Origin of the sequence: Rhodococcus sp. NPDC003318, assembly GCF_042879035.1 — a bacterium.
GTDB lineage: Bacteria > Actinomycetota > Actinomycetes > Mycobacteriales > Mycobacteriaceae > Rhodococcus_G.
In genome coordinates, this window is sequence record NZ_JBIAOU010000004.1 from 41,335 (window position 1) to 97,707 (window position 56,373).

At 71.1% G+C, this 56,373-nt stretch carries 54 protein-coding genes and 3 pseudogenes (1 of these 57 only partly in view); 36 read left to right on the forward strand and 21 right to left on the reverse strand.

Translation table 11 applies throughout. The features are described 5' to 3' along the window. Positions 1–162: 162 nt before the first annotated feature. Positions 163–1,248, forward strand: a complete 1,086-nt coding sequence (gene dapE / locus ACFYVR_RS09620) for a succinyl-diaminopimelate desuccinylase (protein ID WP_387472679.1) — start codon at positions 163–165, stop codon at positions 1,246–1,248. A gap of 22 nt (positions 1,249–1,270) precedes the next feature. On the opposite strand, the pseudogene ACFYVR_RS09625 reads toward dapE, so the two are convergent. The 8 genes and pseudogenes from ACFYVR_RS09625 to ACFYVR_RS09660 form a co-directional block, all read right to left on the reverse strand. After that, a pseudogene (locus ACFYVR_RS09625) lies at positions 1,271–2,092 on the reverse strand (sugar phosphate isomerase/epimerase family protein); the annotation flags it as partial. Then, positions 2,089–3,816, reverse strand: a complete 1,728-nt coding sequence (locus tag ACFYVR_RS09630) for an FAD-dependent oxidoreductase (RefSeq protein ID WP_387472134.1) — start codon at positions 3,814–3,816, stop codon at positions 2,089–2,091. The pseudogene ACFYVR_RS09625 and the gene ACFYVR_RS09630, both read right to left, overlap by 4 nt. Continuing rightward, positions 3,813–4,913: a Gfo/Idh/MocA family protein gene (locus ACFYVR_RS09635; RefSeq protein ID WP_387472137.1), complete on the reverse strand. Its 1,101-nt coding sequence runs from the start codon at positions 4,911–4,913 to the stop codon at positions 3,813–3,815. The genes ACFYVR_RS09630 and ACFYVR_RS09635 overlap by 4 nt, the downstream gene beginning before the upstream one ends. Next, complete coding sequence (locus ACFYVR_RS09640) at positions 4,913–5,716, reverse strand: aldo/keto reductase (protein WP_387472139.1); 804 nt, start codon at positions 5,714–5,716, stop codon at positions 4,913–4,915. The genes ACFYVR_RS09635 and ACFYVR_RS09640 overlap by 1 nt, the downstream gene beginning before the upstream one ends. Beyond that, positions 5,713–7,668: an FAD-dependent oxidoreductase gene (locus tag ACFYVR_RS09645; RefSeq protein ID WP_387472141.1), complete on the reverse strand. Its 1,956-nt coding sequence runs from the start codon at positions 7,666–7,668 to the stop codon at positions 5,713–5,715. The genes ACFYVR_RS09640 and ACFYVR_RS09645 overlap by 4 nt, the downstream gene beginning before the upstream one ends. A 100-nt stretch (positions 7,669–7,768) precedes the next feature. Beyond that, a complete protein-coding gene (locus tag ACFYVR_RS09650) occupies positions 7,769–8,659 on the reverse strand; it encodes a shikimate dehydrogenase (protein ID WP_387472143.1) in 891 nt (296 codons plus the stop codon). A gap of 6 nt (positions 8,660–8,665) precedes the next feature. Continuing rightward, complete coding sequence (locus ACFYVR_RS09655) at positions 8,666–10,021, reverse strand: MFS transporter (protein WP_387472145.1); 1,356 nt, start codon at positions 10,019–10,021, stop codon at positions 8,666–8,668. A 157-nt stretch (positions 10,022–10,178) separates the two neighbouring features. Beyond that, on the reverse strand, positions 10,179–11,090 hold the full coding sequence (locus ACFYVR_RS09660) for a LysR family transcriptional regulator (protein ID WP_387472147.1): 912 nt from the start codon (positions 11,088–11,090) through the stop codon (positions 10,179–10,181). A gap of 151 nt (positions 11,091–11,241) precedes the next feature. Here ACFYVR_RS09660 and ACFYVR_RS09665 point away from each other — a divergent pair, with 151 nt between their 5' ends. From ACFYVR_RS09665 to ACFYVR_RS09705, 9 genes are all read left to right on the forward strand, one after another. Next, on the forward strand, positions 11,242–11,937 hold the full coding sequence (locus ACFYVR_RS09665; protein ID WP_387472149.1) for an SDR family NAD(P)-dependent oxidoreductase: 696 nt from the start codon (positions 11,242–11,244) through the stop codon (positions 11,935–11,937). Between the two features lie 14 nt (positions 11,938–11,951). Next, entirely contained in the window at positions 11,952–12,794 is an 843-nt protein-coding gene (locus ACFYVR_RS09670; RefSeq protein ID WP_387472152.1) for a TIGR00730 family Rossman fold protein, read from the forward strand. Continuing rightward, complete coding sequence (locus ACFYVR_RS09675) at positions 12,788–13,339, forward strand: TIGR00730 family Rossman fold protein (RefSeq protein ID WP_387472154.1); 552 nt, start codon at positions 12,788–12,790, stop codon at positions 13,337–13,339. The genes ACFYVR_RS09670 and ACFYVR_RS09675 overlap by 7 nt, the downstream gene beginning before the upstream one ends. A 5-nt stretch (positions 13,340–13,344) precedes the next feature. Continuing rightward, a complete protein-coding gene (folP, locus tag ACFYVR_RS09680; RefSeq protein ID WP_387472156.1) occupies positions 13,345–14,259 on the forward strand; it encodes a dihydropteroate synthase in 915 nt (304 codons plus the stop codon). Next, a complete protein-coding gene (locus ACFYVR_RS09685) occupies positions 14,256–15,185 on the forward strand; it encodes a glucosyl-3-phosphoglycerate synthase (RefSeq protein WP_387472158.1) in 930 nt (309 codons plus the stop codon). The genes folP and ACFYVR_RS09685 overlap by 4 nt, the downstream gene beginning before the upstream one ends. A gap of 31 nt (positions 15,186–15,216) precedes the next feature. After that, positions 15,217–15,534 (forward strand): DivIVA domain-containing protein, encoded by a 318-nt coding sequence (locus tag ACFYVR_RS09690; protein WP_387472160.1) that lies wholly within the window; start codon positions 15,217–15,219, stop codon positions 15,532–15,534. Beyond that, positions 15,531–16,097, forward strand: coding sequence for a DNA-3-methyladenine glycosylase I (locus tag ACFYVR_RS09695; RefSeq protein ID WP_387472162.1), 567 nt, complete (start codon positions 15,531–15,533; stop codon positions 16,095–16,097). Before ACFYVR_RS09690 ends, ACFYVR_RS09695 begins: the two co-directional genes overlap by 4 nt. 147 nt (positions 16,098–16,244) lie before the next feature. After that, on the forward strand, positions 16,245–16,412 hold the full coding sequence (locus ACFYVR_RS09700; protein WP_003931055.1) for a DUF3117 domain-containing protein: 168 nt from the start codon (positions 16,245–16,247) through the stop codon (positions 16,410–16,412). Between the two features lie 106 nt (positions 16,413–16,518). Then, positions 16,519–17,358, forward strand: a complete 840-nt coding sequence (locus tag ACFYVR_RS09705) for a putative RNA methyltransferase (protein WP_387472166.1) — start codon at positions 16,519–16,521, stop codon at positions 17,356–17,358. A 25-nt stretch (positions 17,359–17,383) separates the two neighbouring features. Here ACFYVR_RS09705 and glgA read toward each other — a convergent pair whose 3' ends face one another. After that, positions 17,384–18,565, reverse strand: coding sequence for a glycogen synthase (gene glgA / locus ACFYVR_RS09710; protein ID WP_387472168.1), 1,182 nt, complete (start codon positions 18,563–18,565; stop codon positions 17,384–17,386). Positions 18,566–18,684: 119 nt separating this feature from the next. Between glgA and glgC the strand changes: the two genes are divergently transcribed. The 4 genes and pseudogenes from glgC to ACFYVR_RS09730 form a co-directional block, all read left to right on the forward strand. After that, positions 18,685–19,899, forward strand: coding sequence for a glucose-1-phosphate adenylyltransferase (glgC, locus tag ACFYVR_RS09715; RefSeq protein ID WP_387472170.1), 1,215 nt, complete (start codon positions 18,685–18,687; stop codon positions 19,897–19,899). A 197-nt stretch (positions 19,900–20,096) separates the two neighbouring features. Further along, complete coding sequence (locus ACFYVR_RS09720; RefSeq protein WP_387472172.1) at positions 20,097–21,266, forward strand: hypothetical protein; 1,170 nt, start codon at positions 20,097–20,099, stop codon at positions 21,264–21,266. 101 nt (positions 21,267–21,367) lie between these two features. Continuing rightward, positions 21,368–24,100: an FtsW/RodA/SpoVE family cell cycle protein gene (locus ACFYVR_RS09725; protein WP_387472681.1), complete on the forward strand. Its 2,733-nt coding sequence runs from the start codon at positions 21,368–21,370 to the stop codon at positions 24,098–24,100. 109 nt (positions 24,101–24,209) lie between these two features. After that, a pseudogene (locus ACFYVR_RS09730) lies at positions 24,210–24,404 on the forward strand (penicillin-binding transpeptidase domain-containing protein); the annotation flags it as partial. A gap of 113 nt (positions 24,405–24,517) precedes the next feature. Here ACFYVR_RS09730 and ACFYVR_RS09735 read toward each other — a convergent pair. The 5 genes from ACFYVR_RS09735 to ACFYVR_RS09755 all read right to left on the reverse strand — a co-directional run bounded on the left by ACFYVR_RS09735 (position 24,518) and on the right by ACFYVR_RS09755 (position 29,563). Beyond that, a complete protein-coding gene (locus tag ACFYVR_RS09735) occupies positions 24,518–25,501 on the reverse strand; it encodes a rod shape-determining protein (RefSeq protein WP_387472174.1) in 984 nt (327 codons plus the stop codon). Between the two features lie 93 nt (positions 25,502–25,594). Continuing rightward, positions 25,595–27,253, reverse strand: coding sequence for an ABC transporter permease (locus ACFYVR_RS09740; RefSeq protein WP_387472176.1), 1,659 nt, complete (start codon positions 27,251–27,253; stop codon positions 25,595–25,597). Continuing rightward, positions 27,250–28,167 carry an ATP-binding cassette domain-containing protein gene (locus ACFYVR_RS09745; protein WP_387472178.1) on the reverse strand — a complete coding sequence of 306 codons (918 nt, stop codon included), beginning with the start codon at positions 28,165–28,167 and terminating at the stop codon, positions 27,250–27,252. The genes ACFYVR_RS09740 and ACFYVR_RS09745 overlap by 4 nt, the downstream gene beginning before the upstream one ends. Next, a complete protein-coding gene (locus ACFYVR_RS09750) occupies positions 28,164–28,856 on the reverse strand; it encodes a TetR family transcriptional regulator (protein WP_387472181.1) in 693 nt (230 codons plus the stop codon). Before ACFYVR_RS09750 ends, ACFYVR_RS09745 begins: the two co-directional genes overlap by 4 nt. A gap of 95 nt (positions 28,857–28,951) precedes the next feature. Continuing rightward, positions 28,952–29,563 carry an O-methyltransferase gene (locus ACFYVR_RS09755; RefSeq protein WP_387472683.1) on the reverse strand — a complete coding sequence of 204 codons (612 nt, stop codon included), beginning with the start codon at positions 29,561–29,563 and terminating at the stop codon, positions 28,952–28,954. 300 nt (positions 29,564–29,863) lie between these two features. Between ACFYVR_RS09755 and sigE the strand changes: the two genes are divergently transcribed. The 14 genes and pseudogenes from sigE to ACFYVR_RS09825 all read left to right on the forward strand — a co-directional run bounded on the left by sigE (position 29,864) and on the right by ACFYVR_RS09825 (position 42,848). Continuing rightward, positions 29,864–30,535 (forward strand): RNA polymerase sigma factor SigE, encoded by a 672-nt coding sequence (sigE, locus tag ACFYVR_RS09760; protein ID WP_387472184.1) that lies wholly within the window; start codon positions 29,864–29,866, stop codon positions 30,533–30,535. Positions 30,536–30,552: 17 nt separating this feature from the next. After that, positions 30,553–30,909, forward strand: a complete 357-nt coding sequence (locus ACFYVR_RS09765) for an RNA polymerase subunit sigma-70 (RefSeq protein ID WP_387472685.1) — start codon at positions 30,553–30,555, stop codon at positions 30,907–30,909. Positions 30,910–30,936: 27 nt separating this feature from the next. After that, positions 30,937–32,406, forward strand: coding sequence for a trypsin-like peptidase domain-containing protein (locus ACFYVR_RS09770; RefSeq protein WP_387472687.1), 1,470 nt, complete (start codon positions 30,937–30,939; stop codon positions 32,404–32,406). Between the two features lie 90 nt (positions 32,407–32,496). Then, complete coding sequence (gene tatB, locus ACFYVR_RS09775; protein ID WP_387472186.1) at positions 32,497–32,892, forward strand: Sec-independent protein translocase protein TatB; 396 nt, start codon at positions 32,497–32,499, stop codon at positions 32,890–32,892. A gap of 35 nt (positions 32,893–32,927) precedes the next feature. After that, positions 32,928–33,623, forward strand: coding sequence for a DsbA family protein (locus ACFYVR_RS09780; protein ID WP_387472188.1), 696 nt, complete (start codon positions 32,928–32,930; stop codon positions 33,621–33,623). Between the two features lie 7 nt (positions 33,624–33,630). Beyond that, complete coding sequence (locus ACFYVR_RS09785; RefSeq protein WP_387472190.1) at positions 33,631–34,749, forward strand: XdhC family protein; 1,119 nt, start codon at positions 33,631–33,633, stop codon at positions 34,747–34,749. 74 nt (positions 34,750–34,823) lie between these two features. Continuing rightward, the gene (locus ACFYVR_RS09790) at positions 34,824–35,690 is read left to right on the forward strand and encodes an FAD binding domain-containing protein (RefSeq protein WP_387472192.1); all 867 of its coding nucleotides are present in this window, start codon (positions 34,824–34,826) and stop codon (positions 35,688–35,690) included. A 39-nt stretch (positions 35,691–35,729) separates the two neighbouring features. Next, positions 35,730–36,308 carry a (2Fe-2S)-binding protein gene (locus tag ACFYVR_RS09795; protein ID WP_387472194.1) on the forward strand — a complete coding sequence of 193 codons (579 nt, stop codon included), beginning with the start codon at positions 35,730–35,732 and terminating at the stop codon, positions 36,306–36,308. Further along, entirely contained in the window at positions 36,305–38,698 is a 2,394-nt protein-coding gene (locus tag ACFYVR_RS09800; protein ID WP_387472196.1) for an aerobic carbon-monoxide dehydrogenase large subunit, read from the forward strand. Before ACFYVR_RS09795 ends, ACFYVR_RS09800 begins: the two co-directional genes overlap by 4 nt. 10 nt (positions 38,699–38,708) lie before the next feature. Next, positions 38,709–39,578, forward strand: coding sequence for an XdhC family protein (locus tag ACFYVR_RS09805; protein WP_387472199.1), 870 nt, complete (start codon positions 38,709–38,711; stop codon positions 39,576–39,578). Then, a pseudogene (locus ACFYVR_RS09810) lies at positions 39,542–40,045 on the forward strand (NTP transferase domain-containing protein); the annotation flags it as partial. The gene ACFYVR_RS09805 and the pseudogene ACFYVR_RS09810, both read left to right, overlap by 37 nt. A gap of 90 nt (positions 40,046–40,135) precedes the next feature. Then, positions 40,136–41,089 (forward strand): AAA family ATPase, encoded by a 954-nt coding sequence (locus ACFYVR_RS09815; RefSeq protein WP_387472689.1) that lies wholly within the window; start codon positions 40,136–40,138, stop codon positions 41,087–41,089. Beyond that, positions 41,086–41,739 carry an SRPBCC family protein gene (locus ACFYVR_RS09820; protein WP_387472201.1) on the forward strand — a complete coding sequence of 218 codons (654 nt, stop codon included), beginning with the start codon at positions 41,086–41,088 and terminating at the stop codon, positions 41,737–41,739. The genes ACFYVR_RS09815 and ACFYVR_RS09820 overlap by 4 nt, the downstream gene beginning before the upstream one ends. Beyond that, positions 41,721–42,848, forward strand: coding sequence for a VWA domain-containing protein (locus ACFYVR_RS09825; RefSeq protein WP_387472204.1), 1,128 nt, complete (start codon positions 41,721–41,723; stop codon positions 42,846–42,848). Before ACFYVR_RS09820 ends, ACFYVR_RS09825 begins: the two co-directional genes overlap by 19 nt. A 78-nt stretch (positions 42,849–42,926) precedes the next feature. On the opposite strand, the gene ACFYVR_RS09830 is transcribed toward ACFYVR_RS09825, so the two are convergent. The 5 genes from ACFYVR_RS09830 to ACFYVR_RS09850 all read right to left on the reverse strand — a co-directional run bounded on the left by ACFYVR_RS09830 (position 42,927) and on the right by ACFYVR_RS09850 (position 48,074). Further along, positions 42,927–44,063 (reverse strand): Mrp/NBP35 family ATP-binding protein, encoded by a 1,137-nt coding sequence (locus tag ACFYVR_RS09830; RefSeq protein ID WP_387472206.1) that lies wholly within the window; start codon positions 44,061–44,063, stop codon positions 42,927–42,929. Between the two features lie 24 nt (positions 44,064–44,087). Then, on the reverse strand, positions 44,088–44,927 hold the full coding sequence (locus tag ACFYVR_RS09835; RefSeq protein ID WP_387472208.1) for a lytic transglycosylase domain-containing protein: 840 nt from the start codon (positions 44,925–44,927) through the stop codon (positions 44,088–44,090). 193 nt (positions 44,928–45,120) lie between these two features. Next, positions 45,121–46,203: a lytic transglycosylase domain-containing protein gene (locus tag ACFYVR_RS09840; RefSeq protein WP_387472210.1), complete on the reverse strand. Its 1,083-nt coding sequence runs from the start codon at positions 46,201–46,203 to the stop codon at positions 45,121–45,123. A gap of 85 nt (positions 46,204–46,288) precedes the next feature. Next, on the reverse strand, positions 46,289–46,810 hold the full coding sequence (locus tag ACFYVR_RS09845) for a DUF1003 domain-containing protein (RefSeq protein ID WP_387472212.1): 522 nt from the start codon (positions 46,808–46,810) through the stop codon (positions 46,289–46,291). Beyond that, positions 46,803–48,074: a magnesium transporter MgtE N-terminal domain-containing protein gene (locus tag ACFYVR_RS09850; protein ID WP_387472214.1), complete on the reverse strand. Its 1,272-nt coding sequence runs from the start codon at positions 48,072–48,074 to the stop codon at positions 46,803–46,805. Before ACFYVR_RS09850 ends, ACFYVR_RS09845 begins: the two co-directional genes overlap by 8 nt. Positions 48,075–48,148: 74 nt before the next feature. Here ACFYVR_RS09850 and ACFYVR_RS09855 point away from each other — a divergent pair, with 74 nt between their 5' ends. Both ACFYVR_RS09855 and ACFYVR_RS09860 read left to right on the forward strand, forming a co-directional pair. Continuing rightward, positions 48,149–49,105, forward strand: coding sequence for an HpcH/HpaI aldolase/citrate lyase family protein (locus ACFYVR_RS09855; protein WP_387472216.1), 957 nt, complete (start codon positions 48,149–48,151; stop codon positions 49,103–49,105). Between the two features lie 45 nt (positions 49,106–49,150). Beyond that, positions 49,151–49,642 carry a general stress protein gene (locus ACFYVR_RS09860; RefSeq protein ID WP_387472218.1) on the forward strand — a complete coding sequence of 164 codons (492 nt, stop codon included), beginning with the start codon at positions 49,151–49,153 and terminating at the stop codon, positions 49,640–49,642. 42 nt (positions 49,643–49,684) lie between these two features. On the opposite strand, the gene ACFYVR_RS09865 is transcribed toward ACFYVR_RS09860, so the two are convergent. Further along, positions 49,685–50,044, reverse strand: coding sequence for a hypothetical protein (locus ACFYVR_RS09865; protein ID WP_387472220.1), 360 nt, complete (start codon positions 50,042–50,044; stop codon positions 49,685–49,687). 301 nt (positions 50,045–50,345) lie between these two features. Between ACFYVR_RS09865 and ACFYVR_RS09870 the strand changes: the two genes are divergently transcribed. Together ACFYVR_RS09870 and ACFYVR_RS09875 are read left to right on the forward strand one after the other, a co-directional pair. Further along, positions 50,346–51,452: a winged helix DNA-binding domain-containing protein gene (locus ACFYVR_RS09870; RefSeq protein WP_387472222.1), complete on the forward strand. Its 1,107-nt coding sequence runs from the start codon at positions 50,346–50,348 to the stop codon at positions 51,450–51,452. A gap of 82 nt (positions 51,453–51,534) precedes the next feature. After that, positions 51,535–52,107, forward strand: coding sequence for a suppressor of fused domain protein (locus ACFYVR_RS09875; protein ID WP_387472691.1), 573 nt, complete (start codon positions 51,535–51,537; stop codon positions 52,105–52,107). A gap of 4 nt (positions 52,108–52,111) precedes the next feature. Here ACFYVR_RS09875 and ACFYVR_RS09880 read toward each other — a convergent pair whose 3' ends face one another. Continuing rightward, positions 52,112–53,182 carry a magnesium and cobalt transport protein CorA gene (locus ACFYVR_RS09880; protein ID WP_387472693.1) on the reverse strand — a complete coding sequence of 357 codons (1,071 nt, stop codon included), beginning with the start codon at positions 53,180–53,182 and terminating at the stop codon, positions 52,112–52,114. 108 nt (positions 53,183–53,290) lie between these two features. Between ACFYVR_RS09880 and ACFYVR_RS09885 the strand changes: the two genes are divergently transcribed. From ACFYVR_RS09885 to ACFYVR_RS09900, 4 genes are all read left to right on the forward strand, one after another. Beyond that, complete coding sequence (locus ACFYVR_RS09885) at positions 53,291–54,145, forward strand: PHP domain-containing protein (protein ID WP_387472224.1); 855 nt, start codon at positions 53,291–53,293, stop codon at positions 54,143–54,145. Then, positions 54,142–54,519 carry a hypothetical protein gene (locus ACFYVR_RS09890; protein WP_387472226.1) on the forward strand — a complete coding sequence of 126 codons (378 nt, stop codon included), beginning with the start codon at positions 54,142–54,144 and terminating at the stop codon, positions 54,517–54,519. The genes ACFYVR_RS09885 and ACFYVR_RS09890 overlap by 4 nt, the downstream gene beginning before the upstream one ends. A gap of 334 nt (positions 54,520–54,853) precedes the next feature. After that, the gene (locus tag ACFYVR_RS09895) at positions 54,854–56,047 is read left to right on the forward strand and encodes an NADP-dependent malic enzyme (RefSeq protein ID WP_387472228.1); all 1,194 of its coding nucleotides are present in this window, start codon (positions 54,854–54,856) and stop codon (positions 56,045–56,047) included. Between the two features lie 134 nt (positions 56,048–56,181). Further along, positions 56,182–56,373: the beginning of a glycine betaine ABC transporter substrate-binding protein gene (locus ACFYVR_RS09900; protein ID WP_387472231.1), read on the forward strand. It continues 420 nt past the right edge of the window; the window shows 192 of its 612 coding nt (coding positions 1–192); the start codon lies at positions 56,182–56,184; its stop codon lies off the right edge, out of view.

Consider the following 56,373-nt stretch of genomic DNA (forward strand, 5'->3'; position numbering starts at 1 on the left):
CCCCGGGGGGGGGCCCCCCCGGGCGGGGGGGGGGGCGGGGGGGCCCCCGGGGGGCCCCCCCGGGGGCCCCCCCCCCCCCCGGGGGGCGCCCCCGCCCCCCCCCCCCCCCCCCCACCCCCCACCACTGCGGCGGAGCCGCATAGGGTGGGATGCGTGACTGCGCTGCCGTACCTGGACCTGCACGCCGATCCGATCGAGCTGACCACCGCCCTCGTCGACATCCCGAGTGTCTCGCAGGACGAGGCGTTGATCGCGGACACGGTCGAGTTGGCGTTGCGGGAGCAGACCATCGGTTTCGAGGTGATCCGCAGCGGCAACGCGGTCCTCGCCCGCACCGCCCTCGGCCTGCCCAGCCGGGTGCTGCTCGCCGGGCACCTCGACACCGTGCCCATCGCCGACAACGTGCCCAGCCGGCGCGAACGGGACTCCGCGGAGGGCGACGTGCTGCACGGGTGCGGCACCGTCGACATGAAGTCCGGTGACGCGGTGTTCCTGCACCTGGCCGCGACCGTCGCGGACCTCGCGCACGACCTGACGCTGGTCTTCTACGACTGCGAGGAGATCGCCGCGACGTACAACGGTCTCGGCCGGATCGAACGCGAGCTGCCCGACTGGTTGCAGGCCGACGTCGCGGTCCTGGGCGAGCCGACCGGCGGGTTCATCGAGGCCGGCTGCCAGGGCACGCTGCGGGTGCGCCTGTCCGCCACCGGCACCCGCGCGCATTCAGCGCGATCGTGGCTGGGGGACAACGCGATCCACAAGTTCGCGCCGCTGCTGCAGCGACTGTCCGACTACGAGGCCCGCTCCGTGGACATCGACGGCTGCGTCTACCGCGAAGGACTGTCCGCGGTCCGGATCTCCGGTGGGGTGGCGGGCAACGTGGTGCCCGACGCCGCCGAGGTCGACGTGAACTTCCGCTTCGCGCCCGACCGCAGCGCCGCGCAGGCCGTCGACCACGTGCGGGAGGTGGTCGACGGCCTCGGATTCGGCTTCGAGGTCACCGACCTCTCGCCGGGCGCCCTGCCCGGTCTGTCGGCGCCGGCGGCGGCGGAGCTGATCACCGCCGCCGGGGGACACGTCCGCGCCAAGTACGGCTGGACCGACGTGTCCCGCTTCGCGGCGCTCGGCATCCCCGCCGTGAACTACGGTCCCGGCGACCCGAACCTCGCGCACAAGCGGGACGAACGGGTGCCGGTACAGCAGATCACCGACGTGACGGCGGTGCTGCGGGGTTACCTGAGCAACTGACCGCGACCCGCGGGGGCAATTGACCGCGACCCGCGGAGGCAACTGAGAGCACCTCACGGGTGGCGGCGATCAGGCCGTCCAGCCACGGCCCGGTGCCCGCGGCGCGGCGCAGCGGCTCGTTGGGCAGTTCGATGCTGATCGGCAGGTCCGCGGGCAGCGTCGACCAGATGTCGGCCAGCGCGATCCCCCCCTCGCCGGGGACGAGCCGCTCCTCGCGGGCGTGCCGGATCAGTTCCGCGTCGTCGGTGGGTGCGGGGACGGAGCCGTCGCACATCTGCGCGTAGTGCAACCACTCCCGCGGGATCGCGGCCAGGTCCTCGAGGGTGGTCGCCGAGCGGGCGACGTGCAGGGCGTCGACGAGGACGCTGCGCGCCGGACCGTCGGCCTGCGCGACGATCTCCACGGCGGCGCGCGCGTCGGGCACCGCCGTCCAGGGCATGAACTCGAGGCTGGCGACGATCCCGTACCGTCCGCACAGCTCCGCGAGGCGGGCGTAGGAGTCGGTCAGCCGTGCGCGGTCGCGGTCGTCGCCGCCGACGAGGACGGCCTTCGCGCCGAGCCGGGCCCCGGCCTCGAGCAGCGGCTCGTACACCGCGGCGTCGAAATCGGCACCGAGGCGGACGATCTCGAGATCGAACACCGCGACCGGTGAGTCGGCGAGGCGGCGGATCAGGGTGTCCAGTGCCGCGCGGTCCTCGTGCAGCGGGTACGCGGTGGTGCCCGGTGCGGCCGGCAGCATGCGGATGCCGACGGTGTCGAAGCCGTGCCTCTCGGCCAGGTCGACCTGCTGCAGGGGTGCGGTGTCGAGGACGGTCAGGGCCGCCAGGCCCAGCGGTGCGCTCATGCGAGTTCTCCTGTCGCGGTGGCGAGGCGGCGACCGGTGAGGAAGCCGAAGGTCATGGCGGGACCCAGGTTGATGCCGCCGGACGGGTAGTGCCCGCCCATCACCGACGCCTGGTCGACGCCGACCGCGTACAGGCCGCCGATCGGTCGGTCGTCGGAGCCCAGGACCCGGGACTGCGCGTCGGTGGCCAGGCCGGCGAAGGTGCCGAAGCTGCCGGGCACCACCTTGACCGCGTAGAACGGTCCCTTCTCCAGCGGTGCGAGCGACGGATTCGGCCACGGGTTGTCGTAGTCGCCGGACCCCTTCGTGAACGGGGTTGTGCCGCGGTCGAACTCGGGGTCGACGCCGTCCCGGGCGCCCTCGTTGAACGCGGCGACGGTCTTCTCCAGGCCGTCCGGGTCGACGCCGATCCTCTCGGCCAGCTCGCGGACCGTCTTCCCCTGCGTCAGGTAGCCGGACCGCAGGTAGGGGAAGGTCGGGATCGGGAGGGGCTTGGCGAACCCGAGCGGCAGGTAGCGCAGGTACCGGGCGTCGGCGATCAGCCACGAGCACACCTCCTGGCCCTCGGGCACCTTCTGCACCATCGCGAGCGTGTAGTCGTGGTAGCCGAGCGCCTCGTTGACGAACCTGCGCCCGTCCGCGAGAACACCGATGGCCCCGGGCTTGCCGCGATCGAGGATGTGCGGGAAGACGCCCTGCTTTCCGTTCCGGTACTGCACGATCGACACCGGGCAGTACGCGACCGGAGAGGCACCCGACGTGTCGAGCCGGCCGCCGACGGACTCCCCGAGGGTGATGCCGTCGCCGGTCGTGGTGGCCGGGGTCAGGGTCCGGTGCTCGCGGCCGGTGGGGGTGCGCGGGAACAGCTCGCGGACCCGGTCGATGTCGTGGGTGAAGCCACCGGTCGCGAGCACGACGCCGCGACGGGCGGCGACGGTGTAGGCGCCGTCGGGGCCGTCGAGTCGGATCCCGGTCACCGCGCCCGTGTCGTCGGTGGTCAGCGCGGTCGCGGCCGTGTTCACCCGGATCTCCACGCCCGCGTCGAGCGCCGACCGCAGCAACCGGCCGACGAGGGCGGTGCCGTTGACGAGTTGCTGGCCGCGCCGCTTGGTGGCCAGGTCGATCAGATGGCGGCTGACACGGACACCACAGTGCATGAACGCCTTCGGTGATCGTGTCGAGTGCAGGAAGGCCTGCAGGTCCGGGCCGGCCATGATGCCCATGCCGAGGAAAGACGTCTCGTACAGTTGGCGGCGCAGCAGTCGCGCGACGTCCGGGCCGAGGGTGCGCAGGCTCACCGGCTTCGGGCCGACCGACCGGTGTCCCGTTCCCGCGCCCGGGGTGTCGCCGTGGATGTCGGCGATCTTTGCGCCCGGCACGAACTGCAGCGCGGTCCGGTGCTCGAAGAACTCGACCATCTCCGGGGCACCGTCGAGGAGGGCGTCGACCTTCGCGGCGTCGAAGTTCTCGCCCAGCCGGTTCTCCAGGTAGGTGCGCGGCAGCGAACGGTCCTCGTGCACGCCGTCTGCGTGGGCGAACAGGGTGCGCGGTGTCCACATCCAGCCGCCGGACCACGCGGTCGCCCCGCCGCACACGTCGGCCTTCTCGACGACGAGGACGGTGGCTCCACCCTGGGCCGCGGTGATCGCGGTGGACAACCCGCCCGCGCCGGAGCCGACGACGACGACGTCGTAGGCGGGTGTGGTGGGTGCGTCGGTGTTCATCGGGTTTCCTTCGTGGTGACGAGTGCGGGTGCGGTCTGCAGGTCGACGACCCGTCCGGTGCGGGACGACTCGTAGATGCCGGCGACGATCGCGAGGGAGGCGCGGGCGTCGCGTCCGGTGACGGCGGGTGCGCGTCCGGTCAGGACGGCGTCGGCGAAGTCCTGCACCTGCAGGGTGTGGAAGTCGGTCAGGCCCGCGTTGACGTCGGCGACGTCGAGGTTCGCGTGGACGTCGGGCGAGTACGGGGTGCCGAGGGTGAGTTCGCCCGGGACGGTCCAGATCTCGTTGACGCCCTCGCGACCCTCGGGGAACTCGAGGACGCTGGCGATCGCGCCGGTGGCGCCGACGACGGTGACGCGGTTGCCGAGATTGTGATTGGCGCCGGTGGTCGCGGTGATCGTCGCCGTCGCACCGGAGGCGAACGCGACGACGGCCGAGGCGCTGTCCTCGGTCTCGATGTGGTCGCCGTGGGTGTGGGTGCGGATGTACCCGCTCACCGAGGTGGCGTCGCCGAGAAACCACTGCAGCATGTCGATCTGGTGCACCGCCTGCGTCATCAGCACGCCGCCGCCGTCGGTGTCCCACCGGCCGCGCCAGGCGTCGGCGGAGTAGTACTGCGACGGGCGGTGCAGGATCACCGACACCTCGCCGAGTGTCGGGGTGCCGAGGGTGCCGTCGTCGATCGCCGCCCTGATCCGGCGGGCGGCGGGCCAGAAGCGGCGCTGGAACAGCACCCCGAAGGTGACGCCCGCACGGTCCGCGGCCTCGATCATCCGGTCGGCGGCCGCGACGTCCACCGCGATCGGTTTCTCGCACAGCACGTGCACCCCGGCCGCCGCCGCCGCGAGCACGACCTCCTCGTGCACCGGATGCGGCGTGCAGACGGTGCACGCGTCGAGGCCGAGGGCCAGCAGCTCGTCCACGGAGCCGACGGCCTGTGGAATACCGTGCGCCGCAGCGAAGTCCCGGGCGCGTATCAGGTCGGGGTCGCAGCACCCGACCACCTCGACACCCGGGACGCGCTGCAGCGCCCGCGCGTGGTTGCCCGCGATCCTGCCGCAGCCGACGATGCCGACCCGCAGTGTGCCTGTACCCATCAGAAGTGCTCCTCCGCCTCGACGTCGCGCGCCGCGGCCTCGCCTCGGTCCAGGGCGCCCAGCGCAGCCAGGTCGTCGGCGGTGAGCGTGACGTCCACCGCGGCCAGATTCTCCTTCTGCCGAACGGGATTCGCGGAGCGGGCGATCGGCACCACGCCCTGCGCCAGGTGCCAGGCGAGCGCCACCTGAGCCGGGCTCGCAGCGACGCGCTCGGCGATCTCCCGCACCACGGGGGAGTCGAGCACGTCACCGCGGCCGAGCGGGCTCCACGACTGGGTCAGCACCCCGTGCTCGTCGTTCGCCTCCCGTACCGCCGTCCGGGCGAGGGAGGGATCCATCTGGATCTGGTTGACCGCCGGCGCCTCCCCGGTGTCCGCGACCACCCGCTCGAGGTGGTGGCCGAGGAAGTTGGACACGCCGACGTGACGGACCAGGCCCGCGTCCCGGCAGGCCAGCATCGCTTCGAAGGTCGCACTGTAGCGGTCGATCCGCGGCAGCGGCCAGTGGATCAGGTACAGGTCGAGCCGGTCGAGCCCGAGGTTCTCGAGGCTGCGTTCGAGCGCGCCGCGGACGTCGCCGGACACCTGGTCGTTGCCGCGGATCTTGGTGGTCACGAACAGGTCGTCGCGGGGCACACCCGACTCGGCGAGTGCGACACCCACCGCGTCCTCGTTCCCGTAGATCGACGCGGTGTCGATCAGCCGGTAGCCGGCCTCGACACCGCTGAGCACCGACCGGGTCGCGTCGGTGCCGACCAGTGGCCAGGTGCCGAGGCCGATCGACGGAAGGGTGTCCCGGATCATGCGTTGATCTCCTCTCGCGCCGTCGCGGCGACGGCCGTGATGTGCTTGGCGACGTCGGCCGCGGTGACGACCGCCGCGTGGATGGAGCCGCCGTCGCCGCTCGCGTCGCCGACGGTGTGGACGCCGAGTCGTGGTGCGAGCGAACGCAGGTCGGCGAGCAGGTCGGCGCGCGGCTCGATGCCGTGCGAGACGAGCAGCTCGCCCGGCGCGTCCACCTCGTGTTCGACCCCGTCGGTCGAGACGACCAGGGTGTCCGCGGTGATGCGGGTGACGAACGACGACAGGTGGGTGGTCAGGTTCTCGGCCTCCGCCAATCGCGGCAGCAGGACGATCTTGCCGCGTCTGCCGACGTCGTGGGCGATGGTCTCCTGCGGGCCGACCATGACGACCTTCGTCCCGCGCAGCAGCAGGTCGTCGGCGACCGCCGCCGCCTCCCGATCGGCACCGAAGAACGTGATCGACTCCGGCGCCGGATCTCCCGAGCGCAGGAACTCGCGGACGTCGCGAATCCGCCGGGTGTCCGCGCCGGGGAGGTCGAGTGAGGGTCCGCGTCCACCGGTGGCCAGGACGATCGCGTCGAAGTCGCCGTCGGCCAGCGTCGCTGCGCCGACGCGGACACCGGTGTGCGCGTGCACGCCGAGGTCGGCGAGCTCGGCGCGGTACCAGTCGACGATCCGGTGGTACTCCGGGTACTCGTGCAGCTCCGACGCGAGAGCGAAGTCCCCACCGAGGACGCCCCGTTCGTCGTACAGGTCCACCCGGTGCCCGGCCGCGGCCAGTTCGCGCGCGGCGGCCATGCCGGAGGGCCCGCCGCCGACGACGGCGACCCGCACCGGCATGTCCGCCGGCGCCGACGGCTGCTCCGCCTCACGACCGACCCACGGGTTCACCGAGCACGGGACCGGCCCGGCCGCGAGGCTGTCGATGCAGTAGTTGCAGGCGATGCAGGGCCGGTACCGACCGCCGTCGATCGCGCGGTTCGGAAAGTCCGGATCCGCGTGCAGGGTTCGCGCCATCGACACGAAATCCGCCTGCCCGGACTCGATGATCCGCGCCGCGACGTCGGGTGAGCTGATCCGCCCGGCGACACCGATCGGCAGGTCGAGGTCCTGCTTGTACGGCGCCGCGTACGGTGCCAGCAGGCCCCGTTCCCACTCGCCCGGCTGGATGATCCACTGCCCGGACTCGTAGTTGCCCGCCGACACGTCGAGGAAGTCGAGCCGGTCGGTGTCGATCGCGCCGATGCGCGCCCGGGTGGTCTCCGCGTCCAGCCCGCCGTCGACCGCCTCGAACGCCGAGAACCGCAGTCCGAGAACGATTCCCGGTGCATGCTCGTGCACCGACGCGATCACCCGGTTCACGAAGAGCGTCGGATCGGCCCACTGGTCGTCACGCTTGTTGTAGGCGGGGGAGAGGAACTGGTGGATCAGGTAACCGTGACCGCCGTGCAGCGAGATCACGTCCACTCCCGCCTGCCGGCAGCGGGCAGCGGCCTCGCCGAAGCACTCGACGATGTGCTCGATGTCGTCGGTGTCGAGTTGTTCCGGCATCTCGCCGCCGACCACCTGGCACGGGATCGGACTCGGGGCGACCGGAACGAATCCGCTCACCGCGCCCTGCGCGGTCCGACCACCGTGGTTGAGTTCGACCCCGACCAGCGCGCCGTGCGCGTGGATCGCGTCCGCCATCGCCGCGATGCCGGGGATCCGCTCGTCGACGTCGACCCCCATCTGCCGGATGCGGCCCTTGCCGTCCGCGCGGACGTAGCTGGCCTCGGTGAAGACGAGGGCGGCTCCGCCCGCGGCGCGGCGGGCGAGGTAGTCGACGTACCGGTCCGTCATGGTGCCGTCGAGTTCGCAGTAGTTGCGTTCCATCGGCGCCGAGACGAAACGGTTGCGCAGCCGCAGCCCGCCGAGGTCGAGCGGTTCGGCGAAGGGAGGCGTGGAGGTCATCGTGGACTCCTGACAGATCACGAGAGAATGGAGACGAGGAGGCGGGTCAGTGACCGGCCGTGCAAACTGGCGGTCAGAGACCGGCCGTGCAAACTGGCGGTCAGTGACCGGCCGTGACCTGCTGGGCGGCAAGCAGTTCCGCGAGGTGGGCGCGCATCCGCGTCCGGTCGGCCGCATGCCCGGTGAGCAGCTCGAAGGTGTCGGCGGCCTGCGCGACGAGCATCTGACCGCCGTCGAGGACGGCGCAGCCGGCCCGGTCGGCGGCGGACAGCAGTTCGGTCCGCAGCGGCCGGTAGACGACATCGGCGACCCACAGACCCGGGTGCAGCGCAGCCGATTCGACCGGCGAGCCCGGATGCCCGACCATGCCGATCGGAGTCGCGTTGACCAGGCCGGTGCACGACGCGAGCCCGGAGGCGACGTCGCCGAGCGGCACCGCGACAGCGGCCGTGCCGTCGAACGCGTTCGACACGCGGGTGCAGACGTCGGCCGCACGAGCAGGGTCCACGTCGGCGATCCGCAGGTCCGACACCCCGGCCGCGGCGAGGGCGTAGGCCACCGCCGACCCGGCTCCGCCCGCCCCGACCAGCTGCACCGCGTCCAGGCACGCGTCGGGAAGGCCGCGCCGCAGCCCGGCGAGGAAGCCGCTGTGGTCGGTGTTGTGGCCGATCAGCTTTCCGTCCCGGGCGACGACGGTGTTCACCGCGCCGAGCAGGCGGGCCTCGTCGGAGAGGTCGTCGAGCGCGGCGATCACCGTCTGCTTGCAGGGGTGGGTGATGTTGAACCCCGTCCAGCCCTGCCCGAATGCCGTGCGGACCAGGTCGCCCGCCGACTCGGCGGCGATCCCGCGGTCGTCGACGTCGAGCAGCTCGTAGCGGTAGTCGGTCAGGCCGAGTGCGTGTGCCTCACGGGTGTGCAGGGCGGGTGACAGGGACGTCCCGATGCCCGCGCCCACCAGACCGATGCGGTGCGCAGTGGCGGTGTTGCCCATGTCGCGTCACACCGTCGTCTCGGTGAGTGCCGGCCGCGCCGACACCGCCGGCTGCTTCTCGCCGAGCTGGGCGGTGGGCGTGCGGTAGGTCTCCGGTCCGGTCAGCGCAGCGAGTGCGGCCAGTACCGCGAAGCCGAGGCACATCCACGCCGCCGGAGCCCAGTTGGCGGGGTCGCCGCCGGTCAGTGCCTGGGCGATGGCGGGAGTGAACCCGGCGACGAGCAGGCCGAGCATCAGGCTCACGGCCATGCCCGTGTAGCGCACCTGGGCCGGGAACTGCTCGGGGAAGTACGCCGGGTAGACGCCGTTCGGCATCGCGTAGAAGATGCCGATCATCACGATGCCGGACGCGAAGACCAGGGGCACGCTGCCGGTTCCGATCGCGTGGAAGAACACGAACACCATTGCGCCCGCGCCGATCGCACCGAAGACGAAGATCGGCTTGCGGCCGACCCGGTCGGCGAGCATCCCGAACAGCGGCTGCGTGATGACGGCGACGAAGTTCGCGGCGGCGATCGCCCACAGCACCGACGACCGCTCCATGCCTGCCCCGTTGACCGCGTAGGCGAGCGCGAAGACGTTGACGATGGTGTTGATCATCGCGAAGGTGGCGCTGAGGCTGATGCGGAGCACGGTGCGCCAGTGCGACCGGAAGATCTCGACGACAGGGAGGGAGACGGTCTCGTCCTGTTCCTTGAGTTCCTCGAAGACCTCGGGCTCGTCCAGCGTGCGGCGCAGCAGCAGCGCGACCACGGTGACGACGATGCTGAGCCAGAACGGGATTCGCCAACCCCACGAGTAGAGCGCCTCGTCGGGGAGCGAGGCGACCGGGATGAACACCAGGCTCGAGATCACGATGCCGAACATGATCCCGCTCATCGTGAACGAGGTGAAGAACGAGCGGCGGTGATCCGGTGCGTGTTCGAGTGTCAGGGCGGAGGACCCGGGCGATTCGCCGCCGGCCGACAGTCCCTGCAGCAGGCGCAGCAGCACCAGGATGATCGGGGCGGCCATGCCGATGGTGTCGTAGGTCGGCAGGCAGCCGATCACGAAGGTCGACAGGCCCATCAACATCAGGCAGGCCATCAGGGCGTTGCGGCGGCCGAACCGGTCGCCGAGGTGGCCCCAGAGCACCGCGCCGAGCGGGCGGGCGACGTACGCGACGCCGAGCGTGGCGATCGAGAGCAGGGTGGCGGTGGCACCGCCACCGGGGAAGAAGATCTTGCCGAACACGAGCGCCGCGGCGGATCCGTAGATGAAGAAGTCGTAGTACTCGAGGGTGCTGCCCAGGAATCCCGAGACCGCCGCGCGGCGGGCGTTCGGGTTGGAGTGTCCGCCGGTCGGAGCAGGCGTGCGTGGCATGGGTGGTCCTTTCGTCCCCAGGAAACCGGCGGGGCGGGCGCGTCTCGCGTCTGCGCATCGTGATCCGTCTCACAACTGCCGGCAAGGAAAGACCCTGTCATGCCCGACTATGGCAAGTCCAACACCGAATAAGTCTGAAATAAAGACTGAATGCATCTCAATCGGCCGACTGGGCGCCCACGGGGGTCGGCAGGATCTCCTCCGACGTGGCCAGCGCCACCCGCAGCGCGTCCGACTGGTCCTTCGCGGACCAGCCGATGCCGTGGTTCATGTAGATCGGCTCGCCGGTCAGGGGGACGAAAACTGTTCCAGGGGGAAGGATTTCGGTCAGGCCCGACGTCATCAGCGAGATGCCCACGCCGGCGGCGACCAGCATCAGGATCATGAACGGGTCGGTGATCTCCTGCACGATCCGCGGGCGGAATCCGGCGTCGAGGCAGGCCCGCATAGCCGTCTCCTGCAGGCTCGACCCGGCGGACAGGGGAGTGGTGACGAAGCCCTCGTCGGCGAGTTCGGCCAGATCGATCTCGGACGCACCGGCCAGCCGATGGTCGGTGGGCAATACGACGCCGAACGGTTCGCGGCGAATCAGCCGGGTGTGCACCGACGACGACTGGACCGGCAGGCCGACGAACGCGAGGTCGAGTGCGCCGCTCTCGAGCTGGACGACGGCGTCGCGGGTCATGATCCGGCCGACCAGGGACAGCTCGATGTTGGGGTAGCGCTGCCGCAGGGCTCGGGTCAGTGGGGGCAGTGCCCGGTGGTTGAGCACCCCGGTGAAACCGATCCGGATGTGTCCGTAGACGCCGCCGGTCGATGCGCGTGCCGCCTGGCGTGCCGTGTCCACTCCCTCGAGCAGGTGGTAGGCATGCGGCAGGAACGCGTGGCCGGCCGCGGTCAGCGAGACGGTGCGGGTGCTTCGCTCGAACAGCGCGACGCCCAGGTCCTTCTCGAGCTTGCGGATCGTCTGGCTCAGTGGCGACTGCGCCATCTGCAGCCGCGCGGCGGCGCGGCCGAAGTGCAGCTCCTCGGCCACGGCGACGAACGCGTGCACCCAACGGATCTCCATGCGGCCTCTCCGGTGTCCGACGCGTGTGGCTCTCGTGGTTGACGCGTGTGGCGCGCGCCATATATTGGTGATCGAACACAGTCTGACCACTCATTATGCGTCAGTTAAACATAAACCGTGCCGGCTCGGCACACAATCGGGCGGAGCGAACATGGCAGCGACATACCCCGAGGGCGCCACCGCCCTGATCACCGGCGGAGCCAGCGGCATCGGGGCGGCCTGCGCGGCGCTGCTCGCCGAGGCCGGGGTGCGGGTCGTCACCGCGGACATCGCCGACGGCGCGGACGTCCGCCTCGACGTCACCGACCCCGACGCGGTCGAGCGGGTGCGCGCCGACCTCGGCCCCGTCGACATCCTCGTCAACAGCGCCGGCGTCGTCGGCCCGTCCGCGCCGCTCGTCGACGTCCACCTCGACCACTGGCGGCGCACCTTCCGGATCAACGTCGACGGCACCTTCCTCCTCTGCCGCGCCTTCGCGCCGGGCATGATCGACGCCGGCTGGGGCCGGATCGTGAACCTCGCGAGCATCGCGGCCAAGGACGGCAATCCCACCCAGAGCGCGTACTCGGCGTCGAAGGCCGCGGTGGTCGCCCTGACCAAATCGCTCGGCAAGGAACTGGCCACCACCGGCGTGCTGGCCAACGTCGTCGCCCCCGCCGCGGTGGCCAGCCCGATGAACGCCGACACCGACCCGGCGATCCTCGCGCGGTCGACGAGCCTGACCCCGATGGGGCGCATGGGCACGCCGGAGGAGATCGCCGAACTGGTGGCCTGGCTGTGCTCGACCGCGGTGAGCTTCTCCACCGGCGCGGTGTACGACGCCAGCGGGGGACGCGCCGATTACTGACTAGCCTTGGCCGCATGGCACCGGAGAAGACCCCAGGAGGACCCGCTCGCAGCGGCGCGGGCAAACGTGGCAACACGTCCTCGATCAAGCACCGCGGACCGATCCAGCTGCGTCGCGAGCGCAAGGCCGAGGTGGCCAACGCCGACCGCAGGTTGCTCGACCAGCGAGGCCCGAGCGACTGGGTGCACACCGACCCGTGGCGGGTCCTGCGGATCCAGAGCGAGTTCATCGAGGGTTTCGGTGCGCTCGCGGAGGTGCCGCGCGCCGTCACCGTCTTCGGGTCGGCGCGCACCGCCGACGGGTCGACCGAGTACGCCCACGCCCGAGAGCTCGGTGCGGCGCTGGCCCGCGCGGGGTTCGCCGTCATCACGGGTGGCGGACCGGGAATCATGGAGGGCGCCAACCGCGGCGCCAGCGAGAACGCGGGCTACTCGATCGGGCTCGGCATCGAGTTGCCGTTCGAACAGGGCCTCAACGAGTGGGTCGACCTCGGCATCAACTTCCGCTACTTCTTCGCGCGCAAGACCATGTTCGTCAAGTACTCCCAGGCCTTCATCTGCCTGCCCGGGGGCTTCGGCACCCTGGACGAGTTGTTCGAGGCGCTGACCCTGGTCCAGACCGGCAAGATCACCCGCTTCCCGATCGTGCTGTTCGGCTCCCGGTTCTGGGGTGGGCTGATCGAGTGGATCCGCACCACCCTCGTCGAGGAGGGGAAGATCTCCGCGGCCGACGTCGACCTGCTGCACGTGACGGACAGCGTCGAGGAGGCGGTGCGGGTCGTCGTCGAGTCGCAGGAAGCGGACGAGGCCGCGGCCCTGCGTGAGGCCGCCGCCCGCGAAGAGGTGGACGAGTGGTGACGGCGCGCCCGATCGCGGTCTGCGTGTACTGCGCGTCCGGCCCGGTCGACTCCTCGTTCCTCGCACTGGCCTCGCAACTCGGCGCCGCAATCGGTCGTCGGGGTATGCACCTGGTCTCGGGGGGCGGCAACGTCTCGATGATGGGGGCGGTCGCCGAGTCGGCACGCAGGCACGGCGCCCACACCATCGGGGTGATCCCGAAGGCCCTGGTGCACCGGGAGGTCGCCGACGTCGACGCCGACGAACTCGTGGTCACCGACACCATGCGCCAGCGCAAGCAGATCATGGAGGACCGGGCCGACGCGTTCATCACGCTGCCCGGCGGGATCGGCACCCTCGAGGAACTGTTCGAGACCTGGACGGCCGGATACCTCGGCATGCACGCCAAGCCGATGGTGCTGCTCGACCCGGTCGGGCACTACACCGGGTTGCTGCGGTGGCTCGACGGACTGCGTGCCGGTGGCTTCGTGCAGCAGCGGGCGCTCGACGCCCTGGTCGTGACGGAGGACGTCGACCGGGCGCTCGACGCCTGCATGCCACTATGAGAGCCATGACCGAGATCACCTCACCGGTGTCGATCCCGCCGCTCTCGTCGCCGCCGGTGTCGCCGACGCTGTGCGGTCGTCCCGTCGTGGCCGATCGCGCGCTGGTGATGGCGATCGTCAACCGCACCCCGGACTCCTTCTACGACCGTGGGGCCACCTTCACCGACGAGGCGGCGATGGCCGCGGTGAACCGGGCCGTGGACGAGGGAGCCGACCTCGTCGACATCGGCGGTGTGAAGGCGGGCCCGGGTGACGACGTCGACGCGACCGAGGAGATCCGCCGCGTCGTGCCGTTCGTCGAGGCGATCCGCAGCCGTCACCCCGACCTGATCATCTCCGTCGACACGTGGCGCGGCGAGGTCGCGCGACTCGCGTGTGCCGCGGGAGCCGACCTGATCAACGACACCTGGGCGGGCGCCGACCCCGACCTGGTCGCGGTCGCCGCCGAACTCGGCGCCGGCTACGTCTGCTCGCACACCGGTGGCGCCGTTCCGCGGACCCGCCCGCACCGCGTGCGGTACGCGGACGTGGTCACGGACGTCCTCGACGAGGTGGTACCCGCCGCCGAACGCGCGTTGGCGCTGGGGGTGCCGAGGGACGGAATCCTCATCGACCCGACCCACGATTTCGGGAAGAACACCTTCCACGGGCTCGAGTTGTTGCGTCGAGTCGACGATCTCGTAAATACCGGGTGGCCAGTGTTGATGGCACTGAGCAACAAGGATTTCATCGGGGAGACTCTTGGTGTGGAACTCGCCGAGCGGTTGGAGGGCACATTGGCAGCGACAGCATGGGCGGCATCGAGAGGCGCCCGCGTCTTCCGAGTGCACGAGGTCGCGTCCACGAGGCGGGTCGTCGACATGATCGCCGCGATCGCAGGCACCCTGGCCCCCGCCCGGACCGTGCGAGGCCTGGCATGAGCGCGGTGGGCGCCGCCGGCCCGACCACGTGGTCGGAGGCGAACAGCTGGGACCAGCCGGACTGGACGGTCGCCGAACTCGAGGCGGCCAAGGCGGGCCGCACGGTGTCGGTGGTGCTGCCCGCACTGAACGAGGAGAAGACCGTCGGGGCGGTGGTGGACACCATCCACCCGCTGCTCGGCGGGCTGGTGGACGAACTGATCGTGCTGGATTCCGGGTCGACCGACGAGACCGCCGATCGCGCGGCCGCCGCCGGTGCCACCGTCGTCACCCGCGAACAGGCCGTTCCCGAACTCTTCCCGGTCCCGGGCAAGGGAGAGGTGCTGTGGCGTTCGATCGCCGCGAGCACCGGCGACATCATCGCGTTCGTCGACTCCGATCTGATCAACCCCGATCCGGCGTTCGTACCGAAACTGCTCGGCCCGCTGCTGACCGTGGACGGCATCCACCTCGTCAAGGGGTACTACCGGCGACCACTGCGGGTCAGCGGAACCGAGGACGCGAACGGGGGCGGCCGGGTCACCGAACTGGTCGCGCGGCCGCTTCTCGCGGCACTGCGTCCGGAGTTGACGTCGGTGCTCCAGCCCCTCGGCGGCGAGTACGCGGGGACCCGGGAACTGCTGTCGGCGGTGCCCTTCGCCCCGGGCTACGGCGTCGAGATCGGGTTGCTCCTCGACACCTACGACCGGCTCGGGCTCGGCGCGATCGGTCAGGTCAACCTCGGCGTCCGCAAGCACCGCAACCGTCCGCTCGTCGAACTCGGGGTGATGAGCAGGCAGATCATCGGCACGATGCTGCGGCGCTGCGGGGTCGACGACTCGGCGGCGGGCCTGACACAGTTCCGTGCGCAGGGCGAGTCCTTCCTCCCGGTCACCACGGAGGTGTCACTCGAGGACCGGCCACCGATGAACACACTGCGGCCGTAGCCGAGTCGGTGGTTCGTGACAGGATCGGGGCATGTTCACCGTCCTGCTCTACCTGCTCGTCATGGCCCTCGTCGGGGGCGTGTTGTTCCTGGTGGCGTCGGTCGTGTTCGGCCGGGGAGAGGAGATGGCGCCGCTGCCCCCGGCGACCACCGTCACCGCGCTGCCCGCGCGCGACGTCACCGGCGCCGACGTCCAGGACCTGAGGTTCCAGCAGGTGTTGCGCGGCTACAAGGCGAGCGAGGTCGACTGGGCGCTCGATCGGCTCGGCGCCGAGATCGACCTGTTGCGGGCGGAACTGGCTGCGGTGCGCGCCGAGTCGCAGGCCCCCGCGGCCGGGGACGTGCCGTGAGCGACAGCCGGATCCGGTGCCCGTGGGCACTCGACGCCCCCGGGTCGACGCTGTACCGCGACTATCACGACTTCGAGTGGGGCACCGAGCTGCACGGGCGCGACGCACTGTTCGAACGCATCTGCCTGGAGGCGTTCCAGTCGGGCCTGTCGTGGATCACCGTGCTGCGCAAGCGGGACGCATTCCGGTCCGCGTTCGCCGGGTTCGACGTCGACGCGGTCGCGGCGTTCGGCCCGGACGACGTCGAGCGGCTGCTCGGCGACGCCGGGATCGTGCGGAACCGCGCCAAGATCGAGGCCGCGATCGGCAACGCCCGGGCGGTGCTGGCGCTCACCGACACCGACCTGGACTCCCTGCTGTGGTCGTTCGCGCCCGCGCCACGCCGACGCCGTGTCGCGACTGTCGACGAGGTTCCGGCGATCACCGCGGAGTCGACGGCGATGGCCCGGGAGCTCAAGCGCCGCGGCTTCCGTTTCATGGGTCCTACCACGGCATATGCGCTCATGCAGGCGACCGGGATGGTCGACGACCACATCGCCGACTGCTGGGTTCCGCGGCGGTGACGGTGCCCGGACCGGGGGCGGTGACGGGTCGTCGGGAGGCCCCGTTCGTGACTCCGGTACCCGGCGTTCATTGCGATAGGGAAGAATGAGACGGTGGACCCGGCAAGTGTCCGGGTCACGACGGCAGAAGATCTGGAGGGAGCAGGAATGGCGGCCATGAAGCCCCGGACCGGGGACGGTCCCCTCGAAGCAACCAAAGAAGGACGGGGCATTGTCATGCGTGTCCCGCTCGAGGGTGGTGGTCGGCTCGTGGTCGAACTGACCCCGGAGGAAGCTGCCGCGCTCGGCGACGAGCTCAAGGGCGTCACCAGCTAGCCCTCGCGGAGTGACCGACGCATCCGGGCCCCGCATCGCCGCACGGCGGGCGGGGCCCTGTGATGGGTGCACCCTGGCGTTCGGACCGAGGAAGGAGCCGCGGACGGTGCTCGCCGACGTACTGGACCTGCTGGCCTGCCCGCACTGCGGCAGCGAACTCGACATGTCCGGCCGCACGCTGCTGTGCGATCGCGGACACAGTTTCGACATCGCCCGGCAGGGATACGTGAGCCTGCTGTCCGGGGCGTCGAAGATCACCGGGGACAGCGCCGAGATGATCGCGGCTCGCGAGCAGTTCCTCGACGGCGGTCACTTCGACCGGCTCCGCGGGGCCGTCGCCGACGCGACCGAGGCCCCCGGCGTCCCCGAGCCCGCCGTGCTCGAGGTCGGGGCGGGGACCGGGCACTACCTGGCGACCGTCCTGGACGCGATGCCCGGCGCGCCGGGACTCGGGGTGGACGTGTCGAAGGCCGCGGCCCGGCGGCTGGCCCGCAGCCACCCCCGCGCGGCGGCGGTGGTCGCCGACATCTGGACGCAACTGCCGGTACGGGACCACGCCGTCAGTCACGCACTGTCGATCTTCGCCCCCCGCAATCCCGCCGAGCTTCGGCGGGTGCTGCGCCCCCGGGGCGAGCTGGTGGTACTCACCCCCACCGACCGTCATCTGCACGAACTGGTCGACCTGCTGTCGATGGTGCGGGTGGACGAGAACAAGACGGCGCGCCTCGGGGCCTCGATGGCCGGGCATTTCGATCGCGTCGCGCGCACGGGTGTCGAGTACCCGATGCACCTGACGCACACCGAGGTCGAGCAGTTGGTGGCGATGGGGCCGTCCGCGCGGCACCTGGGCGAGCGGGCACGCGCCGACGCGATCGCGGCGCTGCCCGACACCGTCACCGTGACCGCCTCGGTGACGGTGAGCCGCTACCGGCCGCTGTCGGCTTAGTCAGGTCCGGGGCCGGGCGACGTGGTCACGTCCGGGACCGGGCGACGTCGATCGCGGCCTGGTAGACGTCGAGGGTCTGCCGGGCGATCTGCGCCCAGGAGAACTCGGCGATCGCGCGGCGGCGTCCGGCCCGGCCCATCGCGACCGCACCGTCCCGGTCGGAGACGACCTCGTTGACGGCGGCGGCGAGCGCTTCCTCGTAGGCGTCCGGCTCGTAGCTGTTGTAGTGCACGAGACGGCCCGTCACGCCGTCCTCGACGACCTCGGGGATGCCGCCGACGTCGGACGCGACGACCGCGGTCTCCGTCGCCATTGCCTCGAGATTCACGATCCCCAGCGGCTCGTACACCGACGGGCACACGAACACCGTTGCTGCGGAGAGGATCTGGCGCACCGAGGCGGTCGGGAGCATCTCCCGCACCCAGTGGACGTCGCCCCGGATCGAGCGCAGCTCCGCGACGGCCTGCTCGGTCGCCGTGCCGATCTCCGGGGTGTCCGGTGCGCCCGCGCACAGCACCAGCTGGATGCTCGGGTCGAAGTCGTGGGCCGCGGCGATCAGGTGTCCGAGGCCCTTCTGGCGGGTGATCCGGCCGACGAACACGGCGAGCGGCCGGTCCGGGTCGACCCCGAGGTCGCGCACCACCTGCGACGTGAACGGGTCGTCCTCCGGGTACCAGACGTCGGTGTCGATCCCGTTGTGCACCACGTGCACTCGTTCGGGGTCGACGAACGGGTACACGTCGAGCAGGTCCGCCCGCATCCCGTTGCTGACCGCGATGACCGCGTCGGCGTACTGCACCGCGTTGCGTTCGGACCACGAGGAGATCCGGTAGCCGCCGCCGAGTTGCTCCGCCTTCCACGGCCGGCGCGGCTCGAGCGAGTGCGCGGTCAGTACGTGCGGCACGGAGTGCAGCGCGCTCGCCAGGTGCCCGGCCAGGCCCGTGTACCAGGTGTGCGAGTGCACCACGTCCACTCCGGATGCGGCGGCGGCCATCCGCAGCTCGGCCGACAGCATCGACAGCGCCGGATTCGCCGACGCCAGGGCCGGATCCGGCTGGTGCACCTGGGCGCCCTCGCGGGGTGCACCCATGCAGTGCACGTCGACCGCGCACAGCCGCGTCAACTGCGCAACGAGCTCGGTGACGTGGACACCGGCCCCGCCGTAGATCTCCGGCGGGTACTCCCTGGTCATCATCGCCACGCGCACGCGCTAAACGTAGTACCCCGGCCGGGAAGGGGCCACCGGTGGGAGCGGCGGCCACCGCGGCGCGCCCGAGGGTGCGGGCTCCTGTGGCGGGGGCCTCGTACGGCCGATAAGTTGACAGGGTGAGGAGCCAGCCGCACGTGCTCGGAATAGTGCTCGCCGGTGGTGAGGGAAAACGTCTGTACCCCCTGACCGCCGACCGAGCCAAGCCCGCCGTTCCCTTCGGAGGGGCCTACCGGCTGATCGACTTCGTCCTGAGCAACCTGGTCAACGCCGGGTACCTCCGCATCTGTGTGCTCACCCAGTACAAGTCGCACTCCCTCGACCGGCACATCTCGCAGACCTGGCGGCTGTCCGGGTTCGCGGGGGAGTACATCACCCCCGTCCCGGCGCAGCAGCGGCTCGGGCCGCGCTGGTACACCGGCAGTGCCGACGCGATCCTGCAGTCGCTCAACCTGGTCTACGACGAGGATCCCGAGTACATCGTCGTCTTCGGTGCCGACCACGTGTACCGGATGGACCCCGAGCAGATGGTCCGCCACCACATCGAGTCCGGTGCCGGGGTCACCGTCGCCGGCATCCGGGTACCGCGCAGCGAGGCGTTCGCGTTCGGTTGCATCGACTCCGACGAGCAGGGCCGCATCACCCAGTTCCTGGAGAAGCCGGCGCACCCGCCCGGCACCCCCGACGACCCGAACGTCACGTTCGCATCGATGGGCAACTACGTCTTCACCACCAAGGTGCTCGTCGACGCCATCCGCGCGGACTCCGAGAACCACGACTCCGACCACGACATGGGCGGCGACATCATCCCCGCGCTCGTCGAGGCGGGTGCGGCACACGTCTACGACTTCGCGGACAACGTGGTGCCCGGCGCCACCGATCGCGACCGCGGCTACTGGCGCGACGTCGGGACCATCGACGCGTTCTACGACGCGCACATGGACCTGGTGTCGGTGCACCCGGTGTTCAACCTCTACAACCGCCGCTGGCCGATCCGCGGGGCCGCGGAGAATCTGGCGCCGGCGAAGTTCGTGCAGGGCGGCCTGGCGCAGGAGTCGATCGTCGGGTCGGGCTGCATCCTGTCCGCGGCGACGGTCCGCAACTCCGTGCTCAGCTCGAACGTGATGGTCGAGGACGGCGCAACCGTCGAGGGCAGCGTGCTGATGCCGGGTGTGCGCATCGGCAAGGGCGCCGTGGTCCGCCGCGCCATCCTCGACAAGAACGTCGTGGTCGGGGAGGGCGAGATCATCGGCGTGGACCTCGAGCGGGACCGGCAGCGCTTCGCGGTGAGCGCGGGCGGGGTCGTCACAATCGGCAAGGGCGTGTGGATCTGACGCCGATCCCTCATGTCTCGGATGGGTAAATTCGTTCCGAGTTGCCGTCGGTCTTGGTTTAATTGGAATGCACGGAGACATAAAGGATTTCAAGGATGGCTAAGCTCTAGTCGAGGGTAAACGAGCCACGCGTTCCGGTCTGCTCGCACACCCGCGCAGGGGCTGCGGGAGTGCCGGGGTGCCCGATGATCGAAGCAGTGCCAGAGCTGTCACCGAGGAACGGATTGCCGAGCAGCGCGCCGGTGCTGCCGCCGCCCGAACCGTCCGAACGAGTCGACGAGCCCGCCGGTGGCGGTGAGGTCGACCTCCACACGTTGCTCTCCATGGCGCTGCTGACGCCGGCGCAGGCAGCGTTGCTCATCGACGACGTGACCCGCCAGCTCGCTGTGGGGCGGGGGCGGTTCATCGGTGATCGTTCGGTGACGGTGTCCCGCGACGGGCAGCTCACCATCGCCGGTGCCGGTGACACCGGAACCGAGCGGGACGTGACCTCGGAGGCGGCGCGGGTGCTGCGGGCGATCGCCGCCGCGTGCCACGACCGGTCGTGTGCCGAGCGGGTGGACGAATCGATCTCCGAAGCAGCGGATCTGGCCGACCTGTCACGTCGCGTGTCCGGTGCGGTCGCGGTCGACCTCGACCCGTCCACCGTGGACCGGACCCGCCACCAGATCGCCACGCTCGTCGCTGCGACCCGCCGATCCCTCTCCGACGGTGCTCCGACGGGTGAGGCGGCCGGAGCGTCCCTGGCCCCGGCCGGCTGGCTTCCCTCGGTCGAGAATCCGTGGCATCGCCGGAAGTGGCGGCTGTCGAAACGGCAGTTCGCCGTCGCGGTCACCGTCATCGGCCTGATCGTCGGCGCGGTGTGGGCGGCACCCGGAGCGTGGACGCAGCTGCGGCTGGGGTGGAACACCCTCCTCGCGCCCGAGAGCCAGCCGGCGCAGGATCAGATCAGCCCGGTCTCGCCGCCGGAGACGCCCGCACCGGCTCCGGGATCCCCGGCGGCTCCCGTGAACACGGGCCTGCCGGGAAGTGCCGGACCGGTCACCGACGTCACCGCCACCTTCGCCAACGGCAATTGCGCTGTGGGACAACAGTGTCTCCTGCGTGTCGACGTCCGAGTCGACCCCCGGGCCAACGTCTCGGCGGTGACCTGGAAGCTGACCGTCTACGACCGCTGCACGGGCGCGGTCCTCCCCGGCGCCGACGTCACGATGCCCGTGCCCAGTGGCGAGCAGGAGGTGTACGGCATCGGCAGCGTCGCGGTGCCCGCCGACACCGCCGTCGCCATTGCCGCGCTCACCAGCGTCCCGGCCGCCGCCGCATCGGATCCGGTGTACGTGCCCGCCGAGAACTCGACCTGCCCGTGAGCGGCTCCGTGCAGGCCGGCAAGCGCGAATCCGATCCCTGGCTCGTCGCGGCGGCGATCGTCCTGGTCGGGCTCGGCCTGCTCAACCTGCTGTCGACGGGAATGACGTCCTACGCGATGCGGCATGCCGCCTTCGCGGTGGTCGGGCTCGGCGCGATGTGGGTGACCTCCCGGATCCGGGTGGACCGCTATCGCCGATTCGCGTGGATCCTGTACGCCGCGACCGTGCTGCTGCTCGTGGCGGTACCGCTGGTCGGTGTCGCGACCAAGGGGGCGCAGCGGTGGCTCGACTTCGGCGTGTTCACCGTGCAGCCGTCCGAACTGGCGAAACTGGCCCTGATCATGGTGCCCGCCGCCATCCTCGCCGCGGGCTACACCCTCGGCCGATTCGCCGGGGTCCTGCTCGCGGCGAGCGTGCCGATCGGCCTCGTCGCCCTGCAACCGGACCTGTCGACCGCCGTCGTGCTCGTCGGGATCGTGATGCTCATGCTGATCCTCGCCCGGGTGCCGCTGCTGCCGCTGGCGCCGCTGTTCGCGCTCGGGGTCGCGTCGATACCGCTGGCCGTGCTGTTCCTACGCCCGTACCAGCTCGAGCGGATCCACGTGTTCCTGTCCGACAGCGCCGACCCGCAGGGGTCGGGCTGGGCGGCGTGGCAGGCCGACATCGCGATCGGCAGCGGCGGACTGTGGGGCATGTGGCGGCAGCCGCAGTACGCCCTGCGGGCCGAGTACCTTCCGGAATCGGAGCACGATCTCGCCTTCGCGAGCCTCGTGTACGGGTGGGGACTGGTCGCCGGCCTGGCGGTGGTGATCGCCTCGTCGATCATCGTGTGGCGGGCCACGGTCGCGGCCCGGACGGCACGGACCCGGGAGGCCGCACTCGTCGCCGCGGGCATCGGCGGACTGTTCGGCATGCACGCCGTCGTCTCGATCGCGCAGAGCCTGTCGCTGCTGCCCCACACCGGCATGCCGATTCCGCTGTTCAGCTACGGCGGCACGGCCGCGATCATCGGGTTCGTCGAGATCGGCCTGGTCCTCGCGGTGCGCCGCGACGGCGTCGCGCGGCCGCTGTGGGCCACCGCGCCCCGTCGCCGCAGGCTGCCGCGCGGCGTCTCGGTCGGCGCGGTGGCCGTCACCGCGTCGCTCGTCGCGATGACCGGGGTCGCCTGGCACCTGCAGACCGATCGGGGTGCGGAGTTCCGGGAGGCGAGTGACGGCCAGTTGATGCGCTGCATCCGCCTGCCCGCCGAGCGCGGCCAGATCCTCGACCGGGCCGGCGTCCCGCTCGCGGTCAACGCCCCCGAATACACGGTGTCCGTCGTGGCCCGCATGTTCGACGACAACAACGCCGAGGTACGGGGCCGGCTCGCCGCACTGCTCGGGATCACCCCGGACCAACTCGCGGAGACCATCCGCGACGGCGGTACCGAGGTGGAGGCGGTGCTGGCGCGGGTCGGGCCGGATCGGGCCCGGGCGATCGTGGACGCCCACGTGCCGTGGGTGCTGGTCTATCCGACCGGGCGCAGGCAATACCCGCAGGCGGCGACGCTGGCGACCGTTCTCGGATACGTGGGCGTCGCGGACACCGACGACATGCAGACCTGGCCCCAGCTCGCACTCGGTGCCCGAGTGGGCAAGGCGGGGCTGGAGAAACAGTACGATGCGCTGCTCCGCGGTATCGACGGCAGCCAGTGCGTGTACGTCGACCCGGCCGGCCGACCGGTGGCCACCGCGGTGCGGGTGGACCCGGTGCGCGGACACGACCTGCGCCTGCACCTCGACAGCGCGATGCAGCAGGTCGCGACCGACGCCCTGACCGACGCGGTACGGACCAGTGGCGGCGACCTCGGCGCGGCGATCGTGATGGACGCCCGCACCGGGGCCGTGCTGACGATGGCCAGTGTGCCCAGCTACGACAACAACGTCTACGGTCCGCCGGTCGACGCGGCCGCGCTGGCCGCGCAAACCCAGGCGCCGGGCCCGGGACGAATGCTCAACCACGTCTTCCAGTCGGCGGCACCACCCGGTTCGACCTTCAAGATCGTGGTGGCCTCGTCGAACGCCCAGTACGGCGTGGTGGCACCGGACCAGATGCTCGCGGGCGGCGCGTCGTACACCTACGGCGGGCACACGTTCGCGAACTGGCAGCCGATGGGACCGAACAGCCTGATCGGCGCGATCCAGTGGTCGGACAACGTGTACTTCTACCAGCTGGGTGAGCGCCTCGGCCCCGAGCGGATGGCCACGACCGCCGCCGAACTGGGAGTGGGCCGCCCATCGGGCCTGGACCTGCCCGGTGAGATCGCCGGGTTCCTGGGCACACCGGAATCGGTCGCCGACATCGGCGGAACCTGGTATCCGGGGTCGACGCTGCTGATGGGCATCGGCCAGGGCACCGTCACCGCGTCGCCGGTGCAGGTGGCGCGCTGGACGTCCGGGATCGCCAGCGGTGCGACGGTGACGCCCCAGCTCGCGGCGTCGTACGGGCCGGGAGAGGGCTGGCCCATCCCCACCGCGGCGCCGCACCAGCTGTCCTTCGCGGACAAACTCGGACCGGTCCGTGCGGGGATGCGGGCGTCGGCCGCCGCCGGCACCGCCGGCCAGCTGGCCAGTCTGCCGGTGCCCGCCGCCGCCAAGACCGGCACGGCGGAGGATCCGTCGGCGCCCGGCAAGGGACTCAACGCGTGGTTCTCCGCCGTGCTGCCCTTCGACGCGCCGGAGGTCGTGGTGACGGTGCTGGTGCGTGGCGGCGGATTCGGCTCGGCCACAGCAGGCCCCGTGGTCAAGCGGCTTCTCGAGCTCTACCTCGCACAGACCCGCGGCACCGCCCGCTGATCGATCGGGCGGTGCCGCGGGTGGTGCGGGCTCCGGAAGTGCAGGTGCCGGTGGTTCAGGTGCTGTCGGCGGTTCAGGCGCTGTAGGCGGCGACGACCTCGGGATGATCGGCCAGCTGGCCAGTCTGCCGGTGCCCGCCGCCGCCAAGACCGGCACGGCGGAGGATCCGTCGGCGCCCGGCAAGGGACTCAACGCGTGGTTCTCCGCCGTGCTGCCCTTCGACGCGCCGGAGGTCGTGGTGACGGTGCTTGTGCGTGGCGGCGGATTCGGCTCGGCCACAGCAGGCCCCGTGGTCAAGCGGCTTCGAGCTCTGCCTCGCACAGACCCGCGGCACCGCCCGCTGATCGATCGGGCGGTGCCGCGGGTGGTGCGGGCTCCGGAAGTGGAGGTGCCGGTGGTTCAGGTGCTGTCGGCGGTTCAGGCGCTGTAGGCGGCGACGACCTCGGGATGATCGAGGCAGGCGGTCGCACCCTCGGCGACACAGGTGAGCGGGTTCTCGGCCACCTTCACCGCGACACCGAAGTGGTCTTCGAGCAGCTGGGGGAGTCCACGCAGCATCGACCCGCCGCCGATCGCCAGGAGCCCCTCCGACATCACGTCCCCGATCGCCTGGGCCGGGAGGTCGTCGAGGCAGGTGGCCAGGGTCTGCACGATCTCGGTGATCGCCGGCCGCAGCGCGTCCGCGATCTCCTCGCTGTCGAGGGTCACCAGACGCGCGCGCCCGGTGACCGGGTCGATGCCCTCGACGACGATCGACTGGCCCGCGTCGGGGACGCCGATCTTGGTGTGTTCGGCGGTCAGGTCACCGACGATGATCTTGTGTTCGGTCCGCAGGTACTGCTGCAGCACGTCGGTCAGGTGATCGCCCGCGAGGCGGCAGCTGCGATTCGCCAGGATGCCCCCGAAGCAGAACGCGGTGACCTCCGAAGTACCGCCGCCGATGTCGACGACGAGATGGGCGCGCGGTTCCATCGGGTTGATGCCGCAGCCGAGCGCTCCCGCCACCGGTTCCGGGATCAGGCCGACCTTGCGCAGACCGGCCTCGTGCCCGACCTCGAGAAGTGCGCGGCGTTCGAGCGGTGTGGCCCCGGCGGGCACGGCCATCACGCCCTTCGACCGCGGGCTGTACCGGCGGTGCGGGGCAGCGTGGTCGAGGACGGCGGAGACGAACGTCCGCGCCGATTCCAGGTCGACGACCACCCCGTCGCGTACCGGGCGAAGCGACGAGACCCCGACGGGCGTGCGGCCCAGCAGGTTCCGTGCGTCCGCACCGATCGCGAGGGCGTGATCGACATCCTTCGCCTTCACCAACATGTACGACGGTTCGTTCAGGACGACGCCCTCGTCGGGCGTGCCGACGACGGTGTTCGCGGTTCCGAGATCGATCCCTAGTCCACGCACGGCAGCCTCCGGAAGGAGTGGATCCAGACCCGTCACATCGTACGTAGTCCCCCCGGCGTTCGGACGACTTTGCGCTGAGCGGTCGCCGCTCGCTCAGCGCAGGTCTCGACGGCGGAATCCGGCGAGCCCCACCACGATCAGCGCGGCGTCGACCAGCAGCATCCATCCGACCGAGGCGAACGGGAACTCGGTGCCGGGGACCCGCTGGGCGTGCGTGAACGGCTGGAGGTTCAGGACCCACTGCGGGAAACCGGAGATCGAGCCGAGCAGGTACAGCGCCACGAACGCCACGAGCACGCCCCAGGCGACCGGGGTGAACCGCGGCACCAGCCCGAACAGCGCGACGGTCACCGCGGCGAGCATCCAGATCGCCGGCAGCTGCGTCACCGCCGCGGCCATCACGTCGGGCAGCTTCCCGGAGACGTCGCCGGCGGCAGCGCCGTAGGTCAGGCCGGCCACCAGGCCCGCCGCCAGCATGGTGACCGCCGGTCCGGCCACCGCGAGGGTGAGATGACTTGCCGCCCACCGGGTCCGGCCGACGGCGCCGGCGAGGACCGTCTCGGTGTGCTGGGCGTTCTCCTCGCTGTGCAGGCGCAATGCGGACGACACGGCCAGCGCGGCGGCGCCGACCGCGAGCATGGTGAAGGCGATGGCGACGAAGGAGTCCTCCAGCGCCTGGGTGCCGCCCATCCGGCTGACGATCTCGCGGACCGTCGCGTTGTCGCCGATCTCGTCGCCGATGCCGTGGACGACACTGCCGATCAGCAACGCGTACAGGCAGATTCCGATCGCCCAGGCGACGAGGGTGGCACGCTGCAGCCGCCACGACAGACCGAACGGTCCGCCGAGCGCGGGTGCCGCGGACGGCGGCCCGAGTCGCTCGGCGATCAGCCCGGCGCCGACGTCGCGCCGCCGCAGCAGCGCGTAGGCCGCAGCGGTGAGCACGGTCGCGGCGGTCAGGTGCAGCAGCAGCACCCACCACCGGTCGCCCGCGTACGGGCGCACCTGCAGCGACCAGCCCAACGGGGAGAGCCACGACAGTGCACCCGGGCCGGACCCGCCGGCGGAGCCCGAGCCCGCGTCGCCGACGGCACGCAGAGCGAACGCGGCGCCCAGTGCGCCGAAGGCGATGCCCCGCGCGGTGCGGGCGCCGGCACTGAGCTGGGCGGCCACCGCGGCCACCGCCGCGAACACGACGCCAGACGCGGTGAGCGCGAGACCGAACGCGAGCGAGCCGGATCGGGGGACGTCGGTGCCGAACAGCCCAGCGGTCCCGATCAGCCCGGTCGCGATCGAGGCGCCGAACGCGACGATCAGCGCGGCCGTCAGGCCCGCGTACCGGCCGACCACGGTGGAGTCGAGCAGTTCGGCGCGGCCCGACTCCTCCTCGACCCGGGTGTGCCGGATGACGGTGAGGATCACCGCGACCGCGATCAGTGCGTGGAAGACGCCGGCCTTCCAGATGCCGACCGCTCCGAGGCTGTCGTTGTAGATCTCGCCGTACATCGCGCGCTGCGCGGGACTGCCCGTGATCGTGGCCACGAACGCGGCGCGCTGCGCCTGGTCGGGGTAGATGCTCGCGATCGAGCCCACGTACACCGTGGACAGCGGCAGCGAGAGCAGCAGCACCCACAGCGGCAGCACGATCCGGTCGCGCCGCAGGGACAACCGCAGCAGGCCGACCGTGCCCGTGAAGTTCGACGCCGCCGCGCGGGGAGCGCGGGCGGGGCGGGTGAGGGTCGCCGTGCTCATGCCGTCACCTCCGCCCCGGTGGGTCCGGGTTCGTCGATCCGGTAGTGGCGCAGGAACAGCTCCTCGAGGGTCGGCGGTGTGCTGACCAGACTGCGGACGCCGACGGTGCCGAGGACCCGGATCAGCTCGGCGAGGTGTTCGCTGTCCACCTGGCAGTGCAGGGTGTGGTCCACGACGGAGACGTCCGCGAGGCCCGCGATGTGGCTCAGGTCCCCCGGGTCGCCGAGCAGTTCCGCGCTGATCGAGGTGCGGCGCAGGTGCCGCATGTCGGCCAGCGCGCCGCTCTCGACCGCCGCTCCGGCCCGGATGATGGTCACCCTCGGGCAGAGCGCCTCGACCTCGGACAGGATGTGGCTGGACAGGAGCACGGTGACGCCGCGGGCGGACGCCTCCCTCACGCACTCGCGGAAGACCTGTTCCATCAGCGGATCCAGGCCCGAGGTCGGCTCGTCGAGCAGCAGCAGCCGCGCATTCGACGACAGCGCCGAGACCAGCGACACCTTCTGCCGATTGCCCTTCGAGTAGGTGCGGGCCTTCTTGCGCGGGTCGAGGTCGAAGCGCTCGATCAGTTCGGCGCGGCGCCGGGAGTCGAGGCCGCCGCGCATGCGGGCGAGCAGGTCGATGGTCTCACCACCCGACAGGGACGGCCACAGCGTCACGTCGCCCGGGACGTAGGCGATGTCGCGGTGCAGGTCGACCGCATCCCTCCACGGGTCACGCCCGAAGATCGTCGCGGTGCCGGACGTGGCGCGCAGGCTGCCCAGCAGGACCCGGATGGTGGTGGACTTGCCGGCACCGTTGGGGCCGAGGAATCCGTGGACCTCGCCCTCGCCGACCGTGAGGTCGAGGCCGTCGAGCGCGCGGGTGCGCCCGAAGTGCTTGTGCAGGTCGCGGACTTCGATGATCGCGCTCATCGATTCTCCTGGAGGGTTGGGCGGGGATCGCCCCCGCCGCGCTGGTCGACCACCGCGTCGAGGAAGGTGGAGGCGGTGAACAGGCCCTCGGTGTAGAGCTCGAGGGCGGGGAGCATGATCTCGTCGGTGAGGTCGCGGATGGCGCGACCCCAGTCGACCGGACCGTCCTGCTCGCCCCGAATCTGCAGGAAGAGCAGCGTGCTGCCCAGCGACTGCATCGCCAGGTAGCGGGCGCGGGCAGCCGGGTCCCGGCTCGGGCGCAGGGTTCCGGCGGCCACGCCGTCGGCGAGGTACTGCTCGGTGGTGGCGACGATGTGGTCGAACAGTTGCCGCGCCAGCTCGCCGCCGGACTGGTAGCTGCGCACGAGGTAGGCGACCAGCGGCGCGTACTCCTCGACGTCGGCGAGCTGCTGCAGCAGCCCGGCGGCGCTCGGCCGGGTCAGCGACTCGGTCTTGGCTGCCCGGATGGCCTCCAGGACGTATGCGTCGCACGACTCGCGAAGGCCGTCCTTGGATCCGAAGTGGTGGATGACCAGACCGGGGGAGACACCGGCGGCCGCGGCGACCGCGCGCACCCCGGTGCGGAAGCCCTGCTCGCCGAAGACGGCGATCGCCGCGTCCCGGATCCGGGCCCGAGTGGTCAGGTCCCGCTGGGGGGACCGGGTCGACCCGTCCACGATTGAACGCATGTACAGAACGCTAAACACGCGTTCAATCGACGGCAACGGGGCGGGGCGTCAAGAACGCGTCAAAATGTGGCCGACTGTCCGGACGCGGGTGGGGATCAACCCCGGGAGGCGCAGAGCAGGCCGTCCCCGATCGGAAGCAGCACCTTCGTGAGCCGGTCGTCCTCGGCGATCGCGCGCGCCGCCGCCCGCACCGCGAGCGTCGTCGCGTCCCGCGCCGCCGGATCGGCGACCCGGCCACCGAGGAGCGCGTTGTGCAGGACGATCACGCCGCCGGGGCGCAGCAGGCGCACCCCCTGCTCGACGTAGTGCGGATGGTCGTCCGGTGAGGTGTCGACGAACACCAGGTCGTAGGCGCTGTCCGCGAGCCGGGGCAGGACGTCGAGACCCCAGCCGTTGATCAGCCGCGTCCGGCCGGGCGCGATCGCCGCGGACCGGAACGCCTCCTTCGCCGCCCGCTGGTGTTCGGGTTCGGGGTCGATGGTGGTCAGCACGCCGTCGGGCCGCATGCCGTCGAGCAGCCACAGGCCGCTGACGCCGGCACCGGTACCGATCTCGACGACGGTCCGGGCGCCGAGCATCTGGGTGAACAGGCTCAGCAGCGCTCCGACGGACGGCGGTATGGGGTCGGCACCGAGGTCCTCGGCCCGCTCACGTGCGGAAACGAGCACGTCGTCCTCCAGGACGGAGTCCTCGGTGTGGGCCAGCATCTGGTCGCCGTTGGTGTGCACGACCACGAGGTTATCGCTGTCGCGTCCCGGGCGTGCCCGGGAGCGCACCCCAACGCCGGCGGATCGGACCGCCGGACCGACATTCTCAGGTGTCGCTCAGGTTGCTCACACGTCGCCCACACGCGGATCGGCGAGGGTGGACCCGTCACGAGATCAGCAGACCGCCTCGGAAACGGCGTGCGGGAACAAACCGGACACACCGGGAGTTGACCTGTTACGCAGCGCGACGCCCGCGCACCCGCTTCCAGCTGTCCCGAGCAGGAGGTTCATCCCATCTCGATGGTCAACGCCCCGTCCGATATCGACCCCGAGGTCGCCGAGGTGGCCACGACCGGCACCGCGGCGATCGACGCCGTCACCGGCACGGCTGCTTTCGACGCCAGCGGAGACCAGTCCACCATGCCGTCCTGGGACGAACTCGTCCGCGAGCACGGCGACCGCGTCTACCGGCTGGCCTACCGCCTGGCCGGTAATGCGCAGGACGCGGAGGATCTCACCCAGGACACCTTCATCCGGGTGTTCCGGTCGCTGTCCAACTACCAGGCGGGCACCTTCGAGGGGTGGCTGCACCGCATCACGACCAACCTCTTCCTCGACATGGTGCGGCGCCGTAACCGGATCAGGATGGAGGCGTTGCCCGAGGACTACGAGCGGGTGCCCTCACCGACCCCGAACCCGGAGCAGGTGTTCCACGACGCCCGCCTGGACCCCGACCTGCAGGCCGCTCTCGACTCCCTCGCGCCCGAGTTCCGCGCCGCAGTCGTACTGTGTGACGTCGAAGGTCTGTCCTACGAGGAGATCGGTGCCACACTGGGCGTCAAGCTCGGAACCGTGCGCAGCCGGATCCACCGCGGTCGTCAGGCACTGCGCGATCACCTGACCGCCACCCAGGCGGCCAGGGAACTCGGCGCAGGCCGCGTGGTGCAGGCAGGGAAGAAGGCAGTCTCGTGAGTGTGCAGGAGGAGCGGATGACGCAGGTCCCGAGGCCTCGCCAGTTCGGTTCGACCGAACATCTGGCCAGCGAGGCGGTGGCCGCCTACGTCGACGGCGAACTGCAGATGAACGCCTACCTGCGGGCCGCGCAGCACCTGTCCGTGTGCGCCGAGTGCGCCGCCGCCGTCGACGCCCAGCAGCACGCGCGCGGCGCCCTGCGGCAGTCCGGCGAGATCAGCATGCCCAGCTCGCTGCTCGGTGTCCTGCGCCAGATCCCCACCTGCCAGCCCGCATCCGACGGCACCGCCGACGGCAACGGCACCGGCCTCCGGTCCATGTTCTCGGCCCGCGCCGCCTCCTACTCCCTGACGACCTGGCGCCGGCGTCGGTGACACCGACACCGTCGGTCGTCGGCGATACTGGGCTCCGTGACTGACGCCAACGAGGGGGACGCGTCCCCACCGCGACTGGAGCCGCGGCCCCTGTACCGACCGACCGTCGACCCCGTGTCGGCGGCGGCGTTCTCCCGCCCCGACGGCGTCACCGATTCCTTCGCTCCCACGCGCGCCGACACCGCACCCGCCCTGACGGTGCGGCCACCCGACCCGGTGCTGGCCGAGGCGTTCGGCCGGCCGGAGGGCGAGACGCAGATCATTCAGCGCGGACCCGAGCAGCTCGACACCGGTGAGCCCGAGCCGGCCGCACCCGCCGACCCGTGGCGGGACCCGGGCGCCGCGGTGCACCTCGGCGCCGCCGCGGTGGACACACCGCCGGAACCGTCCCTGCCGCCCGCGGAGAAGCTCGGTGTCCGCGACGTCCTGCTCGGTGACCGTGTCGCTCCGCGCGCGTTGGCCGCCCTCGGTGCGGTCGCCCTCGTGATCGGACTGGCCGGCGGCATGGTGGGCCGGTTGACCGCCGAGAGCGTCGGGGCCCTGACCAGTCAGAAGGTCGAACTCACCCAGTCCGACGGCGGCGACCGCGAAGCCGGGCAGGTCGCGAAGGTCGCCGAGGCGGTGCTGCCGTCGGTGGTGTCGATCCAGGTCGCACTCGGCGACCAGTCCGGCACCGGATCGGGTGTCGTCATCGACGGCGCGGGCTACATCGTGACCAACAACCACGTGATCTCGATGGCAGCCGCCGACCCGGAGCGGGCCACCCTGCAGGTGGTGTTCTCCGACGGCACACGTGCGTCCGCCCGCATCGTCGGACGCGACACCAAGACCGACCTCGCCGTGCTGAAGGTCGACGACATCGGCAACCTGACGGTCGCGGAGCTGGGCAGGTCCGCGGACCTGCAGGTCGGCGAGGACGTGGTGGCGGTCGGCTCGCCGCTCGGGCTGAGCAAGACCGTGACCAGCGGAATCATCAGCGCACTGCACCGTCCGGTGCGGCTCACCGGTGAGGGCACCGACACCGACGCCGTCATCGACGCGGTCCAGACGGACGCCGCGATCAACCCCGGCAACTCCGGCGGACCGCTGGTCGACGACGAGGGGCGCGTCGTGGGGATCAACTCCGCGATCCGCAGCGAGTCCGGCGGATCGGTGGGTCTCGGGTTCGCCATCGGCGTCGACGACGTGACCCGGGTCGCTCGGGAACTGATCCGCACCGGCGAGATGCACCACTCGGAGATCGGCGTGAACGCGCGGTCCGTGACCAACGAACAGACCAGCGGGGCGCAGGTCGCCAACGTCACTGTGGGTGGTCCGGCCGAGCAGGCGGGCATCGTCGAGGGCGACGTCATCGTCAAGGTCGGCGACCGCGACGTCGGCGGGGCGGACGAACTCGTGGTGGCCGTGCACCAGACCGAGGTCGGGAAGCCGGTGCCCGTGAAGCTCGTCCGCGCGGGACGCGAGGTCGAGGTGCAGGTCACCCCGGTGTCGGACTGACCCGGTGACGGTGCGGGTCGATCCTGTGGAATTTCGGTGAATTCGCCACCGGTGGCGGCGCGGATCGGCGCGGGCACGTAGGCTGATGCGGTGTTTGGCAACATCGGCTGGGGCGAGTTCATGGTCCTGCTCGTCGCGGCGCTCGTGATCCTCGGTCCCGAGCGTCTTCCCGGCGCCGTCGCGTGGGTCTCGAAGTCCCTGCGTCAGGTCCGCGACTACGCGAGTGGCGCCTCCCAGCAACTCAAGGACGAGCTCGGTCCCGAGTTCGAGGACCTGCGCAAGCCGCTGTCCGACCTGAGCCAGCTGCGCGGGATGACACCGCGCGCCGCGATCACCAAGCATCTGCTCGACGGTGACGACTCGATCTTCACCGGCAACTTCGACGACAAGAAGCCGAGCACCGGTGCGAACGGTCCGTCCGCGCGTCCCGCGTCGACCCCGCTCGCCGACGGCGAGAAGCCGCCGATCGACCTCGACGCCACCTGACACCGGAGCCGCCGGAGCGGCGTAGCGTGCGAGGGGTGAGCACCGTTGACTTCCACTTCGACCCGATGTGCCCCTTCGCCTACCGGACGTCGCTGTGGATCCGGGAGGTTCGCGACCGCACCGACCTGACGGTGAACTGGCGATTCTTCAGCCTCGAGGAGATCAACCGAGCCGACGGCAAGAAGCACCCGTGGGAGCGGGAGTGGTCGTACGGATGGTCGCTGATGCGGATCGGCGCCGCGCTCCGTCGCATCGACATGGCGTTGCTCGACGCCTGGTACGAGCGGATCGGCCGAGGACTGCACGCGGACGGTGAGAAGCCGCACCAGCCGGAGACCGCCCGACGGATGCTGGCGGAGATCGGCGTCGACCCCCGGGTGCTCGACGAGGCGATCGCCGACCCCACCACCCACGACGACGTTCGGGCCGATCACCGCCGGGTCGTCGACGCGGGCGGCTTCGGGGTGCCGACACTGTTCTTCCCGGGCGACCGGCCGCTGTTCGGTCCGGTTCTGGTCGACCCACCCGAGGGCGCATTCGCGGTCCGGCTGTGGGAACTGGTCACCGGTCTGCTCGAGTTTCCCACCGTGTACGAGATCCAGCGCCCGAAGGGTGCGGCCGACTCGCAGCTGATCCGCGACAGCTTCCGCCCGTACCTGGCGGCTCGCGACTGGGTGAGTGTCGACCGCGGCAAGGTCGTCGACGTGCCGATTCCCGGTTCTGCCGATTGAGCCGACGATGCGGGACGTGCTCGCCGAACTTCTCGCCATCTGGCGGACCGGTGCCACCGCTGGGGTCGGCACCGTCGTGCGCACGTTCCGCTCGGCCCCCCGGCAGCCGGGCGCGGCGATGGTCGTCGCGCCGGACGGCTCGGTTGCGGGGTCGGTGTCCGGAGGCTGCGTCGAGGGCGCCGTCTACGACCTGGCCCGCGACGTGGTCGCCACCGGGACGCCGGTTCTCGAACGCTACGGGGTCACCGACGACGACGCGTTCGCGGTCGGGCTGACCTGCGGCGGGATCATCGACATCTGGATCGAGCCGGTGTCGGAGGCGACCTTCCCCGAACTGGCCGGCGTCGCCGCCGACATCGACGCCCGGCGCCGGGTTGCCGTCGCCACGGTGATCGAGCACCCGGACGCCACCCTCCTCGGCCGGCGCCTGATCGTGCGCCCGGATCGCATCGCGGGCAGCGTGGGGTCGGCGCGGGCCGACGGCGCCGTCGCCGACGACGCGCGCGGACTGCTGGCGGCCGGGCGGACCGCGGTGCTCGGGTACGGGCCGGACGGGCAGCGCCGCGGCGAGGGGATGGGGGTGTTCGTCGCCTCGTTCGCGCCGCGCCCGCGGATGCTCGTCTTCGGGGCGATCGACTTCGCCGCGGCGCTCGCGCGTCAGGGTTCCTTCCTCGGCTACCGGGTGACGGTGTGCGATGCGCGTCCGGTGTTCGCCACGGCCACCCGGTTCCCGACCGCGGACGAGGTGGTGGTCGACTGGCCGCACCGCTACCTCCGCGCGGAGGCCGACGCCGGGGCCCTCGACCGCGACACCGTCATCTGCGTGCTCACCCACGACCCGAAGTTCGACGTACCGCTGCTGGAGGTGGCGCTGCGGCTGCCGGAGGTCGGATACGTCGGCGCGATGGGATCTCGGCGCACGCACCTGGACCGGCTCGCCCGGCTGCGGGAGGTCGGGCTGACCGAGGTCGAGCTCGCCCGGCTGTCGAGTCCGGTGGGTCTGGACATCGGCGCCCGGACACCGGAGGAGACGGCAGTGGCGATCGCGGCGGAGATCATCGAGTTGCGGTGGGGTGGGCAGGGTCGGCGGCTGAGCGACATCGGCGGACGCATCCATCACGACTGACCCCGCCGGCCGGGTGTTGACACCGCCGCCGGACCGGCAGACGCTGAATGGGGCGGTCGAGCGAGGTGGATCCGATGCAGGTGCCAGGGCCTTTCGAATACCAGAGAGCGGCCAGCGTCGACGACGCGATCGGGTTGCTGGACCGGTACGGCGACCGGGCCAGGGTGGTGGCCGGCGGACACAGCCTGCTGCCGATGATGAAACTGCGGCTGGCCGCGCCCGAGTGGTTGATCGACATCAACCCGCTGCACCGGGAGCTCGGGCGGATCACCGTGGACCCGGCCGGGGCGAGGATCGGCGCGATGGTCCGCCACCGGCAACTGCTCGAATCCGCCGAGCTGGCGGCGCTGTGGCCGATCTTCCGGGACGCCGAGCGGGTGATCGCCGACCCGGCCGTGCGCAACCGCGGCACGATCGGAGGGTCGCTGTGCCAGGCCGACCCGGCCGAGGACCTGACCACCGTGTGTCAGGTCCTGGACGCGACGTGCGTGCTGCGCGGGCCCTCCGGGGAGCGCACCGTCCCGATCGCGGACTTCCACGTCGGGCCGTACGAGACCGCCGCCGCGCCGAACGAGATACTCACCGAGATCCGGATCCCCTTCCGCGACCACGGCTCCAATGCGTACGCGAAAGTCGAACGGCGGACCGGGGACTGGGCCATCGCCGGTGCCGGGGCCGCCCTGTGGCTGGACGGGCCGGTGGTGGTGCGGGCGCGGATCGGACTCACCGCGGTCGACGCGGACCCGGCCGGGTTCGACGAGGTGTACCAGTTCCTCGTCGGCAAGCCCTGTACCGAGGAGGTCGCGACGTATGCCGGTGACCTCGCGTCACGCCACTGCGAGCCGCTCACCGACCAGCGGGGCAGCGCCGACTACAAGCGGCACCTCGCCAAGGAACTGACTCGCCGCACCCTGCTCACCGCGGCGGGCCGCGTGCACTGACCGGCGGGCGCGGGAACCGGACACGGAAGGACGGACGACATGCAGGTCACGATGACCGTCAACGGAGACGAGGTTTCGGCGGATGTCGAGCCGCGGTTGCTGCTCGTGCACTTCCTGCGAGACGTGTTGCGGCTGACCGGGACCCACTGGGGTTGCGACACCAGCAACTGCGGCACCTGTGTGGTGCTGATGGACGACGAACCGGTCAAGTCGTGCACCGTGCTCGCCGTGATGGCCGACGGCCACCGGATCCGCACGGTCGAGGGGCTCGAACGGGACGGCACGCTCGACCCGGTCCAGCAGGGGTTCATGGAATGCCACGGGCTGCAGTGCGGATTCTGCACGCCCGGGATGATGATGACGGCGCGGGCACTGCTCGACCGCACCCCGCACCCCGACGAACGCGCCGTGCGGGAGGCGATCTCGGGGCAGATCTGCCGATGCACCGGCTACACCACCATCGTCCGGTCGGTGTTGTGGGCGGCCGAGCACGAGGAGGGTTCCGAGCGGGCACCGGAACCCGAGCAGCACACCGGACCGGCTGCGGCACAGCCGGAATCGACGCCCTCGCCCTCCGAGGCGTCACGTACCAGCGAACACATCGGAAGTGGATCATGACCACGGTCGACCGGCCACCCGACGCGGACCACATCGACAACGACACCAAACCGATCGGGTACGGCCGGATGCTCCGGAAGGAGGATCCGCGATTCATCCGGGGGCGGGGCCACTTCGTCGACGACATCGTGCTGCCGGGGATGCTGCACCTGGCGATCCTGCGCTCGCCCGTCGCGCACGCGCGGATCGTCGGCATCGACACCGCTGCGGCGCAGGCGCATCCGAAGGTCAAGGCCGTCATCACCGGCGCCGACCTGGCCGCGCAGGGACTGGCATGGATGCCGACCCTGTCGAACGACGTCCAGGCGGTCCTGGCCACCGACAAGGTGCGGTTCCAGGGCCAGGAGGTGGCCTGCGTGGTCGCCGAGGACCGGTATTCGGCGCGGGATGCGCTGGCGCTGATCGACGTCGAGTACGACATCCTCGACCCGGTCGTCGACGCGCGTCACGCGCTGGACCCGGACGCGCCGGTCATCCGCACCGATCTCGAGGGCAAGGCCGACAACCACGTCTTCGACTGGGAGGCCGGTGACGCGGACGCCACCGACGCGGTGTTCGCGAAGGCGGACGTGATCGCGCGGCAGGAGATCGTCTATCCCCGAGTGCATCCCGCTCCGATGGAGACCTGTGGCGCCGTCGCGGACTACGACGCCGTCGACGGCAGACTCACGCTGTGGTCGACCTCCCAGGCGCCGCATGCCCACCGCACCCTCTACGCGCTCGTCGCGGGGCTGCCCGAGCACAAGATCCGCGTCGTGTCCCCGGACATCGGCGGCGGATTCGGGAACAAGGTGCCCATCTACCCGGGCTACGTGTGCGCGATCGTCGCATCCCTGGTCACCGGCCACCCGGTCAAGTGGATGGAGGACCGCAGCGAGAACCTGATCAGCACGGGGTTCGCGCGGGACTACATCATGGACGGCGAGATCGCCGCGACCCGCGACGGCAGGATCCTCGCCGTCCGCACCCGCGTCCTGGCCGACCACGGTGCGTTCAACGGCACCGCCGCCCCGGTGAAGTACCCCGCCGGGTTCTTCGGGGTGTTCACCGGAAGCTACGACCTCGAGGCCGCGTACTGCTCGATGACCGCCGTCTACACCAACAAGGCCCCGGGCGGCGTCGCCTACGCGTGCTCGTTCCGGATCACCGAGGCGGTGTACCTGATCGAGCGGCTGGTCGACTGCCTCGCCTTCGACCTGAAGATGGATCCCGCCGAACTCCGGCTGCGAAACCTGTTGCGTCCGGATCAGTTCCCGTACACGTCGAAGACCGGATGGGTGTACGACTCCGGGGACTACGAGACCACCATGCGCAAGGCCATGGAGACCATCGGCTACGCCGAGCTGCGTCGTGAGCAGGCCGAGCGGCGCGAACGCGGTGAGCTGATGGGCATCGGGATGGCCTTCTTCACCGAAGCCGTCGGCGCCGGGCCACGCAAGGACATGGACATCCTCGGGCTCGGCATGGCGGACGGCTGCGAACTCCGGGTGCACCCGACGGGCAAGGCCGTGCTGCGGTTGTCCGTGCAGAGCCAGGGGCAGGGCCACGAGACGACGTTCGCGCAGATCGTCGCCGAGGAACTCGGCATCGCACCCGACGACATCGACGTGGTGCACGGCGACACCGACAACACCCCGTTCGGGCTCGGGACCTACGGCAGCCGGTCGACGCCGGTGTCCGGTGCGGCGGCGGCGCTGGTCGCGCGCAAGGTCCGGGACAAGGCGCGGATCATCGCGTCCGGCATGCTCGAGGTGTCCGTCGCCGACCTGGAGTGGACGAAGGGCAGCTTCCATGTCGCCGGCGATCCGACCGCGTCCGTCACCATCGCCGACATCGCGATGCGCGCGCACGGGGCGGGCGACCTGCCGGAGGGGATCGAGGGCGGTCTCGAGGACCGGATCTGTTACAACCCGGAGAACCTCACCTATCCGTACGGAGCCTACTTCTGTGTCGTCGACGTCGATCCCGGGACGGCGGAGGTGACGGTGCGCCGGTTCCTCGCCGTCGACGACTGCGGCACCCGGATCAACCCGATGATCATCGAGGGGCAGGTGCACGGCGGTCTGGCCGACGGGATCGGCATGGCGCTGATGGAGATCGTCGCGTTCGACGAGGACGGCAACTGCCTCGGCGGGTCGTTCATGGACTACCTGATCCCGACTGCGCTGGAGGTGCCGCACTTCGAGACCGGGTTCACGGTGACGCCCTCGCCGCACCATCCGATCGGCGCCAAGGGGATCGGCGAGTCGGCGACGGTGGGGTCGCCGCCCGCGGTCGTCAACGCTGTCGTGGACGCGTTGGCGCCGTACGGCGTCCGGCACGCGGACATGCCGCTGACACCCTCGCGGGTGTGGGAGGCGATGCAGGGCAGGGCGACACCACCCATCTAGGAGAGCGCACATGCGGACGGACGCCCGGATCGCCGACCTGGTGGCGCGCCGCCAGCCGTTCGTGCACGCGACGGTGGTCCGCGCCGAGTCCCCGACGTCGGCCCGGACGGGCGACGAGGGTGTCGTCCTCGGCGACGGCACCATCGACGGTTTCGTGGGCGGACAATGTGCGCGGAACTCGGTGCGGGAGGCGGCGATCGAGGCGCTGCGGGAGGGCGAGCCGGTGTTGCTGCGGGTGCTCCCGGACGGTGCACCGGACTTCCCCGACGTGCCCGGCGCCCGCGTGGTGGTCAACCCCTGCCTGTCCGGCGGAGCGCTGGAGATCTTCCTGCAGCCGACGCTCCCACCCCCGCGGCTGGTCGTGGCGGGAGACAACCCGATCGCCGACGCGCTGACCGAGCTGGCCGGACCCCTCGGCTTCGAGGTCACCCGGGCCGAGCCCGAGCCCTCGGCCGCGGATGCGGAGGTGGTCGTGATCGCCTCCCTCGGTGGCGACGAGCCCGCCCGGATCCGCGCCGCCCTCGACTCCGGCGCCGGGTACATCGGTCTGGTGGCCAGCACGATCCGCGGTGCCGACGTCCTGGGCCGGCTCGATCTGGACGTCGCCGAGCGGTCCCGGATCCACACCCCGGCCGGCCTGCCGATCGGCGCCCGCACACCCGCCGAGATCGCGCTGGCCGTCCTCGCCGAGATCGTCCGGGAAACCCGGAACGTGTCGCACCGGCCGGTGCCGGCCGAGCCCACGTCGTCGATCGATCCGGTCTGCGGGATGTCGGTCGTCCCCGGACCCGACGCGGTCGCGGCCGACGTCGACGGCGTCACCGTGTGGTTCTGCGGCCCGGGATGCCGCGACCGGTACGTCCGGGAGCACGCGCGGTGAGCGTCACCGGAATCGTGTTGGCGGCGGGAGCGTCGAGGAGATTGGGCACACCGAAACAACTCCTCGACTATCGGGGCGGCACCCTGCTCGGGGCGGTGCTGAGCGTCGTGCGGACCTGCGGGCTCGATCAGGTGATCGTCGCGCTCGGCGGTGCCGCGGAGCAGGTCGAGAAGGTCGTCGACCTCAGCGGAGTTGCCGTGGTCCGCAATCCGGACTTCGGCACCGGTTGCGCGTCGTCCATCGCCCGAGCGTTGGACGCCGTCGACCCGGAGTCCGTCGGTGTCGTCCTGTTCCTCGGCGACCAGCCGGGAGTCGATCCGAAGTCCGTCGCGGATCTGGTCCGCTGCGCTCCCGTCGACGGTGCCGCGGTGTGCCGGTACCTCGACGGCCGCGGCCACCCGATCTTCGTCGGACGCGGCGTCTTCGACGAGCTGCGCACCCTGCACGGCGACAAGGGCGTGTGGCGACTGCTCGGGTCCGGGCGCGTCCCCGTCGTCGAGGTCCCGGTCGAGGCGACGGTCCCGATCGACGTCGACACGTGGGAGGACTACCGGGAGTTGCAGAGTCGGGAGGCGGCGGGCGACTCCGCCGCGTCCGGCCGTGCCTTCACCGACGTCGCCGAGGTGACCGCCCGGTTCGACGCGCAGGACTACCTGCTCGACGAGGGCACCGCGTCGGCGATCTACCTCGCCACCGAACTGGGGCGCCCCCTGCTGCTCGAGGGGGAGCCGGGTGTCGGGAAGACGACCGCGGCGAAGGCGCTCGCCGCGGTGCTCGGGACCGAACTGGTCCGGCTGCAGTGCTTCGAGGGTCTCGGTGCGGCGGAGGCGCTGTACGACTGGAACTTCCAACGCCAGATGCTCGCGATCCGGCTGGCGCAGGATCGGACGGCACCGCTGCGTGCCGACGACCTGTTCACCGAGGAGTACCTCCTCGAACGGCCGGTGCTGCGTTGTGTCCGGCACCGCTCGGGACCACCGCCGGTGCTGCTCGTCGACGAGATCGACCGGGCGGACGACGAATTCGAGGCCCTGCTGCTCGAGTTCCTCGGTGAGTGGTCGGTGACGGTGCCGGAACTGGGTACGTTCGTCGCCGCGACGCCACCGCGAGTGGTGCTGACCTCGAACCGCAGCCGCGACCTCCACGACGCCCTGCGTCGGCGCTGCCTCTACCACTGGATCGACTATCCGAGTGCGGACCGCGCCACGGCGATCCTGCGGCGCCTCGTCCCGGCCGCGAACACCGCACTGATCGGGTCGGTGGTGCGGTTCGTCGGCGACGTCCGCGGCCTCGACCTCGACAAGCCACCCGGTGTGGCGGAGGCCGTCGACTGGGTGGCGGCGCTCGCCGCACTCGGCGTCACCGACCTCGCCCGTCCCCCGGAGCTCGACCGAGCCGTCGCGAGTGTCGGCGCGATCGCGAAGACCCCGGACGATCACGCGGCGGTGCTCGCGCTGCTTCGACGAAGCGAGACCGGGCAGCCGGATCGAGAGGAAGGACAGAGGCGATGAAGTTCACCCACGAGTTCACTGTCGACGCACCGATCGGCACCGCCTGGTCGGAACTGACCGACCTCGAGAGCGTGGCCGCGTTGCTGCCGGGGGCCCGGCTCACCGGCCGCGACGGCGATGCCTACCTGGGCACGGTCACCGTGAAGGTCGGCCCGGTGACCGGTGAGTTCGCCGGCCGGGCGGTGCTGCGGGACAAGGACGACGCCGCGCACCGGGCGGTGATCGAGGCCAGCGGGAAGGACACCCGCGGCGCGGGCAACGCGTCGGCGACGATCACCGTCGCGCTCGACGAACGGGACGGATCGACGGCGGCGAGCGTGAACACCGACATGCGGATCGTCGGCAAGCTCGCACAGTTCGGCAGCGGTGTGATCGGGCAGGTCTCGCAGAAGCTGATGGGGCAGTTCACCGATGCGCTCGCCGCGAAGCTCGCTGCCCCACCCGCCCTCGCGGTGGTGTCCGACGCAGACGAAGACGCCGACGCCGCTGCCACTGCGCCGCAGTCCGAACCGGGTCCGGAGCCGGAACCGATCAACCTGATGAGCCTGGCCGGACCGAGCCTGCTGCGGCGTCTGCTCCCCGCCGTGGCCGCGTTCATCTCCGGTGCCGCGGTCGTGTTCGCCCTGCGGCGATGGCAACGCCGGCGGTGACCGATGTCGCGGCGCTGGCGGTCGCGTTCTGCGTACGCCTGCGCGGCGCCGGCGTCGAGGTGTCGCACTCCGCGGCGGCGGAGTTCGCGCGGGCCGTCGACGTCCTGCCGCCCACCACGACCGACCGGCTGTACTGGGCGGCGCGGTTGACGCTGGTACGCAGACACGCCGACATCGCCGGGTTCGACGCGGTGTTCGCGGAGGTGTTCGGTCGTCGCGCCGCACCGCTCGCCCTCGAAGGTCGTCGCGCGCAGCCCGCTCCGACCCCGCAGGGTACGACGAGGCGTGCCCGCGGACACGGTGGCTCGGCGGCGCCGGGGACGCCGGCCGCGCTCGTGGCCCGGATCGGCGGCGCGCCGGAGCGGGAACGGTCGGACACCGTCCCGGATCCGCGGCCGAGCGCCGGAAGTGCTTCGGGCACCCGACCGTTCGCGCCGTTCGACGACGAGCGAGTGCGGGCCCAGTTGTCCTGGCTGGACGGCATCGTCGAGGGCCGGCGTCGCACCCGACGCTCCCGACCGCATCCGTCGGGGCGCCGGATCGCGTTGCGCGAGACCATCGCCCGGTCCCGGAGGACGGGGTGGGAACCGATGCGGATCGTGCGTACCCGCCCGGTGGTGCGGCCGCGCCGGGTGGTCGTGGTCTGCGACGTCAGTCGGTCCATGTTGCCGTTCGTCGACGACTGCCTGCACCTGATGCGCGCGGCCGCGCTCCGCCACCGCACGCGGATCGAGGTGTTCGCGTTCTCCACCGCCCTGACCCGCCTCACCGCGGTCCTCGCGCACCGCTCCGCCGACGCTGCGCTCGCGCACGCCAACGCGACGGTCACCGACCGGTTCGGCGGCACGCACATCGCGGGCAGCCTGCGCGCGCTGCTCGCCTCGCACCACGGCCGCACCCTGCGCGGGGCGATCGTGGTGATCGTCTCCGACGGCTGGGACAGCGACCCGCCCGAGTCGCTCGCCGCCGTGACGGCGCGACTGCACCGCCGCGCCCACCGGGTCGTCTGGCTCAATCCGCGGGCCGATGCGCCCGGCTACCGCCCGCTGGTCGGGTCGTTGGCGGCGGCCCTGCCCCACGTCGACGACATGCAGGCGCTGCCCACCTGAGCGCGAGTTCGGTAGTGGGACTGCCACACCTCGCGCACAGGCTGGGGCCACCTCCTGCTTGCGGGGGACGGAGCTGCCTTACAGGTGGCGGGTGGTGTCGATGCCGAGGGACATGCCGGCCAGGCCGCGGGCGCGCACGGACAGCTTGTCGGCGATCTCGCGCAGCGCGGTGCCGGCGGGGGAGTCGGGGGAACCGAGCACGATCGGGACACCGCCGTCGCCGCCCTCACGGACCGCCTGCTCGAGCGGAATCTGCCCCAGCAGAGGGACTTTCGCGCCGACCGCGCGGGTCAGCCGATCCGCGACGACCTGACCGCCACCCGACCCGAAGACGTCCATCCGGCTGCCGTCGGGCAACTCCATCCACGACATGTTCTCCACGACGCCGACGATCCGCTGCCGGGTCTGCAGCGCGATCGACCCGGCCCGCTCGGCGACCTCCGCGGCCGCCTGCTGCGGAGTGGTCACCACGAGGATCTCCGCGCCGGGGATCAGCTGGGCGATGGAGATGGCGACGTCACCGGTGCCCGGCGGGAGATCGAGCAGCAGCACGTCCAGATCACCCCAGAAGACGTCGGCGAGGAACTGCTGCAGCGCCCGGTGCAGCATCGGCCCACGCCACACGACCGGGGTGTTGCCCTGCGTGAACTGGGCGATGGAGATCATCTTCACGTCGTGCGCGATCGGCGGCATGATCATCCGCTCGACCTGCGTCGGCTTGGCGTCGGTGCCGAGCATGCGCGGGACGGAGTGGCCGTAGATGTCGGCGTCGAGCACGCCGACGGACAGCCCCTTCGCGGCCATCGCGGCCGCGAGATTGACCGTGACCGACGACTTGCCGACGCCGCCCTTGCCGGACGCGACCGCGTACACCCGGGTCAGCGAACCGGGCTGCGCGAAGGGGATGACGGGTTCGGCGGAATCGCCGCGCAGGGACTTGCGCAGTTCGGTGCGCTGCTCGTCGTTCATGACGTCGAGTTCGACGCGGATCGCGCCGATGCCCGCGACGTCGGCGACGGCCTTGGTCACCCGCTCGGTGATCTCGGTCCGCATCGGGCAGCCCGCAGTCGTGAGGTAGACGACGATGTCGACACCGGCGTCGTCGGCGAGCGTGATGCTCTTGACCATCCCCAGGTCGGTGATGGGCTTGCGGATCTCCGGGTCGAGCACCTTGGACAGGGCGGCGCGAACGTCGGACTCGGTCACTGCTGACATGACACCATCGTAGGTGCCGGGCGCTCAGTGGATTCGCGGCAGGTCGGCGGCGCTCGGATTGACGCCCGTCGAGTACGCGAGCGACCACGCCGTGACGTTCGCGACGTAGGCCATCGAGTTGTTGTAGCGCAGGATCGCCTTGGTCGCCGAGGTGATGTCGCGCATGTCGGTGCCGCCGTCGCACAGGTAGGTGGCGGTCGAGGCGGCCGCGTCGTACAGGTTCTGCGGATCGGCGACACCGTCGCCGTTGCCGTCGATGCCGAACTGCGCCCAGGTGGTGGGAATGAACTGGGTCGGGCCGACGGCGCGGTCGTAGACGGTGTCGCCGTCGAGCCTGCCTCCGTCGGTGTCCATGATCGTGGCCTGGCCTGGCAGGCTGCCGTCGAGGGCCAGTCCGATGATCGGCTCGAGCAGGTTGCCCTTCTCGTCGGCCTTGCCGCCGTTCGCGTGGCTGGACTCGACGCGCCCGACGCCGGCGATCTGCGTCCAGGTGATCCCGCAGCCGGGGTCGCGTTCGGCGAGGATCCGCTCGGCGGACCGGTACGCGTCGAAGTTGATCGCGGGCATGCCGAGCGGTCCGTCCGGCAGCGGCGCGGGCGCCGGAGCCGGTGCGGCAGCGAGGGCGGCGGGCACGACGGCCGGTGCGGCCGCGGTGTCCACCGCCTGTGCGACGACGGTCTCGGCCGTCGGCTCGGCGGGTGCCTGCGCGATCGGGTCGACGCTGGCGGTGGTGGTCGGTGGGACGTCCGCGGGGGCGCCGCTCGCGGTCGCCGCGGTGACCAGGCCGGTCGGGACGAGACCGGTCAGCGCGATGACGGAGTTACGCCGAATCTTCGAATTCGACGGCTTGCTGTGGCGACCCACCGTTGTACCTCCTGCGGCCCCCGGCGGGGCGTGTAGTCCTGTGAACCGCAGTCGAGGTTACGGGATTCGAGATATTTCCGTTATCTGTTTGTGACCGAAACAGGAAACTTCCGGTGGTTTATGTGCAGGTCAACAGCACTTTCCGGTAGGTATCGGAAAGGTCACGGCCAGGGCGTGTTGGGTGACGAACGGGTTACCGCGCCGGCGCGGTAACCGACGTCGGCGCGGCCGGCTCGGGAGCCGGCGGGCAGAACGCGAGACACGGCAGCGGGGGCAGAGTCGGCAGCGCGGGTAAACCGGGGAACGCCGGGATCGGGGCGGCGGCGTTGCGCAGGACGTCGGGGTTCGACTCCGGTGTGGGAGCCGCGTCGGGTGCCGGGCCGGTGCTCGGTGCCGGTTCCGCGGGGCGCCCGGGTTCGGTGGGTACCTCGGGGATCGAACCGGGCGTGGGGATCGCGCCCGCCGCATAGGCCGCGGACCAGGCACGCACGTTCGCCGCGTACGCCATCGAGTAGTTGTAGCGCAGGATCGCGCGCAGTTCCTGGTCGTCGTCGCGCAGGTCGAGGCCGCCGGAGCAGAGGTAGCGCGCCGCCGCGAGTGCGGCGTCGAAGACGTTGTTCGGGTCGGCCCGCCCGTCGTCGTTGCCGTCCGAGGCGTAGCGCGCCCACGTCCCGGGAATGAACTGCATCGGGCCGACCGCCCGGTCGTGGCCGGGATCGCCGTCGATCGCGCCGCGGTCGGTGTCGAGGATGACGTTGTTCCCCGCCAGTGATCCGTCGAGTCGCGGGCCGAGGATCGGTGTCACGGTGGTACCGGCGGCGTCGGTGCGTCCGCCTCCGGCGTGCCCGGACTCGATCCGGCCGATGCCGGCGAGCAGGTGCCAGGTGACACCGCATCCGGGGGTCTCGGCGGCGAGTGTCGCCTCCGCCGACCGGTAGGCGCCGAGGACCAGTTCCGGGATGCCGAGCGCGCCGATCGTGACGGGAATCGGCGTCAGCGACGCGGTGGCCGGTGAGGACAACCGCTGCGCGACGGCCGGGGGCAGCTCGAAGGCGACGGGAGCGGGTGGGTTGTAGGCGTGCGGCAGGCGCGGCGGCTGCGGGGCGGGTGCGAGGACGCCGGCGGTGCCCGACGGCAGCGGGTCGGCCGCGGCGAGCGGCTCGGACACCGCAGCAGGTGCGGGTGTCGCGGCGCCGCCCCCCGTGAGGGACAGGCCGACCGTCACCGCCCCGACCAGCGCTGCGGCGGCGATGCCGGCCAGCCCCCTCGCACGCATCGCAGCCCCTTCGCGCTCGTCCCCGCCCCCAAATGTGACTCAGGTTACAGAACGGGAACGGTCGCCGCCGGGGTTCCGGCGCTCACTACCGGTGCGCTCGCGGCTCCTCGGAATCCCGCTCCACGAGCATCGACTTGATCTCGTCCAGTTCGCGACGCAGGTAGTCGCGGGTCGCCACCTCGCCGACCGCCAGGCGCAGCGATGCCAGCTCGCGCGCCAGGAACTCGGTGTCCGCCTTCGTCTGCTCGGCGCGGGCCCGGTCCTCCTCCAGCGCGACGCGGTCCCGGTTCTCCTGCCGGTTCTGTGCCAGCAGGATCAGCGGAGCGGCGTACGCGGCCTGCGTCGAGAACGCCAGGTTCAGCAGGATGAAGGGATACGGATCCCACTGCAGGCCGACCGCCGTGATGTTCAGGGCGATCCAGACGATCACGACGACCGTTTGGATCAGCAGGTACTTGCCGGTGCCGAGGAACCGGGCGATCGACTCGCTGACCCGGCCGACGGCCTCGACGTCGATGTGGAACCCGCGCCACCGGCTGCCGGGGGTCTCGAGCCGGGCCCGGGCGCTCTGGGCGGTCCGGTCCGGACCCGTCCGCTTGTCACTCATCGCTCGTCTCCTCCTCCCGCCAGTCCTCGGGGAGCAGGTGATCGAGGACGTCGTCGACGGCGACTGCCCCGAGGAGGTGCCCCTCCTTGTCGACCACGGGTCCGCACACCAGGTTGTAGCGCGCGAAGTACCGGGTGACCGTCGCCAGGGGATCCTCCGGGTCGAGCCGGATCAGGTCGGTGTCGAGGACGCCCCCCACCAGGGACGCCGGCGGCTCACGCAGCAGCCGTTGCAGGTGCACACAGCCGAGATAGCGCCCCGTCGGGGTCGAGATCGGCGGCCGGACGACGAACGCCATGCTCGCCAGTGCGGGCGTGAGGTCCGCGTTGCGGGCCATGGCCAGCGCCTCGGCCACCGTCGTCGCCGGCGTCAGGATCACCGGCTCCGGGGTCATCAGACCTCCGGCGGTGTCGGGGGAGTGCTCGAGCAGTCGGCGCACCGGCTCGGAATCCTCCGGGTCCATCAACTGCAGCAGCGACTCGGCCTCGGTCTCGGGCAGCTCGCCGAGCAGGTCGGCGGCATCGTCCGGGTCCATCGCCTCGAGGACGTCCGCGGCGCGTTCGACCTCGAGATGCGTGAGCAGGTCGGTCTGATCGTCGGTCGGCAGCTCCTGGAGGATGTCGGCGAGCCGCTCGTCGTCCAGCGCCACCGCGACGTCGTGGCGACGTTTGTCGGGCAGGTCCCGCATCGCGTTCGCGACATCCGCGGGCCGCATGCCCTCGAACTGCACCAGCAGCTGAGAGATGCCCTGGCCCGGCAGGTCCAACTGAGAATGCGTCAGGCCCTCGACGTGCTGCCAGTCGACGATGTGCAGCGGCGACCGGCGCGCCAACCTGCCTCGGGGCCGCCGGACCGCGACCCGTGAGACCACCCAGTCCCGGGTTCGGGTCAGCTCGATGCCGAGGTCGACGACGAGGACGTCGACACCGGCGAGTTCGTCGAGTTCCGGGTCGTCGACGCGGACGCGGGTGTCGACGACCTGGGCGAGGGCGAGCACCTCGCCGGGCTTCTGGGTGAACTTGCGCAGGCTGACGCTGCCGGTCAGCGTCACCGAGCCCGGTTCGATCGCGGTCACCCGCAGCATCGGGACGAAGATCCGTCGCCGGGTCACCAGTTCGACGACCAGCCCGAGTACGCGCGGACGCTGCCGATTGAACCGGATGGTGATCACGACATCGCGGACCCGGCCGATGGATTCGCCGTCGGGGCCGAGCACGACCAGACCCGCGAGCCTGGCTGCGAAGACCTTGCTCACTGCTGCCATGATGGCAAGGCTAATTGTCCCGGTGTCCGGACGCGCGATCGCGGACACCGTCACGGTCCGGTGGGAGGTCCTCCATGGTGCACGCGCGCCCCCGACGTTCGGTGCTTGCCGTTCCCGGAAGCAGTCGCAAGATGATCGAGAAGGCGAAGGGCCTCCCCGCAGACGAGGTGTTCCTCGATCTCGAGGACGCCGTTTCCCCGCTCGCAAAGGCGCAGGCGCGCATCGAGATCGCGGATGCGCTGGCCTCCGACGGCTGGGGCTCGCAGATCAAGGTGGTGCGGGTCAACGACTGGACGACGCAGTGGACGTACGGTGACGTCGTCGAGGTCGTCTCCGCGGCGGGCGCCCACGTCGACGCGATCCTGCTGCCGAAGGTGCCCGACGCCAGCCACGTTCAGGCGCTCGACCTGTTGCTGACCCAGGTGGAGAAGGCGAACGGGCTCGAGGTGGGCCGCATCGGCATCGAGGCGCAGATCGAGAACGCGATCGGCCTGACCAACATCAACTCGATCGCCACGGCGAGCCCACGCCTGCAGACGCTGGTGTTCGGTCCCGCCGACTTCATGGCGAGCATCAACATGCGCACGCTCGTCGTCGGGGAACAGCCGGAGGGCTACGACACCGGCGACGCGTACCACCACATCCTGATGACGATCCTGATGGCGGCGCGGGCCCACGGCCTCGAGGCGATCGACGGCCCGTACCTGCAGATTCGGGACGTCGACGCGTTCCGGCGGGCGGCGGCGCGCAGCGCGGCGCTCGGTTTCGACGGCAAGTGGGTGCTGCACCCCACCCAGATCGACGCGGCCAACGAGGTGTTCAGCCCGCGGCAGGACGACTACGACAAGGCCGAGATGATCCTCGAGGCGTACGACTACCACACCTCGGCCGCCGGCGGCGCCCGCGGCGCGGCGATGCTCGGCGACGAGATGATCGACGAGGCGAGCGCGAAGATGGCTCAGGTCGTGGCGGCGAAGGGCCGGGCGGCGGGGATGACGCGCACGACGAGGTTCGAGCCCGAATCTCCGTAAACTGGACACCGGACACCGACACCGGAAAGACAGGGAGCGCCGACGATGCCCAACCCACTCGGACCGCCGAATCAGCCCGGACGGGGCGGTCTTCCGACTCCGCCCAGCGGGTGGCCGATCGGTTCCTACCCGACGTACGCCGAGGCGCAGCGCGCCGTCGACTACCTCTCCGACCAGCAGTTCTCGGTGGAGGACGTCACGATCGTCGGTGTGGACCTGATGCAGGTCGAGCGGGTGCTCGGGCGGCTGACCTGGGCGAAAGTGATTGGTGGGGGGATCGTTTCGGGCGCCTGGCTCGGTGTGTTCCTGGGCCTGCTGCTCGGACTGTTCACCGACAACCTGCTCGGTCCGCTGCTCGCGGGCATCCTCGGCGGCATCGTCTTCGGGGTGATCTCGACGACGATTCCCTATGCCGCCACCCGCGGTACCCGCGACTTCGCGTCGACGATGCAGCTGGTGGCGGGTCGTTACGACGTGCTGTGCGAGCCGAAGACGGCCGAGCGCGCGCGGGACATGCTCGCCAAACTGGCCCTGTGACGTCCGGCCGCCGCCCCGGTGAGGGGCGGCGGCCGGCACGGCTCAGCTGCCGAAGATCACTGCCGGCTGCTGGGGGAGCTGTGGAAGGGGTGCCTGGGGCAGCGGAGGGATGTGTCCCGGATCGTGCACGGCCTGGTTCCACCAGTTCTGCCAGTCCTGGTTGTGGTCCTGCCCCTGACCGCGGTTCTGGCCCCGGTTCTGGTCGTTCTGCGGGTGCTGATCGTTCTGCCAGTCCTGGTTCCGACCCGGCCCGCCGTGATCGACCGTGTCGGCCATCGCGGTCCCGGTGACGGCCATCAGGGGCAGGCCCACCAGTGCTCCGGTGACGGCGACCCTGCGCAGCGTGCGACCGGACCGCGTGCGTGCGGACGGGGTCGCTTCGGACGGTGTCGTTGCAGACATGGGGTATTCCCTTCGTTGCCAGTGCAATTCGGGCCCGATCGGTGGTTCCGGGCTCGGCTTTCGACGGTAGGAGCGCGACGGTGCCCGCAACAGGTCCCGAGCGGCCTTCACAGCAGGGTGACAGGATTGCCGCCGACCGTCCCGAAACCTGTGCTAGGTCAGCGATATCCGCTGATCACCTGTGCTTCTCGCCGCGACGCCGACGCTCCGACGCTCCGACATTCGCGCAGGTGCTTCGACTCGGCCACCTCGAGAACTACTGTGAGTTCTGCCGGTACCGACACAGCTGTCCGGGGGGACGATGCGGAGCACGCTCGACACACGTGAGCTCGGACGAGCGACCCTGGCGCGTCAGTTCCTGCTGGAGCAGTCGAGCGACTCGGTGGAGGAGGTGACTCGCCACCTCTACGGGTTGCAGGCGCAGTCGCCGACGGCGCCCTACTTCGCGCTGCGGGCGCGGGTGGCCGGGTTCCGGCCCGCGGACCTGTCCCGACTGATCGAGGACCGGACGGTCGTGCGCATCGCGCTGATGCGCGGCACCGTGCACGCCGTGACCGCGTCGGACGCGCTGGAACTGCGGCCCTGGGTGCAGCCGCTGATGACCGCCGACCTGCGTACCAACACGCAGTACGCGAAGGCGCTCGCCGGATGCGACACCGCGGCGGTGGCCTCCTGTTCGCGCGCACTTCTCGAGGACACACCGATGACGCCGGCGGCGTTGCGACCTCGCCTCGCCGAACGCTGGCCGGACCGGGATCCGGCGGCGCTCGCCCACGCCGTGCGTGCTCTGCTGCCGCTGGTGCAACTGCCGCCGCGGGGAGTGTGGGGCAGGTCGGGTCAGCCGGTCTGTACGACGCTGGAGCGGTGGTCGGGGCGGTCGCTCGCCACGCCGGATCCGGAGCGAATCCTGTTGCGCTACCTGGCGTCCTACGGTCCGGCGTCGGTGGCGGACGCACAGGCGTGGTCGGGGCTGACGCGACTCGGTGAGATCGCCGAGCGGCTGCGGACGCGGCTGCGGGTGTTCACCGGTCCGGACGGGGCGGAGTTGTTCGATCTGCCGGACGCGCCTCGGCCGGGCGGCGACGCGCCCGCGCCGGTCCGGATCCTGGCACCGTTCGACAGCGCACTGCTCGGGCACGCGGACCGTTCCCGGATCCTGCGCGACGATCTGCGCCGGGTCGTCTTCACCGTCAACGGGATCGTCAAGCCGGTCGTCCTCGTCGACGGGCAGGTCGCCGGCTACGTGACGCTCACGTCGGCGAAGCGGACCGCCGCGATCGAGGTCACCCCGTTGCGTCGGTTGCCGCGGCGGGCGCTGCGGGCGATCGAGACGGAGGCGTCACGGGTGCTGCGCTTCGCCCACCCCGACGCCGAGGCGCAGCAGGTCCGGGTCGCGCCCGCGCTGTGACAGGGCGCACAGCGTTCGCGTCGATCCTCGGATCGGGCACATCCACCGACGGGTGTTAGATGGAGTGGTGATCGACGACGTCCTGCCCTCAGTTCGTGCCCACCTGGTCGAGCGCATCGGTGGGGCGCAGCCGTCCGCGGCGTCGGTGACCTTTCTCGGGCTCGAACCCCTCGAGGTGCTGCGGTTCGACGCCGACGGCGACGATCTCGTCCGCTACGTCACGCTCGGCTGCTCTCGACACCCGATGGGCGATCCGAGCGACCTCGTGGCGGACCCGGTCCGCGGTCCGCGGGCCGAGTTGGTGCTGACGCTGCGCGGTGGCCTGGGTGTGGCGTCCGGGGTGCACAAGTCGCTCGCCATCCTGGCCGCCGCGCCCGCGGTCGAAGGTGTCGTCCTCGCCGCCGACGGGCTCCTCGACCTGGGCGAGCCGCTGTGGGTGGGGGCGCCGTTCACGGCAATTCTGATGGGGGACAGCGGCATCGACGACCTGACGCTGCCCGAGCCCGCCGATCCGGTGCGATTCCTCGCCGCGGTGCCGATCACCGGGACCGAAGCGGCGTGGGTGCGGTTGCGTGGCGCCGCGGCCCTCCGGGACGCGTGGGCCGAGGCCGGGATCGACGTGCGGGACCCGCGTCGCGGCCCCGTCTCGCTGTGACGCGCTACAACCAGTTGTTGCGCCGGAACGTGACGAACAGTCCGGCGCAGACGGCGACGACACCGCCCACGACGGCGGGATAGCCGTACGTCCACTGCAGTTCCGGCATGTGTTCGAAGTTCATCCCGTAGATGCCGGCGACCATCGTCGGGACCGCGGCGATCGCGACCCACGCCGAGATCTTCCGCATGTCGGTGTTCTGCTGGACCGCGACCTTCGCGAGGGCGGCCTCGACCAGGGTGCTCAGGACCTCGTCGAACTCCGAGACCCGCTCGGCGACGATGATGTGATGATCCTGGACGTCGCGCATGTAGCGCCGGATCTCTTTCGGTACACCGATGTTCGAGTCCTGGCCGAGGCGTTGCAGCGGCGCGGCGAGGGGAGCGACCGACTTGCGCAGCTCGACGATCTCCCGCTTGAGCAGGTAGATCTGCTCGATCGCGACGTTGCTGTGCGGACTGAACACGTCCTCCTCGAGCTGGTCGACGTCACGCTCGACGCAGTCGGTGACCGCCAGGTAGGTGTCGACGACGTGGTCGGCGATCGCGTGCATCACCGTCGTCGGGCCGAGCGCGAGGCGCTGCGGCTGCGCGTCCATCGCCGCGCGGACGCCCGAGAGGCCGGAGTGGTCGCCGTGCCGCACCGTCACGACGAAGTCCCGGCCGACGAAGATCATGATCTCGCCGGTCTCCACGATCTCGTGAGCGGTCGAGATCGACTCGTGTTCGACGTAGTTCACGGTCCGCAGGACGAGGAACAGGACGTCGTCGAAGATCTCGAGCTTCGGGCGCTGGTGGGCGTGCACCGCGTCCTCGACCATGAGCTCGTGGAGGCCGAAAACCTCTGCCACGGAGTTCATCTGGCGTTCGTCCGGGGCGTGGAGTCCGACCCAGACGAATCCCTCGCCCCGTTCCCGTACCTCGTCCAGCGCCGCGGCGTGCGTGTACCGCCCGGGCAGCCGGTGGCCGTCGACGTAGACCGCGCAGTCCACGATGGCTCGGGCCGCGGGCACGGGCACCACGCGTCTGGGCGTGGCCTGTTTCGGTGACGGGCGCAGCGACGGGATCGGGGGCATCGAGGGCACGGCAGACACCTTCCCGGGCATCGTCGGTCGGAACGTGTCCATCGTATGTCCCGGCGGCTGCGTCGCGGAGCGCGTGTTGGCGCCTGGAACAATGGTGGGGTGCGCATCGACCTCCACACCCACTCGAGTTCCTCGGACGGCACCGACAGCCCCGCCGAGGTGGTTCGGGCGGCCGCCGATGCGGGTCTGCAGGTCGTCGCGCTCACCGACCACGACACCACCGCGGGGTGGGCGGAGGCCGCCGATGCGCTGCCTGCCGGTGTGAGCCTGGTGCGGGGCATGGAGATGTCCTGCGAGGGCCGTGGTGCCGACGGGCTACCGGTCGCCGTGCACCTGCTCGCGTACCTGTTCGACCCGGCCGATGCGGCGTTCGCGCGGGAACGGGAACGGCTGCGGGCCGAGCGCACCACCCGGCTGCGCGGGATGGCCGAGAAGATGGCAGCGGACGGTCTTCCGATCGACCCCGACGCGCTGATGGCGGCGGTGGGTCCCGCTGCGGGCCGGCCGCACCTCGCGCGGGCACTGGTCGACGCGGGCGTGGTCGGGTCCGTCGACGAGGCGTTCGCGGATCTGCTGCGGACCCGGGGGCGGTACTACGTCCACAAGGCCGACACTCCGCTGCGCGATGCGGTCCGGATGGTCGCGGCGGCCGGTGGCGTCAGTGTGCTGGCGCATCCGCGTGCCGTCGCGCGCGGGCGGTTGATGGACATCGGCCAGATCGGGGAACTCGTCGCGGACGGACTGGGCGGAGTCGAGGTGGCCCACCATCACCACGCTCCCGAGGACGAGCGGCTGCTGCGTGGGATCGCGGCCGACCTCGATCTGATCGTGACCGGCTCGTCCGACTACCACGGCCACAACAAGTCGGTGGTGCTCGGCGAGTTCGTCACCGCACCGGAGCAGTACGAGCGGCTCGTGGCGGCGGCGTCCGGTGTGGAGGTGGTGACCGGATGAGCGACGCCTGGGTCGACGAGTACGACGACGAGCGGTACGGACAGCCGGGGCGCGGCGGATACCCGCCGGAACGCGGGACCCGCCGCCCGGCCCGGCGCAGCGCCCCGGCGCGGGCGCTGCAGGCCCTCGGTGGGGCGCTCACGGCGGGTGTGGTGCTCCTGACGGTCGTGGTGGTCGCGACGGCCTGGCTGGGGCCGCGGCGCGGCTTTCCCGGACCGGGGACGGTGTCGGTGACGGCACACGTGGTCGCGGCGGTCGCGACGGTCGCGGGGCAGTGGCTGGCCGATCATCGGCGCGGTGCGGTGGCTCTCACCGGCTCCGTGGTCGTGTTCTTGGTCACAGCGCTGTTGCTGTGGACCCAGTGGTGGGGCTAGCTCACGGGAAAGCCGATTCACCGGTGAGAGTTGCCAGCCGTGAGTGGCTGGTGGCAGACTTGCTGCACTCCAAGGCCGGTGCCACCGCCCCGCCGAGGACATGAAGTCGGATTCAATCAGCGGCAGATTTCAGCGCTCGGGCTCACCCGCCCGGTGCATTCACGCCCTCCGGAGCGAGTTGGTTCCCGTGGACCAAACGGGCTCGATCGTGCACCCTTCGGAGCGTTCCACGTCTCGATCGAAAACCTGCGGCTGCGTCGGAAAACAACCTTCGCCGCTGCTACTTACCAGTAACCCGCACCCGAGTGGCGGCGGGATGAGTAGGAGTGTCATCGTGTCTCTCGTGTCTGAAGCAACCACACCGCCCAAGGTTGAGCTGACCGACGAAGAGATCTTCTCCGGCCACATCGGCGGCAAGCTCTCGGTCGAGACGACGGCTCCTCTCGACTCGCAGCGTGCGCTGTCGATCGCGTACACCCCGGGCGTGGCTCAGGTGAGCCGCGCGATCCACGCCGACGAGACCCTCGCCGACCGCTACACCTGGACCAGCCGCCTCGTGGTCGTCGTCTCGGACGGCTCCGCGGTTCTCGGCCTCGGCGACATCGGCGCCCGCGCGTCGCTGCCGGTGATGGAGGGCAAGTCGGCGCTGTTCAAGAACTTCGCCGGGCTGAACTCGATCCCGCTGGTCCTCGACACCAAGGATCCCGACGAGATCGTCGAGACCCTGGTCCGGCTGCGTCCGAGCTTCGGCGCGGTCAACCTCGAGGACATCTCGGCGCCGCGCTGCTTCGAGATCGAGAAGCGGGTCATCGAGGCCCTGGACTGCCCGGTCATGCACGACGACCAGCACGGCACCGCGATCGTCGCCCTGGCCGCCCTCAAGGGCGCCGTCAAGGTCCAGCAGCGCGACATCACCACCCTGCGGGTGGTCATCTCCGGCGCCGGCGCCGCGGGTGTGGCGTGCGCGAACATCCTGCTCGCCGCCGGGATCTCCGACATCACGGTGCTGGACTCGAAGGGCATCGTCTCGCGTGAGCGCGGCGACCTGAACGAGATCAAGGCCGATCTGGCGGCGCGGACCAACCCGGCCGGCCGGCACGGCGGCCTGGTCGAGGCCCTCGACGGCGCGGACGTGTTCCTCGGTGTGTCGGCGGGCACGGTGCCGGAGGAGATCATCGCGACGATGGCGGAGAACGCGATCATCTTCGCGATGTCGAACCCGGATCCGGAGATCCACCCCGACGTGGCGCGCAAGCACGCCGCGATCGTGGCGACCGGACGCTCCGACTTCCCGAACCAGATCAACAACGTGCTCGCGTTCCCGGGTGTGTTCAAGGGCGCCCTGGACGCGGGTGCGCGACGGATCACCGAGGGCATGAAGCTCGCTGCGGCCGAGGCGATCCTGTCGGTGGTCGCGGACGAGCTGTCGGTGGACAAGATCGTGCCGAGCCCGCTCGATCCGCGGGTCGCCCCGGCGGTCGCCGAGGCCGTCGCCGCCGCCGCGAAGGCCGAGGGCGTCGCGTCCTGACCCCTGCGCTACCCGGCTGAAGGGCACCGTCGTTCGGTTCAACCGAACGACGGTGCCCTTCAGCCGTCTGTGGGCGGCAGCGGTGGTGCAACGATGGGGACGTGCGGGTGGCGGATGAGCGAGGAGTGTGGCGCGTGATCGGTAGTCGGACGGCCGGGGCCCTTGCGGTGGTGACGATGGCCGCGGCACTGGTCGGCTGTGCGCCCGACAGTTCGTTGACGGCGGAGCCCGCGCCCGCGGCGATCACGGTCGGAGCCGGGCAGGCACCCGACCTCGCGGTGCTCGCGGAGATCTACGCCGGCGTGCTGCGGGGTACCGGTTCGCCG

Coding starts and splice junctions, on each gene's coding strand:
- ACFYVR_RS09750 (WP_387472181.1), bottom strand. CDS start 28,856: ATGCGTTCAATCGTGGACGGGTCGACCCGGTCCCCCCAGCGGGACCTG.
- ACFYVR_RS09635 (WP_387472137.1), bottom strand. CDS start 4,913: ATGGGTACAGGCACACTGCGGGTCGGCATCGTCGGCTGCGGCAGGATC.
- ACFYVR_RS09630 (WP_387472134.1), bottom strand. CDS start 3,816: ATGAACACCGACGCACCCACCACACCCGCCTACGACGTCGTCGTCGTC.
- sigE (WP_387472184.1), top strand. CDS start 29,864: ATGGTCAACGCCCCGTCCGATATCGACCCCGAGGTCGCCGAGGTGGCC.
- ACFYVR_RS09745 (WP_387472178.1), bottom strand. CDS start 28,167: ATGAGCGCGATCATCGAAGTCCGCGACCTGCACAAGCACTTCGGGCGC.
- ACFYVR_RS09790 (WP_387472192.1), top strand. CDS start 34,824: ATGCAGGTGCCAGGGCCTTTCGAATACCAGAGAGCGGCCAGCGTCGAC.
- folP (WP_387472156.1), top strand. CDS start 13,345: ATGACCGAGATCACCTCACCGGTGTCGATCCCGCCGCTCTCGTCGCCG.
- ACFYVR_RS09825 (WP_387472204.1), top strand. CDS start 41,721: ATGGCAACGCCGGCGGTGACCGATGTCGCGGCGCTGGCGGTCGCGTTC.
- ACFYVR_RS09870 (WP_387472222.1), top strand. CDS start 50,346: ATGCGGAGCACGCTCGACACACGTGAGCTCGGACGAGCGACCCTGGCG.
- ACFYVR_RS09690 (WP_387472160.1), top strand. CDS start 15,217: ATGTTCACCGTCCTGCTCTACCTGCTCGTCATGGCCCTCGTCGGGGGC.
- ACFYVR_RS09665 (WP_387472149.1), top strand. CDS start 11,242: ATGGCAGCGACATACCCCGAGGGCGCCACCGCCCTGATCACCGGCGGA.
- ACFYVR_RS09650 (WP_387472143.1), bottom strand. CDS start 8,659: ATGGGCAACACCGCCACTGCGCACCGCATCGGTCTGGTGGGCGCGGGC.
- ACFYVR_RS09685 (WP_387472158.1), top strand. CDS start 14,256: ATGAGCGCGGTGGGCGCCGCCGGCCCGACCACGTGGTCGGAGGCGAAC.
- ACFYVR_RS09740 (WP_387472176.1), bottom strand. CDS start 27,253: ATGAGCACGGCGACCCTCACCCGCCCCGCCCGCGCTCCCCGCGCGGCG.
- ACFYVR_RS09830 (WP_387472206.1), bottom strand. CDS start 44,063: ATGTCAGCAGTGACCGAGTCCGACGTTCGCGCCGCCCTGTCCAAGGTG.
- ACFYVR_RS09660 (WP_387472147.1), bottom strand. CDS start 11,090: ATGGAGATCCGTTGGGTGCACGCGTTCGTCGCCGTGGCCGAGGAGCTG.
- ACFYVR_RS09865 (WP_387472220.1), bottom strand. CDS start 50,044: ATGTCTGCAACGACACCGTCCGAAGCGACCCCGTCCGCACGCACGCGG.
- ACFYVR_RS09855 (WP_387472216.1), top strand. CDS start 48,149: ATGGTGCACGCGCGCCCCCGACGTTCGGTGCTTGCCGTTCCCGGAAGC.
- ACFYVR_RS09655 (WP_387472145.1), bottom strand. CDS start 10,021: ATGCCACGCACGCCTGCTCCGACCGGCGGACACTCCAACCCGAACGCC.
- ACFYVR_RS09890 (WP_387472226.1), top strand. CDS start 54,142: ATGAGCGACGCCTGGGTCGACGAGTACGACGACGAGCGGTACGGACAG.
- ACFYVR_RS09645 (WP_387472141.1), bottom strand. CDS start 7,668: ATGACCTCCACGCCTCCCTTCGCCGAACCGCTCGACCTCGGCGGGCTG.
- ACFYVR_RS09800 (WP_387472196.1), top strand. CDS start 36,305: ATGACCACGGTCGACCGGCCACCCGACGCGGACCACATCGACAACGAC.
- ACFYVR_RS09795 (WP_387472194.1), top strand. CDS start 35,730: ATGCAGGTCACGATGACCGTCAACGGAGACGAGGTTTCGGCGGATGTC.
- ACFYVR_RS09880 (WP_387472693.1), bottom strand. CDS start 53,182: ATGCCCCCGATCCCGTCGCTGCGCCCGTCACCGAAACAGGCCACGCCC.
- ACFYVR_RS09640 (WP_387472139.1), bottom strand. CDS start 5,716: ATGATCCGGGACACCCTTCCGTCGATCGGCCTCGGCACCTGGCCACTG.
- ACFYVR_RS09725 (WP_387472681.1), top strand. CDS start 21,368: ATGACGTCCTACGCGATGCGGCATGCCGCCTTCGCGGTGGTCGGGCTC.
- ACFYVR_RS09670 (WP_387472152.1), top strand. CDS start 11,952: ATGGCACCGGAGAAGACCCCAGGAGGACCCGCTCGCAGCGGCGCGGGC.
- ACFYVR_RS09785 (WP_387472190.1), top strand. CDS start 33,631: ATGCGGGACGTGCTCGCCGAACTTCTCGCCATCTGGCGGACCGGTGCC.
- ACFYVR_RS09860 (WP_387472218.1), top strand. CDS start 49,151: ATGCCCAACCCACTCGGACCGCCGAATCAGCCCGGACGGGGCGGTCTT.
- ACFYVR_RS09805 (WP_387472199.1), top strand. CDS start 38,709: ATGCGGACGGACGCCCGGATCGCCGACCTGGTGGCGCGCCGCCAGCCG.
- ACFYVR_RS09845 (WP_387472212.1), bottom strand. CDS start 46,810: ATGAGTGACAAGCGGACGGGTCCGGACCGGACCGCCCAGAGCGCCCGG.
- ACFYVR_RS09755 (WP_387472683.1), bottom strand. CDS start 29,563: ATGCTGGCCCACACCGAGGACTCCGTCCTGGAGGACGACGTGCTCGTT.
- ACFYVR_RS09840 (WP_387472210.1), bottom strand. CDS start 46,203: ATGCGTGCGAGGGGGCTGGCCGGCATCGCCGCCGCAGCGCTGGTCGGG.
- ACFYVR_RS09850 (WP_387472214.1), bottom strand. CDS start 48,074: ATGGCAGCAGTGAGCAAGGTCTTCGCAGCCAGGCTCGCGGGTCTGGTC.
- ACFYVR_RS09765 (WP_387472685.1), top strand. CDS start 30,553: ATGACGCAGGTCCCGAGGCCTCGCCAGTTCGGTTCGACCGAACATCTG.
- ACFYVR_RS09820 (WP_387472201.1), top strand. CDS start 41,086: ATGAAGTTCACCCACGAGTTCACTGTCGACGCACCGATCGGCACCGCC.
- ACFYVR_RS09700 (WP_003931055.1), top strand. CDS start 16,245: ATGGCGGCCATGAAGCCCCGGACCGGGGACGGTCCCCTCGAAGCAACC.